At 38.9% G+C, this 42638-nt stretch carries 35 protein-coding genes and 1 pseudogene; 15 read left to right on the forward strand and 21 right to left on the reverse strand.

The genetic code is table 11. The features are described 5' to 3' along the window. On the reverse strand, positions 1-140 hold a 140-nt coding region (locus J7R07_RS08410; protein WP_246464865.1), incomplete at its 3' end, for a DUF1153 domain-containing protein. Between the two features lie 370 nt (positions 141-510). On the opposite strand from J7R07_RS08410, the gene mnmA reads away from it, so the two are divergent. Then, positions 511-1740, forward strand: coding sequence for a tRNA 2-thiouridine(34) synthase MnmA (gene mnmA / locus J7R07_RS06285; RefSeq protein WP_208436023.1), 1230 nt, complete (start codon positions 511-513; stop codon positions 1738-1740). A 48-nt stretch (positions 1741-1788) separates the two neighbouring features. On the opposite strand, the pseudogene J7R07_RS06290 reads toward mnmA, so the two are convergent. Next, positions 1789-2502 (reverse strand): annotated as a pseudogene (locus J7R07_RS06290) (TrmH family RNA methyltransferase); the annotation flags it as partial. A gap of 692 nt (positions 2503-3194) precedes the next feature. Here J7R07_RS06290 and J7R07_RS06295 point away from each other — a divergent pair. Next, positions 3195-4103, forward strand: a complete 909-nt coding sequence (locus J7R07_RS06295; RefSeq protein WP_208436024.1) for a cation diffusion facilitator family transporter — start codon at positions 3195-3197, stop codon at positions 4101-4103. Positions 4104-4470: 367 nt separating this feature from the next. On the opposite strand, the gene J7R07_RS06300 is transcribed toward J7R07_RS06295, so the two are convergent. The 5 genes from J7R07_RS06300 to J7R07_RS06320 all read right to left on the reverse strand — a co-directional run bounded on the left by J7R07_RS06300 (position 4471) and on the right by J7R07_RS06320 (position 12449). Beyond that, positions 4471-5373 carry a metallophosphoesterase family protein gene (locus tag J7R07_RS06300; RefSeq protein WP_208436025.1) on the reverse strand — a complete coding sequence of 301 codons (903 nt, stop codon included), beginning with the start codon at positions 5371-5373 and terminating at the stop codon, positions 4471-4473. A gap of 237 nt (positions 5374-5610) precedes the next feature. Then, complete coding sequence (locus tag J7R07_RS06305) at positions 5611-7707, reverse strand: hypothetical protein (RefSeq protein ID WP_208436026.1); 2097 nt, start codon at positions 7705-7707, stop codon at positions 5611-5613. Then, positions 7704-10508, reverse strand: a complete 2805-nt coding sequence (locus tag J7R07_RS06310) for a DUF4159 domain-containing protein (RefSeq protein WP_208436027.1) — start codon at positions 10506-10508, stop codon at positions 7704-7706. Before J7R07_RS06310 ends, J7R07_RS06305 begins: the two co-directional genes overlap by 4 nt. Beyond that, positions 10505-11416: a DUF58 domain-containing protein gene (locus J7R07_RS06315; protein ID WP_208436028.1), complete on the reverse strand. Its 912-nt coding sequence runs from the start codon at positions 11414-11416 to the stop codon at positions 10505-10507. Before J7R07_RS06315 ends, J7R07_RS06310 begins: the two co-directional genes overlap by 4 nt. Before the next feature lies 1 nt (position 11417). After that, on the reverse strand, positions 11418-12449 hold the full coding sequence (locus tag J7R07_RS06320) for an AAA family ATPase (RefSeq protein ID WP_208436029.1): 1032 nt from the start codon (positions 12447-12449) through the stop codon (positions 11418-11420). Positions 12450-12691: 242 nt separating this feature from the next. Here J7R07_RS06320 and J7R07_RS06325 point away from each other — a divergent pair, with 242 nt between their 5' ends. After that, a complete protein-coding gene (locus tag J7R07_RS06325; protein ID WP_208436030.1) occupies positions 12692-13945 on the forward strand; it encodes a CCA tRNA nucleotidyltransferase in 1254 nt (417 codons plus the stop codon). A 301-nt stretch (positions 13946-14246) separates the two neighbouring features. On the opposite strand, the gene J7R07_RS06330 is transcribed toward J7R07_RS06325, so the two are convergent. Then, positions 14247-14723: a tRNA (cytidine(34)-2'-O)-methyltransferase gene (locus tag J7R07_RS06330; protein WP_208436031.1), complete on the reverse strand. Its 477-nt coding sequence runs from the start codon at positions 14721-14723 to the stop codon at positions 14247-14249. 828 nt (positions 14724-15551) lie between these two features. Here J7R07_RS06330 and petA point away from each other — a divergent pair. From petA to J7R07_RS06350, 4 genes are all read left to right on the forward strand, one after another. Continuing rightward, on the forward strand, positions 15552-16100 hold the full coding sequence (petA, locus tag J7R07_RS06335; RefSeq protein ID WP_208436055.1) for a ubiquinol-cytochrome c reductase iron-sulfur subunit: 549 nt from the start codon (positions 15552-15554) through the stop codon (positions 16098-16100). A 3-nt stretch (positions 16101-16103) separates the two neighbouring features. Further along, a complete protein-coding gene (locus J7R07_RS06340; RefSeq protein ID WP_208436056.1) occupies positions 16104-17360 on the forward strand; it encodes a cytochrome b in 1257 nt (418 codons plus the stop codon). Continuing rightward, a complete protein-coding gene (locus J7R07_RS06345) occupies positions 17354-18232 on the forward strand; it encodes a cytochrome c1 (protein ID WP_208436032.1) in 879 nt (292 codons plus the stop codon). Before J7R07_RS06340 ends, J7R07_RS06345 begins: the two co-directional genes overlap by 7 nt. A gap of 111 nt (positions 18233-18343) precedes the next feature. Continuing rightward, a complete protein-coding gene (locus J7R07_RS06350) occupies positions 18344-18784 on the forward strand; it encodes a PRC-barrel domain-containing protein (protein WP_208436033.1) in 441 nt (146 codons plus the stop codon). A gap of 420 nt (positions 18785-19204) precedes the next feature. On the opposite strand, the gene ychF is transcribed toward J7R07_RS06350, so the two are convergent. Then, entirely contained in the window at positions 19205-20308 is a 1104-nt protein-coding gene (gene ychF, locus J7R07_RS06355) for a redox-regulated ATPase YchF (RefSeq protein WP_208436034.1), read from the reverse strand. Between the two features lie 264 nt (positions 20309-20572). On the opposite strand from ychF, the gene J7R07_RS06360 reads away from it, so the two are divergent. After that, positions 20573-21316, forward strand: coding sequence for a L,D-transpeptidase (locus tag J7R07_RS06360; protein WP_208436035.1), 744 nt, complete (start codon positions 20573-20575; stop codon positions 21314-21316). Positions 21317-21472: 156 nt separating this feature from the next. Here J7R07_RS06360 and pth read toward each other — a convergent pair whose 3' ends face one another. Together pth and J7R07_RS06370 are read right to left on the reverse strand one after the other, a co-directional pair. After that, on the reverse strand, positions 21473-22039 hold the full coding sequence (gene pth, locus J7R07_RS06365) for an aminoacyl-tRNA hydrolase (RefSeq protein WP_208436036.1): 567 nt from the start codon (positions 22037-22039) through the stop codon (positions 21473-21475). Positions 22040-22113: 74 nt separating this feature from the next. Continuing rightward, positions 22114-22740: a 50S ribosomal protein L25/general stress protein Ctc gene (locus J7R07_RS06370; RefSeq protein WP_208436037.1), complete on the reverse strand. Its 627-nt coding sequence runs from the start codon at positions 22738-22740 to the stop codon at positions 22114-22116. Positions 22741-23017: 277 nt separating this feature from the next. Between J7R07_RS06370 and J7R07_RS06375 the strand changes: the two genes are divergently transcribed. Then, complete coding sequence (locus tag J7R07_RS06375; protein ID WP_208436038.1) at positions 23018-24517, forward strand: helicase HerA domain-containing protein; 1500 nt, start codon at positions 23018-23020, stop codon at positions 24515-24517. Here J7R07_RS06375 and J7R07_RS06380 read toward each other — a convergent pair. The 4 genes from J7R07_RS06380 to lgt form a co-directional block, all read right to left on the reverse strand. Next, the gene (locus tag J7R07_RS06380; protein ID WP_208436039.1) at positions 24514-25446 is read right to left on the reverse strand and encodes a ribose-phosphate pyrophosphokinase; all 933 of its coding nucleotides are present in this window, start codon (positions 25444-25446) and stop codon (positions 24514-24516) included. The two genes, J7R07_RS06375 and J7R07_RS06380, sit on opposite strands and share 4 nt — an antisense overlap. A gap of 469 nt (positions 25447-25915) precedes the next feature. Next, a complete protein-coding gene (gene pgeF, locus J7R07_RS06385) occupies positions 25916-26707 on the reverse strand; it encodes a peptidoglycan editing factor PgeF (RefSeq protein WP_208436040.1) in 792 nt (263 codons plus the stop codon). A 100-nt stretch (positions 26708-26807) separates the two neighbouring features. Beyond that, positions 26808-27887 carry a class I SAM-dependent methyltransferase gene (locus J7R07_RS06390; RefSeq protein WP_208436041.1) on the reverse strand — a complete coding sequence of 360 codons (1080 nt, stop codon included), beginning with the start codon at positions 27885-27887 and terminating at the stop codon, positions 26808-26810. Next, on the reverse strand, positions 27862-28740 hold the full coding sequence (gene lgt, locus J7R07_RS06395) for a prolipoprotein diacylglyceryl transferase (protein WP_208436042.1): 879 nt from the start codon (positions 28738-28740) through the stop codon (positions 27862-27864). The genes J7R07_RS06390 and lgt overlap by 26 nt, the downstream gene beginning before the upstream one ends. Before the next feature lie 277 nt (positions 28741-29017). On the opposite strand from lgt, the gene J7R07_RS06400 reads away from it, so the two are divergent. Continuing rightward, a complete protein-coding gene (locus tag J7R07_RS06400) occupies positions 29018-29275 on the forward strand; it encodes an accessory factor UbiK family protein (RefSeq protein ID WP_208436043.1) in 258 nt (85 codons plus the stop codon). A 372-nt stretch (positions 29276-29647) separates the two neighbouring features. Further along, positions 29648-30148: a type III secretion system chaperone family protein gene (locus J7R07_RS06405; protein ID WP_208436044.1), complete on the forward strand. Its 501-nt coding sequence runs from the start codon at positions 29648-29650 to the stop codon at positions 30146-30148. 55 nt (positions 30149-30203) lie between these two features. Here J7R07_RS06405 and J7R07_RS06410 read toward each other — a convergent pair whose 3' ends face one another. Together J7R07_RS06410 and J7R07_RS06415 are read right to left on the reverse strand one after the other, a co-directional pair. After that, positions 30204-31544, reverse strand: a complete 1341-nt coding sequence (locus J7R07_RS06410; protein ID WP_208436045.1) for an ATP-binding protein — start codon at positions 31542-31544, stop codon at positions 30204-30206. Positions 31545-31551: 7 nt separating this feature from the next. Beyond that, positions 31552-32256, reverse strand: coding sequence for a response regulator (locus J7R07_RS06415; RefSeq protein WP_208436046.1), 705 nt, complete (start codon positions 32254-32256; stop codon positions 31552-31554). 149 nt (positions 32257-32405) lie between these two features. Here J7R07_RS06415 and J7R07_RS06420 point away from each other — a divergent pair, with 149 nt between their 5' ends. Then, positions 32406-33056, forward strand: a complete 651-nt coding sequence (locus J7R07_RS06420; protein ID WP_208436047.1) for an MBL fold metallo-hydrolase — start codon at positions 32406-32408, stop codon at positions 33054-33056. A 63-nt stretch (positions 33057-33119) separates the two neighbouring features. Here J7R07_RS06420 and J7R07_RS06425 read toward each other — a convergent pair whose 3' ends face one another. The 3 genes from J7R07_RS06425 to J7R07_RS06435 all read right to left on the reverse strand — a co-directional run bounded on the left by J7R07_RS06425 (position 33120) and on the right by J7R07_RS06435 (position 37301). After that, complete coding sequence (locus J7R07_RS06425; protein WP_208436048.1) at positions 33120-33842, reverse strand: BA14K family protein; 723 nt, start codon at positions 33840-33842, stop codon at positions 33120-33122. Positions 33843-34382: 540 nt separating this feature from the next. Beyond that, complete coding sequence (gene uvrB, locus J7R07_RS06430) at positions 34383-36704, reverse strand: excinuclease ABC subunit UvrB (protein WP_208436057.1); 2322 nt, start codon at positions 36702-36704, stop codon at positions 34383-34385. A gap of 276 nt (positions 36705-36980) precedes the next feature. Then, positions 36981-37301, reverse strand: a complete 321-nt coding sequence (locus tag J7R07_RS06435) for an SH3 domain-containing protein (RefSeq protein ID WP_208436049.1) — start codon at positions 37299-37301, stop codon at positions 36981-36983. A 337-nt stretch (positions 37302-37638) separates the two neighbouring features. Between J7R07_RS06435 and greA the strand changes: the two genes are divergently transcribed. Together greA and J7R07_RS06445 are read left to right on the forward strand one after the other, a co-directional pair. Then, positions 37639-38112 (forward strand): transcription elongation factor GreA, encoded by a 474-nt coding sequence (greA, locus tag J7R07_RS06440; RefSeq protein ID WP_208436050.1) that lies wholly within the window; start codon positions 37639-37641, stop codon positions 38110-38112. 6 nt (positions 38113-38118) lie between these two features. Next, complete coding sequence (locus tag J7R07_RS06445; RefSeq protein WP_208436051.1) at positions 38119-39177, forward strand: glycosyltransferase family 4 protein; 1059 nt, start codon at positions 38119-38121, stop codon at positions 39175-39177. 722 nt (positions 39178-39899) lie between these two features. Here the strand turns inward: J7R07_RS06445 and J7R07_RS06450 are convergent. Further along, positions 39900-41294 carry a TrkH family potassium uptake protein gene (locus tag J7R07_RS06450; RefSeq protein WP_208436052.1) on the reverse strand — a complete coding sequence of 465 codons (1395 nt, stop codon included), beginning with the start codon at positions 41292-41294 and terminating at the stop codon, positions 39900-39902. Between the two features lie 310 nt (positions 41295-41604). On the opposite strand from J7R07_RS06450, the gene trxB reads away from it, so the two are divergent. After that, positions 41605-42558: a thioredoxin-disulfide reductase gene (trxB, locus tag J7R07_RS06455; protein ID WP_208436053.1), complete on the forward strand. Its 954-nt coding sequence runs from the start codon at positions 41605-41607 to the stop codon at positions 42556-42558. The last annotated feature ends 80 nt before the right edge of the window (positions 42559-42638 follow it).

The raw sequence follows: 42638 nt of genomic DNA on the forward strand, positions 1-42638 counted from the left end.
CCTCTCACCGCCGCAACAACTTCAGCTTTGCGACGGATCACCCAACGCCTTGTTGTTCTTGGTGGTAAATCAGCGATTGTCAGCGGACTCCCATCTGGCCCAATAACATATTTCATTTGTGTTTTTATCAAATTGTTCATTATATCCTCTACCTTTAGTCAAGGATTCGATTCGTTTGTAAAACATGAAATTTAAAAAAGAGCTAAACGTGTTGAAAAAAAATTAATAATAATGAGTAAGTGCGAAAAAAATATTATGCAAAATAAAACGTGTAGAATAATATTTTAAAATATTTTTGTCAGATTTTTTGAAAAGAGTGAAAAGGATTTTTATTATGCCTTATTTCTATCATTCTTTTTTTGTTTGCAGCCGCTTTTAAGAAAATGATGCTATTGGTTGTGGAAAGGATAAAAAAACAATATAAAATGAGAATGAATAGCATAAAAAGCAATAAACTAGCACGTATAAGGACATTAACGAACGGGTGTCCATTAAGTAGAGAATGAATACATGTTTTTGAATAGTCTTGATTTACCAGGACATCCTGAGAATTTCCGCATTGTTGTAGCGATGTCGGGGGGAGTTGATTCGTCGGTTGTTGCAGGCCTCTTAAAAAAGGAAGGGTATAATGTCATTGGCATTACGTTGCAGCTTTATGATCATGGTGCTGCAACACATCGAGTAGGGTCGTGTTGTGCTGGACAAGATATTGAAGATGCCCGCCGCGTAGCAGAAACATTGGGGATACCTTATTATGTTCTTGATTATGAAAAGCGATTTCGCGAAGCTGTGATTGATCCTTTCGCAGAAAGTTATGCTCATGGGGAGACTCCTGTGCCATGTGTAGCGTGCAATCAAACTGTTAAGTTTGCTGATTTATTAGCAACTGCGCGTGAATTGGGTGCAGATGCTTTGGCAACGGGACATTATATCCGCTCACGTACTCATGGTACGCATCGGGCACTTTTTCGTCCTCTCGATAGTGATCGTGATCAAAGCTATTTTCTTTTCGCCACAACCCAAGAGCAGATTGATTATTTGCGTTTCCCACTTGGTGATCTTCCAAAAGCACGTGTCCGTGAAATAGCAGCAGAAATGGGCTTCGTTGTTGCCAATAAGCATGACAGTCAGGATATTTGTTTTGTTCCACAAGGAAAATATTCTGATGTGATCACAAAACTGCGTCCAGAAGCAGCCAATCCTGGAGTAATTATGCATATCGATGGACAGGTTTTAGGCAAACATTCGGGAATTGTTAATTATACTGTTGGTCAACGTCGTGGTATTGGTGTTGCAACGGGTGAAGCGCTTTATGTAGTTTATCTTGATGTAGAAAATGCGCGTGTTATTGTTGGACCGCGTGAAATGTTGGAAACACATAAACTCTTTTTGCGTGATGTGAATTGGCTTGGTGATGAGCCATTGGATAGTTTCCCCTCCGATGGTATTGAGGTGGCTGTAAAAGTCCGTTCAACGCGTCCTCCCCATCTTGCTCGCGTGCATTATCAAGAGGGCATTTTTTCTGTTGACTTGTTGGAACGTGAAAGTGCTGTGGCGCCAGGGCAAGCTTGTGTTTTTTATGATGGAAATGGTCATGAAGCACGCGTTCTTGGGGGCGGATTTGTGACACATTCTGAGCGTGCTGCTGATACTGAAGTAATGTTAAAGCGCGTTTTGTGCAATCTGGATACAAACACTACGGTTGCTTCTGAACTTAAGACAACCGCTTCTTATAAATAAAAATAATATGCTCATGGGATTATTTTACAACTTAAAGTTGTTATCATTTTAGAAAAGTTTATCAAAATCGCTAAAATAGGCGAAGGCAATGCCTGTTGCTGTGGCAACGTTGAGGTTGTCAAAGCCGTGAGCCATGGGAATGCGGAAAGTTTCTGACTTTGCAGTACGTGGGTTGGTAGGCTATCACATTCTGTTCCTAAATAAGGGTTACCCTTTTTGTTATTTTTGCTTTCTTTAGAATGGATGAGGCGGAAGGGGAAAGTACATAGGGATGAAAATCCGTATCTTTTAAAGCCACTAGAATATTCCTAATATCAGGACCTTGCGTATAGAATACCTTTAGAGCTGCACCAGCAGAAACTCTGATTGATTTTCGGTAAAGTAGATCGCATGAGGTTTTGTCAACAATAATGACATTACTGGCAAAGGCAGCTACATTGTGAAAAATAGCTCTCATATTATCGTGATTAGAGATTCTATATAAAACTAGGATCAAAGTTTTCTCTGGAAGATTTTGTAAAAAGTTTTGTAATGAGGGTGGTGCGTTTACCAATATCAAGTATACCACGATGAACATGGAAGTCCACAATATCATTTCATGACTTTTTGCGGCGCGCAATAAATGGGACATATTGATTGTGTTTTTTCTAAAAGGGGCATAAGTTTAGGAAGGCGTGCTGTTACTACGAGTAGTGAGAGCATAGAAAATTCTTCCGAATGCAGTAATGCAGACCATATTGCCTTACCTTTAACAATAAATTGATAACGCATATGCGGCTTTTAATGCTCTTTTCCCTAAATTGCTAGGAGTTATCTATTTGTTTTCTTTTATAAGAAAGAGAAAAAAATATTATTTAAAACCTATGGTAGAATTTATGTTGACATAATACAACTATAGGTATAGTATGAAAATACCGATTACGATACAATGTATTTTGTTTTTGTATCGGGTACAGGGTCTTAGGTCCCCGCTATTTCCTAAGCTCTGTGTACCCTTAATTCCTAAGGGAAAAGAATCTGGGTCCCCAATGCCCAGATTCTTTTTTATTTCTGAAGATAGTTTTTAAGTATTTTAGCAGTTATATTTTTTGAGAGAGTTGGAGTTATAGGGTTGTGGCAGAGTTGCTGGACAATCTTTTTTGTTGTGTGCAATTATGCTGATATCTTGATTGGTTTTATTCTCATAAAGGGATAAACGCGTGTCGGTGTGATACATTTGATTTCTCTTAGATCTTCGTTATTCTTCTTGTTTGAATCATATCTGCATTACTCTATCCTTTGTGTTATGTATAGAATGGGGTGGTTATTGCGATAACAATGGTGGGGTGTGAGAGTCTATAATTGTATCGTCAAACTTCCGTAATATTGAGGAAATACTGGCAACATGTCAAAAATATCATAGGGAATCTAGTTGAAAGTATTATTCCTTATTGGGTGAAGAAGAAGGTATGGTTATGGACATAAAAATCAATATACAAAGCTTAACCTTATACTCTATCTTCATTGCGTGTTTCGTTTTTGCTTTGAAATATTGGGCATATTATATCACTGGTTCAATTGCACTTTATTCTGATGCACTGGAATCGATCGTCAATATACTTGCTACATTGGCAGCATGGTGGGCTGTTAAAATTAGCATGAAACCGGCAGACCATGATCATCCTTTTGGACATCATAAGGCAGAGTATTTTTCTGCGATTCTTGAAGGAATTTTGATCATTATTGCTGCAATCGTCATTTTGAGAGAAGCATGGAGGGCTCTTTCAACCGTTAAATTATTGCAGGAGCCTGGAATATGGCTTGTTATTCATCTTGTTGCAAGTTTCATAAATTTCATGTGGGGTTTTGTTTTGATTCAGCAGGGGAAAATCTACCGCTCTCCAGCTCTTAAAGCTGATGGAATGCATTTTATAACAGATGTTTTTACGTCGCTTGCTATTTTAATTGGTTTGGTTGCTGGTTTCTTTAGCGGATGGGGTATCTTGGATCCAATTTTAGCGATAATTGTTGCCGTTAATATTCTTTTGCAGGGCTGGAAAGTCATTAACAGTGCCATTCAAGGGTTAATGGATGTTGGTGTGGAATTGAATGAAACCATGCGGATTCGTGAGCTTATTTCTGCAAATGCACATGGTGCACTTGAAATCCATGATTTGCTTACGCGCGTTGCTGGTAGAGTGACTTTTATAGAATTTCATTTGGTTGTGCCGGCGGCAATGTCAGTAGGAGAAGCGCATAAGATTTGCAATAAAATTGAAGGGGTTCTCCAAAAAGAATTTAATAATGTGCGTATTTCTATTCATGTCGAGCCTGAAGATGAGGCAAAGCTGCCTCCAGGCACGACGATCATTCCTTTCATATAGAAAGACTTTTTCCAATTCTCGGTAGATGTTGTTAATATTGTACTTTAGGATGGTGATATAAGGTACATTCGTACCTATTAAAATATATTGCCTGCTTGTTTCTGATTTTGTTTTTTGCATCAGCTAAACAAAGAATTAAAGTTAAACCGAATATCTAGGTCAGGACTTTTGCGGTGAAGCTTGTACAGTGAAACATATAACTTGTACAGTGAAACACATAAATGGCTAGTAGATGGAAAGCCCTCAAAAAAACACTTTGTTATCAGATTTGGAGTTAAGAATCTATTTTTTGGGGATAAAGAGGATATGAACCCAATTTTCGTTGTTTGATTGTTTTTGCATCTTTGGGGTATTCTTACGCGGATATTTAAAGGTTAATTGTTTCAGTACACGCTATTTCATTTTTTTGATTGATAAGACTATAACGTTGCAGTTGGCAGTGCCATTGAAAGTTTTCACTATTAATGACAAATAAGTTAAAGCTTGCGGGTGGTTTTTTATTTCCAAAAGCCTGTGAGGCAGAGGCAACACCAACAATAGGAATTTTTCCCATTGTTGCTTGAATGGTATTCAATGTGGGGAGGTGCGTATGTCCATGAAGAACAAGTTCGCATCCATGATGTTTAATAACGTCTAGAAAACGCTCAATTCCCCATAATTTTTTATGCCAAGAGGTTGCGTGATGAAAAGGGGGGTGATGTATCATGACAACACGAAAAAGCTTGCGCATTGCAGCTTCATTTAGCAATTGTGATAAAGTTTGCGCTTGCCTTTTGCAAAAATAACCAGAAGCTTGAAAAGGTGGCGTAGCGATAGCTGAGGAAGCGCCTATAATAGCGATATTTTTGCGAATGCGCATATAAGGAAAGGGAGAGGAAGATTTTTGTGGGAAATCACCTGTGATCCAAGGTTGAAAGAGAGTACAGGCTTTTTGGAATGCTCCACGGACATAGGTGTCATGATTGCCAAATGTTAAAGAAATATTTTGAGGCTCTCCCTGGTTGAGCAACCAATGATATGCTTGCTCAAATTCTTTATTAAGAGCAAGATTAACAAGATCACCCGAGATTACAAGGTGGTCAGGATTTATCTTTTTTAAGGTCTCCATTAAAGTTTCTAGGGCATTTGTTGCCATTTGGCCTTTACGTTTTTTTTGCCAATTAATATAGCCGGTAAGGCGCTTTCCACAAAGTTCAAATAAAGAAGGCTGTGGGAGAGGTGCAAGATGCACATCCGATATATGGGCGAGATAAAACATAGACGTTAGCATAGCGTTGAAAATGATTTAGGCAATAGAAAAGATATAGACACGCCAGTGCATTTTTGAGGCGAGAAAGGATTATGAAATAAAAAAACAGTCTATCAAAAAGAGTAAGAAAAGCTCTTGAAAAATTCATGTATTATGAATTTTTGCACGACAAAATGATAATAGGGTAATTCCATATTAGACCTGTCCTGCAGGATTGCACTGTATTTTAAAATTGTGGCAATAAATCCTTAGGATTTCTTAACGGCTTTCACGATACCACATGCTGTTTAACAGTAAAAGACAAGAAAGGAGTGCAAAAAAACCAGAAAAGATCGAAAAATAGAAAGTGTTAATTAAACGAGTCTCGGTTGCTTCTTTCAAAACAATTGAATGCGTAAGGGGAGATGTAAGAGATGTTTGTGATCGAATGAGCTTTATAGGAGGAAGGCGGATGCTTTCCTTTTCTTTTTCGTGTAAACGCACGGTAGTTCCACCAGTGTGTTTACTGATGGGAGCTAGTTTTTCTTTTGTTGAAATGACATTAAACAATTCGAGATTATCAAGTATTCCCACAGACGAAAGTGCTGTTAAGTCGCCATTTTTGATGGTAAAAATTCCTATTTCATCAGTGTTAATAGCCGCTGTAAAGACGCCTTCTTGCTCTTTGGTGAGGATGATATTTGTTTTTTTCCCAGAAGGAAAGGTTATTTCGGCTGGTTTTGGATGATCTTTGAGCGTTTGACGACGAATTGTTACACGATGATGGCTGCTGGTAGCACTTAACTTTTCTTCTTCAAGCTCTGGCTCTTTCATAAGCCAATGGGCAATCCGGCGATAAAGAGCAGCAAAAGGACCGCCACCCTCAAATCCTCTTGCCCACAGCCAACTTTCGTCGGAAAGCAACATACCTACGCGTCCTTTACCAATATGAGAAAGGAGTAAAAGTGGTTGTTCATCCGCACCTTTCATGAGAGCTGTGCCTTTGTTTATATTTTGAATAGCAAGTTGCCGTAACCAGCGTCCCCATTGAGAGGCTGGAAGGTTAGGTGTTGCAAGACCTCTTGTGACGGGATGGCGCTCACCTTCTTTGGTTAATGTGGGGCGAAAAGGCTTTTGAATGATAACACCATTGGGTAATGCGGGTAGAATGCTTATCAAAGGTGTTTTTGCAAGCGAATTTTGTTGGGTAAATTCAGGTCCTGTTACCATTAGCAATGCACCACCCTGTCGTACATATTGAACGATAGAATCATAATAGATTAATGGAAGAACAGCAGAATGTTGATAGCCATCAAGAATGATGAGATCAAAATTATCAATCTCTTCAACAAAGAGCTTTTTAGTAGGAAAAACTACAAGTGATAATTGGCTTAATGGCGTATTATCTGCTTTGTTTGGAGGACGTAAAATAGTAAAATGAACAAGATCAATATTAGAGTCACCTTTCAAAAGATCACGCCATGCTCGTTCTCCATTGTAAGGTGCACCTGAAATAAGAAGAACACGCAAATTTTCTCTAATTCCCTCAATAATAGCTACAGCACGGTTATTTTCAATGCTTAATTCCCCTTTGTGTGCATCGGTTGTAATTTGGATAATATTTTTTTCAGTGTGAGAAATGGTGATTTCAGTTTGAAAAATAATGCCGGGGGTCACAGAATAATGGCCAACTTCTTGTCCATTTACGCTTACAGTAATATTCGCTTGCCTTGGGAGAGATTCTTGGCGTTGCCCTTTATCTTCTACCAATATAGAGAGCAGTTGTGGTTTGTTGATAAGGGCAAAGCGAGGTGGAGAAATAATTTTGATTTGGCGGTCAAATTCATCTGGTCTTCCTGTTATAAGAGCATTGAGTGGCGCTTTATGGTGAAGATCTGAAATGTTAGGAATGTCATGCACTTGTCCATCAGTAATAAAAATTGTGCCTGCATAACGAGATGTTGGGATGTCAGCTATAGCTTGTGTTAAAGCATGAAACAAATTCGTTGAGGGTGTATATTGATTGTTAGCAAGTTTTCCAGTTTCAATGAAACGTGGTTCAAGTTGTGGATAATGTGACAATGCATGGATTAATTGTGTACATGCTTCATCACTGTCATTTAAACGTGCACCAAATGTTTGGCTTTTACTGCGATCAATGACAATGCCTACCGTATTTTTAAGCAGTTCTCGTTGCTCTTTTGTGATCATTGGATTAAGCAAAGCAAGGATGAGCGCGATTAATGCCATAAGGCGTGATAAAGATCCTTGACGTTGTGTAATGAGGCCAATAGTGACAAAAAGGGCGGATATCCCCCCTAATAAAAGGATCCAAGAGAGAGGTAAAAAAGGCTGAAAAGTCAAGAATGGTATCATTGCCTTCTTTCTCTTTTAAAGCGTTCTAAAAGTGCTGGAACATAAATTTGGTCTGCTTTATAGTTTCCTGTAAGCACATAGATAACTATATTTAATCCTGCACGAAATGCCCATAGGCGTTGCATCGGATCATTGGGAACAAGTGGATATTTCCACATACCTTTTTCATCTAATGCCCAAGCACCAGCGAAATTATTTCCAGTGATGAGGAGAGAACTTACATTATCACCGACGCTGAGAGAATTTTTGTTTTTTTTATTGGTTGATGATGATTCAACCCACAACGGTGAACCACGGTAGAGACCAGGGAAATCTGGCATAATATAAAAAGAACGGGCAAGCACATGATCCGGTGATGCTGGTTCAATGGCTGGAATGTTTAGTCCCTTTAAGATGTTTCGTAATCTTTTTGTGGCTGGGGTGGTAGCTCCTTCCGGATTAAGGCTGGTATTTATCTGATCACGCGTGTCAAATAAAATTGTGCCACCATGTTTCATAAAATTATTTATTTTTTCAAGGCTCTTTTGTGTTGGTAGAGGACTGTTAGCATCAATGGGCCAATAAATGAGAGGATAAAAAGCAAGTTCGTCTTTATCGAGATCAAGTGCTATCACGGAGCTTGGTGCGAGCATTGTACGTTCTGCAATAAATTGGCTTAAGGCTTCTAGACCACTCTTACTCGTAGAATCAATTTCATCATTATGTGTTACAACATAGGCAAGATGTGTAGCACCAGCTGCTTGTACTATACTTTCATTAGGGGTTTCTGTGTTTTGTGCGTGGGCTGTTGGATCATATGGAAAAAAGGTAATAAGACTTATTGTAAAGGGGAGAAGAAGGAGCATGTTACGTCCTCGATTGAGGAAAAAAACACCTCCCATCCATAAAACTAAAAAGCTATCAAAGGCGAATAATAATACGGCTACTCCTAAAAGTGGTCCCATAAGATGTTTTTCTTTTATGTCATAAGATAAGGGACTCTTTCTTAAGGAAGAGGACGATGATTGTTTAATAAAGTGTGATGAATGATTTAAAAGATTGAGTGCATAAAAATTATTTTTTACGCCATAGAGTCCAGGGGGAGTACGATAAGAGGGATAGGGTGGATTTTGAGTATCAAGAACCAGTGGAATAACAGAAGAAGGAGGTGTTTGTAATTGCCCGTCGGTGGTTATTGTTCGCCAAGGATTTTGTACCGTTGTTTCTTTTTTTATGTGTGTTGGAGTTGTATTTTTATAAGCACTCAATGTGATCAGTTTTTGCAACATTTGTGCAAAAAAGCCAGAAAGAGGAAGATTGGACCATGTGGGGTCAGGAGCAATGTGAATGAGAATAAGTGTTCCTTTGCCACGACTAGACGCCGTAATAAGGGGCGTTCCATCAGAAAGGCTAAGCCATGTTTTTTCAAAAAGATCTGGGTTTGGTTCTGCTAGGATTTGGCGTGAGACCGTGACATCTTCTGGAAAAGGAATATCAAAGAATAAGCTGTTTTTTGTAAATGGCGCAAGTTTTTGCGGTTTCGTCCAAGACATAATACTTCCGAGCGAACGTTTGCCAGGACGCAGAGGCACTGGAAGTAGGCTATCATACTGTTCTGCAGTACTCAGATTTTCTCCTGCAAAGCGGATCAGGGTTCCGCCTTTATTGACGAAGTCAGACAGCTTTTTTTCTGCTTCTTCTGATATATTCACAATATCACCCATAATAAAAACAGAAGGATTTTGTTTGAGTAAGCGCTCAATATCTGTTGAAAGCTCTCTTCCATCAGCTGTTACAAGCTGTGTATGGTTTTGTAATGCTTTGATAATGTAGTAAAATGGAGAGAGCAAAGGTTGAACCATTTCATTGGTATTTTGGGAAAGAAGGGCAACACGGTTTACTCTCTTATAGCTGTCCACTAAGAAGGTAGCTGCAGCATGGGCTTGGTTGTTTATTTTTATCCAGGCGATGTCATTGCGCAGTTCAAGTGGTACATTAAAAGGAACAAGCGTTGTTGTTTTTCCCTCAGGGAAGTTTGTCGTAAATTGGCCGAGCAGTTGATTGTTTGAATCATAAAGGCTCAACGTAGCTGGAGTCTTCCCATGGGTTGTTGAACGGATAACACGTGCTACCATGTTTCCATTGTCATTTTCTATGGCCGTTATACCAATTAAATCGGAAATATCAGCTAAGTACCATAAGAATGTTTGGGGTTTTAACTGTTCAATAAGCGTGAAAGTTTGATCCTCTTCACTTGTTTGTAATCCATCACTTAAGTAAGCAATATCGAGAGGTTTCCCTTTGCTTATTTCAATTAGTTTTTTGAGTGCATGCACACGATTAACAGGCCAAGGGCGAGGTTGTAAATGTATTAAATGTTGCTTTATGGTATTCGCAGGGAGTGGTCCTATATTGGAGGCATCATTTTCGGCTGTCGCAAGAAAATAAACTTCTTTTTGGTGCTTTTCTGCTTGTACCAGGAGGCTTTCGGCAATAGAGATGCGCTTTTTCCATTCTCTCACAGATGCCCATCCATTGTCGATAATGAGTGCAAGGGGTTGTGATCCCGACAGTGTGATGGATTTTTGATTCCAGATGGGACGCGCCAAAGCGATAATAATGAGCGCCGCCATGGTTAATCGTAATAACAGCAACCACCAAGGCGTATGGTTTGCTGTTTCCTGCTGATTGGTTGGTTTTGGGAGAAAGCGTAAAGGGGGAAAGAGTTCTTTACGCGGAGACGGAGGCGTTATCCGCAACAACCACCAAATGATTGGCAAGCACAAAAGCCCTAATAATAGCAGGGGAGAAGCAAAACTCAAAGCGACCTCCTGACATGAGATAAAGAGCCTCCCATTTTATTTGCAAGATGCAAAATGGTTTCTGTGAAGGGTTGGTTTGTCGTGCTCACGTGATAAGTCCATCCTTGGCATGAGCAAAAATCTGTTAATTCTTGTCGTCGTGCTTGATACAGCTTGCAATAGTGTTCGCGAAGATTTTCTGCTTTTCCGAAGATGTGCTTTTCTTTTGTTTCGGGATCAAAGAATTCCGTATGACCTCTGTAGGGAAAGTTTTCTTCTGCGGGGTCAGAAATTTCGATTAAATGAGTAGTGACTTGTTTTGTAGATAAAATAGTTAAATCTTGAATGATTTTTTCAGGATAATCGAGAAAGTCACTTATTATGATGGCTTGTGAAAAACGTGTAATCGTTGCAAAATTTGGAAAGGGATTTTCACTTTGATAATTTTCTAAAGCAAGAGCAATGCGTTCTATTGCATTGGATGCTACGGTGGGAGACATTAAGGTGGGGATAGCAATATGTTCTCCATTGCGCGCAAGAAGTGATGCCAATGCAAGGGTAAGAATAATGGAATAATCACCTTTCGAGATTTTGGAAAAGCGCGAACAGTAATGCATAGATGCACTTTGATCAGGCCAAAGCCAAACTGTTTGTGTCATTTGCCATTCATGTTCGCGCAGATAAGTATGTTCATCACGTGCTGAACGACGCCAGTCAATGCGTGTAACGGATTCCCCCTCAATATAAGGGCGAAATTGCCAAAAATTTTCTCCCTGACCCCGTTTGTGTTGCCTATGCTCTCCCGTTATCAATGTATTTGCAATTTGGCGCGCCTGTAGAAGAAAATACGGTATCTTTGTAGTCTCTTCATGCAGTTTGTTAGCAAGTGACATTGGATTTTTTTTGGAAACTTTTTTACCAATGGCCATTTCAGAGAGCATCTTTCATAAGATTGTTGATAATATCTTTTACGGTTATATTTTCAGCACGTGCGGAGAAATTGAGCGCCATACGGTGTTGTAATACGGGGTACGCTAATGCTTCAACATCATCAAGTGAGGGCGCTAAACGACCATAATAAAGTGCACGGGCACGGACACAAAGTGAAAGTGCTTGCGAAGCCCGTGGGCCGGGACCCCAAGTAACATAAGTGTTCGCAAGGATATTGTCTTTATGAGGGCGAGCCAAACGGACGATTTTTAAAATGGCTTCTATAACATTTTCCGAGATTGGCATTTTACGAACAATCTTTTGAATTTTTTGCAACTTGTTGGTCGACAAAACTGGTTTTGCATTTTGTTTTTTCTCCTTTGTTGTCTCTAAAATGATACGCCGTTCTGTAGTGAGATCAGGATAGTCGATATCAATTTGCATCAAAAAGCGATCTAGTTGTGCTTCAGGGAGTGGATAGGTTCCTTCTTGCTCGAGAGGATTTTGGGTTGCAAGTACATGAAAAGGTTGTGGTAAATCATAGCGGTTGCCAGCAACGGTGACATGATATTCTTGCATGGCTTGTAAAAGAGCTGATTGCGTGCGAGGAGAAGCACGATTAATTTCATCGGCCATGAGAAGTTGCGTGAAAATGGGGCCTTGAACGTAACGGAAAGAACGTTTACCATTTTCGTCGGAGTCCATAATTTCAGAACCGATAATATCTGATGGCATTAAGTCAGGGGTAAATTGGATGCGTTTTTCATCAAGCCCTAGTACTGTTCCTAAGGTTTCAACAAGACGCGTTTTGGCAAGTCCTGGAGCACCGACAAGAAGAGCGTGCCCACCAGAAAAAATAGTTATTAAAACATATTCAATCACATGATTTTGTCCAAAAATAACTTTGTCAATTTCTTGTTGTAGAATATCCAATTCTTTGTGCGCTGTATCAATATCATCAATGATTATTTGGGCTTCATGATGGGTATTGGTCTTTTGAATAGAATTGGATGATGTATCACGTTGACTCATATGTCTTCCTTAAGACGTTTGTAGTAAAATCGATAATTTCTCTGCATGATAATGAATATTTTATGATTTGTAGCAGAAAATGAGAAGAAAAGAAGTGTAATAGTTATTTTTTTAATATTCACATACAAGCAGAATAATCTATTTGGTACAAAAAGATGTGTTGTGTGAGGGGCGTGTGAGAAATATTGTTCTCGTGAGGATATCTTTTAAAAGTAAAAAAGGGATTTTTGAAAGGGTAAAGGGTGAACATAAGACAAAATTTTAAACAGGTTGAGTGGTTGCAACATAGGGATATCCAAACACTTCTTCACGTTTTGTCTTTGGATGGTGAAGAGGCTCGTATTGTAGGGGGCGCCGTGCGAAATCAGCTGTTAGGGCAGCCTATTCGTGACATTGATATTGCTACAACATGTTTGCCGCAACAGACTATAGCGCGTGCAGAAAAAGCAGGATTTAAAACTATTCCTACAGGTGTTGCGTTTGGTACAGTCACGGTGGTTTCTCAGTCATGTGCGTATGAGGTGACAACTCTTCGCTCTGATGTTGAAACAGATGGTCGTCATGCAAAAGTGGTATTCGGTCGTGATTGGCAAAAAGATGCTGAACGACGGGATTTCACCATTAATGCGCTTTATTGTGATGCTACCGGATGCCTTTATGATGATGTGGGAGGCTTGAGTGATATTGCCAGCCGTACAGTGCGTTTTATCGGTATTGCAGAAAATCGTATTCGCGAAGATTATTTACGTATTTTACGGTTTTTTCGCTTTTTTGCTTGGTATGGTATGGGGCGGCCTGATGTGGAAGGATTGAAAGCATGTGTTTGTTTAAAAGATGGTCTGCACAAGCTTTCATTTGAACGCATTTGGGGAGAAATGAAAAAACTTCTCGCTGCTTTAGATCCAACGCGTGCTCTTTTATGGATGCGCCAAAGTGGCGTTTTGACATGCATTTTCCCGGAAACGGAAAAATGGGGCATTGATGCAATCCACGCATTGATAAAAACAGAAAAGGCTCTTTCTTGGGAAGCCGATCCGTTGTTGCGGTTAGAAAGTCTTCTTCCTCCTGATCCTATACGTCTTCATGAAATGGCGCAGCGCTTGCGTTTATCTCATAAGGAAAAAACGCGATTAAAAGAATGGGCAAAATTGGAGATAGTGAATCAAAACTGTTCAGATCGTTTTGTGCAAAAACTAATTTATTTTCATGGACGACAGCCAGTTTTAGATCAATTATCTTTGTCTGTGGCTGCATCACATGTCAATGCCTTTGAGGGAAGTGAGGCTTTGAAAAAGGCAGAAAATTATACCAGACTTTATCAGTTGGCCCAAACGTGGCAGATTCCAACTTTTCCCATCAATGGCAAAGATTTAATCAAGAAAGGTTTTTCTAAAGGGGTGCATGTAGGAAAAAAACTCAAAGAGCTAGAGATGCTATGGATTGAAAGTGGATTTCTCATGGATCGTAATGCACTATTAGAAAAAATTCATTCATAATGTAGATTTTTACAAAGAGGTTTTTGTTATTTTTTAAGTAGGTTTTTAGAGTTTTTTGGTTATTGATAGCGGAAATGGAGCTATGAAGTTTTCTTCGCTTCCCACTCTTATTTGGAGGCTATGTTGTTTTCCCTGATGATCGATAAAGGCGCTGTGTAGCTTATTTCAGAAGTCTTATTGAGATGTTTAAGTTTCCAGAAAGACGTGATGGTTTGACTCTTTTGAAAATCGTTAACCCTGTGTAGAGTAACAGCATTTTTACCAATATATTTAATTCATTAATGAAATTTCTGTATTTTCTTTATAAAGTTTCTTTTTTTTCATGATAACCAATTTGGCGAAGTGCTTCTCCTGTTGTTATGGCTACACTCGTGGCAAGATTTAAAGAGCGTGCATATGGTTTTATGGGAATTTTCAATATGGTATCAACGGCTTCGTGAACATAATCGGGAACTCCTGCTGATTCACGACCAAAAAGTAGCACATCGTTTTTTTGATAGCATATCTGCGTATAGCATGTTTTGGCTTTCGTACTCAAAAGTAAAAGACGACGATTCAAGTGTCTCATAGTGCTTATAAAGTGTTGCCAGTCGATGTGTCGCTCCAGCGAGGCATACTCGAGATAATCCAACCCTGCTCGCTTAAGATTGCGATCAGATAGGTTAAAGCCGGCTGGTTCGATAATGTGCACATGCAAGCCAAAACAGGCGCTAAGACGTAAAATTGTTCCCGTATTACCAGCGATATCAGGTTGAAAAAGCGCAATATGAAGTGTCATATCTTATATAGTATGATTTTTCTTTGGTGTTTGTAAAGAAACTCTATAGCTTATTTGAAAAATCTTATTAAGAAATATGTGAGTTTTTGTGTTTGACTGTTATGCACTCTAGATTGAAGAAAACAAGTGAAGTCTGTAAACTATAAACTTGTCTAAAATAAGTAAAGTGTAATCGATGAAAGATGATGATGATCAATTCGTCTTCATATGGATGTCGGTGCTTGCAAAAATATATTTTCTATAGAGGACGTTGTGTATTGCTTTGCTCACGAAATTCTCTGGCATATATTAGATGCTTAGTAGCGTAAAAATTGATTGTCGATAAAAGTGATGAGCGAGATTATACCGATTATGAAATGGCCCTTTTATTTCTTTTTTACCATTGTCAACCACTGCACAAATAGCCATAGTTTCAAGGAAGAGTTAAAGCAAATTGAATATGGAATTTTGACATTAGTAGCATAATGTCTGTGCAAGTTGTTTCCTATGTACAAAATATTCGGCAATTAAGTAGACTGGTAAACATTGAAATATTGTTTGCATCAAAAAAATTTTTGTTTCTACAATAAGTGACACAATAATAGTAGAGAATATATCTGACAATATTATCTTATAAGGCTTAAGAATATTGAAGAGAGAAAACATAAGAAATAGGAGAGAGCAGGCATTATTTTCTAGAAAGAGGATCATAAGATTTTCTTGGGGAGAAGATAAATCATATAAGTATTTAGGTGTTTTTGTGGTTTGGAGAACTTAATGATCAGGAATTGTGCTATGGGGGAGGATATAGTAAAAATTTTTTAGGAAATAGGCTCTTTAGGGAAGATGATGAGTGAGCAAACGAGGCGGGATTTTCTGTTTTTGGTAACGGGTGTTACAGGGGCGGTTGGGATTGGTGCAGTCATGTGGCCTTTTATCCGTCAGCTGCGCCCGGATGAGTCTGTTTTGGCATCTTCTGTTGTTGAGGTGGATCTTTCTGGGATTGAAGAAGGCATGTCGGTGACAGTTAAGTGGCGTGGACAGCCTGTTGTTATTCGTAATCGCACTGCAAAAGAAATTGCTGAAGCGCGCGCTACTAAGTTGGATATTTTGAGAGATCGGCAAGCACGCAACCCTAATTTTGAAGGTGAAGAAGATGCCACAGATTTTGCTCGTTCAGCAGGTAAGGGGCGTGAGAATTGGCTTATTCTCATTAATCTTTGTACGCATCTAGGCTGTGTGACACTTGGACAGTCTGGTAAATTTGGAGGGTGGTTGTGTCCATGCCATGGGTCTGTTTATGATACTGCAGGAAGAGTTCGTTCAGGACCCGCTAACTATAATTTAGCCATTCCCCCTTATCGATTTCTGTCTGATACTTTACTGAGGATAGGATAAATGATGATGAAACTTCCTCCCTATCTTCCCAAAAGTGCTCTTGCTCGTTGGTTTGATAAGCGTTTGCCTTTTCCCCGTCTTTTTTACAATGCATTTGTTATTTTTCCTGTTCCGCGTAATCTGAATTATTTTTATACATTTGGCGGTATTTTGACCGTTATGCTTTTATCACAGCTTTTGACCGGTATTGTATTGTCACTGCATTATGTACCAGATGTTCATTTGGCTTTTGAAACTGGTGAGCGCTTTAGGCGTGAGGGACAGTTTGGTTGGCTTTTTCGTCCATGGCATTGTGTGGGGTCTTCGTTCTTTTTTATTGCTGTTTATATCCATTTAGCGCGCGGACTTTATTATGGTTCTTATAAGAATATGCGTGAAATGGTTTGGATTACAGGCATTTTCATTTATATACTCATGATGGTGATAGCATTTTTTGGTTATGTGCTTGTGTGGGGGATGATGTCTTTTTCTGCGGCTTCAGTAGTTGCTGGACTTTTTAAAGCTATTCCTTTGATAGGAATGTGGTTGCATGAGACACTTCTTGGTAATTATAGTGTAGGACAGGCGGCGTTAAACCGTTTTTATGTTTTCCATTATCTTTTGTCATTTGTTTTACTTTTTTTGGTGGTGCTTCATATTTTTGCACTCCACCAAGTGGGACAAGGTAATCCAACGGGTCTTGCAATACAATCAGATCAGGAAACTGTTCCTTTTGCTCCCTATGCACTCATCAAAGATATTTTTGCCATTACTGTTTTTTTAGTCTTTTTTGCTTGGTTTTTGTTTTATATGCCTGATTATATGGGACAGATTGAAAATTATAGCGTTGCTGATCCTTTTAAGGCACCCCTTCGTGTGGTACCAGAGTGGTATTTTTTACCTTTTTATGCAATGCTGCGTGCTATAACTTTTAATATTGGTGCCCTTTCGTCAACTTTTTTAGGGGTTATTGTATTAGCTGGTTCGATTTTCGTTTTGATTTTTGTTCCATGGTTAGACCGCTCTAAAATATGCTCTGCAAGATATCGACCTGTTTATAAAATTTTCTTTTGGGCGTTAATCGTCGATGTTGTTTTTCTTGGCTATCTGGGGTCTAGAGAAATCAGTGGCAATACTCTTTTATGGACGCAATTGGCTACGGCTTACTATTTTATATTCTTTCTGATTGTTTTACCGATCCTCCCTATTTTTGAAAAGAGCCGTTCTCTTCCTTCTTCAATTACTGAAGATATGAAACAGAAAAAAAATAAATTATGGTGAATGTTTTTATTCGATTGGCTGTTATAGCAGTGATAAGTTTTTCTCCTCAGAGTATCGCCAGGAATGCTTCTGATAAAGAAGGGGATTTTGTTTCTTATCCTTTACGTGCTCCTAAAAAACAGGAATGGAGCTTTTCAGGGCCGTTTGGGATCTATGATAAAGCGCAATTGCGGCGCGGGTTAAAGGTTTATAAACAGGTTTGTTCCAGTTGCCATGGGTTAAAATATGTGGCTTTTCGGGATTTAAAGGCTCTTGGTTATAATCAGGAACAAATTAAGGCTTTTGCGGGGCAGTATGAGGTGGGCGATGGTCCTAATCGAGAAGGGAAATTTTTTAAACGCGCTGGTGTTGCAACAGATTATTTTCCTCCTCCCTTTGCGAATGAAGAAGAAGCAAGGTTTATTCATAACGGCGCCTATCCTCCCGATTTATCGCTGATGGCACGTGCACGTGCCATATCTTTGCCATTTCCTGCCATTATTTCTGACATATTGACGCATTACAATACTGCTGGTTCAGATTATATTACCGCTCTTTTAACAGGATATCAGAAAGTCCCAGAGAGCAAAAAAATTGCCGATGGATACTGGTATAATCCTTATTTTGTAGCCAGTGATTCTTTGACAATGGCGCCTCCTTTGCGTGATGGTGTTGTTGCTTATGAGGATGGGACATTAGAAACAGTTGAACAATATGCGCGTGATGTCTCTGCTTTTTTGATGTGGGCTGCTGATCCTCACATGGAAATTCGTAAAAAAACTGGTTTTCGTGTTATTTTATTTTTAATCATTTTGGGAGGGCTTGTTTATATTTTGAAAGCCCGTATTTGGTGTGATTTAGAAGAAAAATTGGAGGAGAAGACGAAAGAATGAAAAAGAGAGAAGCCTGGGAATTATGGTCTTGAAAGAGTATAGGGAACAAATCTGAGCATGATGCATTGAGACTTTGTAAAGTAAAAGCAAAGTAAAAATGGAGATGTTAAAATGAAAAAAATTGCCTATACTACTCTTATATCAGTTGGGATGGCTTCTGGTGCTTATGCTCATTCTTTTGCAGTACCTGCTACACACGAAACGATTTCTTCAACCGGTACCGTCCGGGTTGGGTCGGATATGTCTGCGCGTTATGTTACACCTTTAGCAACGGATTTTGTTGCTTCAAGCCTTATTGGAGCAAATGTATACAATATAGAAAATGAAAATATTGGTGAAGTAAAAGATATAATTCTGCGTGAAAATAACATTGCAGGTTTTGTTATTGCTGTTGGTGGTTTCCTTGGTATGGGGGAGAGTTATGTGGTTGTTTCTCCAGAAACAATCCAGATGACAAACGATTATGGTAAGTGGAAACTTATTACCAATGCAACAAAGGATTCTTTAAAGAAAGCTCCAACATTTAAATACGAAGGATATTGGGCACATTAATTTCGTATTTCCATTCTCTATGGTTAGAACAGTTGCTATCATATCGAGGGTGGCACTGTTTTTTTGTGTAGGGTGTTTTTTGAAAGATTTGCAAAAGTTTTATATAAGAAACTATTTTTTTAAGATATAAAAGAAAAGCTTAGGTTAAATCTTCATGATTGTGATGATATCAAAAATTCTCAGCGGTTTTGGTTTTTAGGAAATAAAAAGCTTTCGGCGTTCCATACAGTTTAAAGGTGTTTCAAACAGACTACTGAATTCTTCATATATTATAGAGGGGGAATAAAAATTCTAACTCTTTTATTCTATTTGTTTATGCATTCCCGTATTGAAAAAATTAGTAAAACAGCATATTTTTTTATAATAAAAGGCACTTTTTATTTCCTTAATAGATATATAAAATATTAAGATGAAATATCATTAAGTATTATGTTTAAACAACAGGACATCACCGTCTTGTACAATGTATTCTTTCCCTTCATCACGCACTTTACCTGCTTCTTTTGCGCCATTTTCTCCACCTAAAGCAATATAATCATCGTAGCTGATGGTTTGGGCACGGATAAAACCACGTTCAAAATCTGAGTGAATAACACCAGCTGCTTGGGGGGCTTTTGTGCCACGCGTAATTGTCCACGCTCGCGTTTCTTTAGGACCACAGGTGAAATAAGTAATGAGGTCAAGCAAGGAGTAGCCAGCGCGAATGAGACGGTTTAGACTCGGTTCAAAAAATTCTAGAGCGTGAAGATATTCTGAAGCTTCTGCATCATTGAGTTGGGTGATTTCAGCTTCAATGAAAGCAGAAATAATAATGCTTTGAGCATTTTGCTCTGTTGCCATTTTTTCGATCATTTGGGTAAAGCTGTTTCCATGAGCGGTATCATTTTCGCTCACATTGCACACATAAAGTACCGGTTTGGAAGTTAAAAGATTCAAACTATCAAGGATACGACGTTCATCAGAAGAAATATCTTTGCGTAATAATCGAACAGGACTTCCTTTCTGCAATGAACTTAATGCTGCTTCCACAACAGGAAGAATCGTTAGGGCTTCTTTCTCTTTTACGGTTGCTCTTTTACGGATTTGTACGATTCGTCTCTCAAGACTTTCAAGATCCGCGAGCATGAGTTCTGTTTCAACAGTCGTGGCATCAGAGATAGGATCAATGCGTCCTTCTACATGGGTGATATCTTCAGCTTGAAAACAGCGTAGAACATGGACAATAGCATCAACTTCACGAATATTGGCTAAAAATTTATTGCCTAAACCTTCACCTTTTGAAGCGCCACGCACGAGTCCGGCAATATCAACAAAACTAATGCGTGTGGGAATAATTTCCTTTGAACCAGCGATAGAAGCAATTTTTTCCATTCGCAAATCTGGAACAGCGACTTCACCGGTATTGGGTTCGATGGTACAAAAAGGATAGTTAGCAGCTTGCGCTGTGGCTGTTTTTGTGAGTGCATTAAAAAGAGTTGATTTCCCAACATTAGGTAATCCTACAATACCGCATTTAAAACCCATGAGTAGTCTTCTTTTCTATTGATTTATGGCCAAGATAACGCTCTTTTGGTGTTTTTATAGCACATTTTGAGAAGAGTCATAGCCTCCTATTGCTGTAGGTAAGAAAAAAGTCTATGTTGAGAAAGATAATTTGCCTTCTTTTCATCATATTAAAAAAACACATCATTTTTATGATAAAAAAAATTTCAAATTAACGTTAACAGTACGCTAAGTTTTTCATAGTATGCAAGTCTGCATAAAGAATTATTTGGAGAAAATATAAGAGTGTTATCTCGTCGTGTTTTTTTAATTGCAGCACCTTTGGCTTTGGTTGGATGTGCTACGCGTCATTCAGATGTGTCGTTTGTTTCTTCTCAAGAAGTGCGGCACATTCCAGCAGAAATACAAGCCTTGTACGGTCCTGTAACAAATGAGCCTTACTCATTACCTGCTGTTGATCTTTTGACCATTGATCCCAAATTTTGGCGCCAAAAAGTGATTTATTATACATCTTATCCGCCTGGAACATTGGTGATAGATACGCAAGAATGTTTTCTTTACCTGATTGGTGAAAATGGGAGAGCTTTGCGTTACGGTATCGGGGTTGGTAAGGAAGGGCTCGCATTTGCAGGTGAAGGGGTTGTGCAACGCAAACGCCGATGGCCAAATTGGGCTCCTACGGCAGCAATGATGACTCGAGAACCAGAGCGTTATGGTCATTTGGGACAAGGAATGCCACCAGGGCCCGATAATCCGTTGGGAGCACGAGCACTTTATCTTTTTAAAAATGGGCAGGATACACTTTTTCGTATTCACGGCTCCCATGAGTCATGGTCCATTGGCCGTGCTATTTCAAGTGGATGTATTCGTTTGCTCAATCAAGATATTATTGATCTTTATGATCGTGTTCCCATTGGTTCACGTGTAGTGGTATTGCAAAACAGTGAGAGTGCATCAAAAGTCTACAGTCAGCAATCAAATATATACGATCAATTGCAATCAACGATCAATCCGAGTGAAATTTTTTAATTTCAAAAAATATAAACTTGGCTAGACTCATTTGATTGTTTTGGGTTTGCAGTTTAGAAATCTTACTCTCAAAGAGGAGTGTTATGTAAAAGAATGGCACAAAGGGGTTATTGATTTATTTTGTCTCTTAGAGGGACTGGACATTATCGCAGATCTTTATTTCATTGCTAGTGAGATTGCATTCATAAAGAGACATTGATCATCTTTTATAAGGAGAGCAATGTTCTTTGCAACTGCCTCTAAGAGAGGAGGGAGCCATTCTTGGTCGGATTTGGTAAAGTTTCCTAGAACATACTGGTGAACAGGCTCCTTAGAAGTGGGGCGTCCAATTCCCAAACGTACACGGCAGTAATCAGTGCCGCAATGGGCGTCAATAGACTTTATACCATTGTGTCCATTATTTCCTCCACCAATTTTTACACGTACTTTTCCCGGTTCTAGGTCTAGCTCATCATAAATGATAATCAAATTCTTCAGGCCCAGTTTATAAAACCGCAAGGCTTCACCAATAGCTTGGCCGGAAAGATTCATGAAAGTTTGAGGTTTTATAAGAAAAGTTTTTTCACCATTTATAAGACCAGTGGAGATCTCAGATTGAAATTTTTTCGACCATGGGGAAAAAGAAAAGGATTGGTAAATGGTATCAATCGCCATATAACCGATATTATGGCGATTATTTTGGTATTGTAAACCAGGATTGCCAAGACCAGCAATAAGCCACATGTGCACCTTCAGTAAAGTGTGAGGGTAAATGTTTCATAAATTAAGGCGGGCTTATTCCCGCCTGCTGAAATTTATCAATTTTTTTCGTTATTTTCGTCATTTCTTTGTTCGGAAGTTTCATCACCGACATCCATACCAGCAGGAGCTGCGATGGTTGCAATAGTAAAGTCTCGATCTTGAATGACTGGCGTTACATCTTTTGGCAGTTGCACCGCTGAAATATGAATAGAATCACCAATAGAGTAGCTGGAGAGATCAATCTCAATCGCTTCAGGAATAGCATTTGCTGGAGCAGTACATTCAATTTCGTGGCGAACAATATTGAGGACACCTCCCTTTTTAAGACCGGGGGCCGTATCTTCATTGAGAAAGTGTACAGGGATATTTACTTCCACAACGGATTTCGCTGAAATACGAAGGAAATCTACATGGAGGGGAAAGTCACGCACGGGATCCAATTGGTAATCTTTTGGGAGAACCATAATCTTTTCTTTGCCAATTGTGATAGTTGCAACGGTGGTACGAAAACCACCAGCGTGAATTTTGTAAAAAATTTCTTTGTAGGGAACTGTGATTGCCAAGGGTGGTTGCTTTTCACCATAAATGACAGCAGGAATGAGACCGTTGCGGCGAAGTTCACGGGAGGACCCCTTACCAACCCGCTCGCGTATTTCGGCCTTAAGAGTGTAGCTTTTGCTCATAATTTAAGTCCTTTTACATGATTGGAGATCCATCAAAAACCAAACAGTTTCTGAATGAATATGAAGATATGCGCTGCTTAGTAGCGATTACTCCATTCTGCGTTGCCTCCAAGGGTGTCTACGCAGAAGACTGTTCTATAATTCAAACTATCCACAGATGCAAGAGTTGTGGGAAAAATCAATGATTTCTACCGTTACGAGATAGGAAATGTTACAAGCTTGGTTCGTTTTGGAAAATAAAGACGAAGCCTATATATTCAAAAGCAACGGAGATGTTATGAAGGTTGAGATCGCCTTGGGTGAGATGGCAGAACGTGACGCTTTGCATAAAGCTGTGCCAGCATTTGTTGATTTGGAAGAATTATTGGCAACACGTCTTCTTGTGCAAGGCAATTCTGGTTCAGGAAAATCACATCTTCTTCGCCGTCTTCTTGAACAAAGTGCTTCATGGGTGCAACATTGTGTGATTGATCCAGAGGGTGATTTTGTAACTTTGGCAGATAAATTCGGCCATGTCATTGTTGAAGCTCAACGTAGTGAACTAGAATTGACGCGTATTGCTCATCGAATTCGCCAACATCGGGTTTCGGTAGTTTTCAACCTTGAAGGTTTGGATACTGAACAACAGATGCGTGCTGTGGGAGCTTTTCTTGGTGCACTGTTTGATGTGGAGCGTGATTATTGGTATCCCATCCTTGTTGTTGTCGATGAAGCACAATTGTTCGCTCCAACTGCGGCAGGAGAGGTTTCTGATGAAGCACGTAAAATTTCACTTAGTGCTATGACCAATCTTATGTGCCGAGGACGCAAACGTGGTCTTGCTGGTGTGATTGCTACACAGCGTTTGGCTAAACTTGCCAAAAATGTTGCTGCTGAAGCATCAAATTTTTTAATAGGGCGAACTTTTTTAGATATTGATATGATGCGTGCTGCTGATCTTTTGGGAATGGAGCGTCGCCAAGCGGAAATGTTTAGAGATCTTGAGCGAGGGCGTTTTATCGCTTTAGGGCCTGCTTTATCACGACGTCCCTTACCAATCATCATTGGTTCTGTTGAAACATTGGCACGTTCTTCTAGCCCTAAATTAATGCCACTTCCAACAGAGCGGGCTGATGCAAAAGAACTTGTTTTTACTGCTTCACCTGAGGAAATTTTAATCCCATTTAAGCAACCAAGAGAACCGGTAAGAGAACAATTCGTTCATGAGATGTTAGAAAAGGCTGTACATAAAAAACAAGAATTATTGGAAGAAGAACCAAGTCTTTTTCCTGAATTTTCTGTTGTTGAGCGTGATATTCAGGCAGAACGTGTTATTCGGGAAATTCTTAATGATCCTGAGGTTTTTTATCGTTCTACAGCGGTACTTTATCAAGATTTCTTGGTTCGTTGCCGTATTCATGGTCACTCAGGAGATTTTTTAAACCTTTCACAATTTCGACGTAAGTTAGCTATTGCTCAAGCTTGTGTTGATGAAGAAATTGCTGTCAGTGAAAAATGGAAACGCATTTTGCATCTCTCGGAAAGTTTGGAAGATAATGTTCAAGGTGTTTTCTTGAATGTGGCACAAGCTGCTTTAAGTGGAAAACCGTGCCCTTCAGATGCGTTTTTAGCACGCCTTTATGGAACCCATTCTTTAAGTCGTGTACGCAGACTCTTAACCTATTTTGAAGAGCGCGGACTCGTTGAGATCCATACACACTTTAGTGGTCAACGTATGATAGCTTTTCCTGATCTTGGTATAGAAACAGCACTAGGGGATCCCAAAGAACCGGTTTAACCGAATAAGCTTGAAACAGATTGTTCTGCTGCTGTTCTTGCAATTGCTTCTCCAATGAGGTCGGCAATAGGCAGAACACGAATATTATGGGCCTTCTCAATTGCTTGTGTTGGCATAATTGAATCGGTAATAACCAATTCTTTCATTTCTGAATTGGTAATACGTTCTATAGCATTTCCAGAAAGAACACCGTGTGTGATGTAAGCTGTAACACTGTTAGCACTATGTTTTAATAGAGCGCTTGCTGCATTACATAGCGTTCCACCTGAATCGACGATATCATCTAGCAAAAGACAATCCTTCCCAGATACATCTCCAATGATATTCATAACTTCTGATTCACCAGGACGTTCGCGACGTTTATCAACAATAGCCAGCAAACTGTTCAAGCGTTTAGCGAGGGAGCGTGCACGCACCACACCACCGACATCAGGTGAAACAACAATAACATTTTCAAGAGAGTAATGCATCTTGACATCTCGAGAAATAACCGGAACAGCATAAAGATTATCAGTGGGGATATCAAAAAAACCTTGAATTTGTCCTGCATGAAGATCCAGTGTTAAAACACGATGGGCTCCTGCTTCAGTAATTAGATTGGCAACAAGTTTTGCGGAAATGGGGGTTCGTGGCCCAGGCTTACGGTCTTGGCGGGCATAACCAAAATAGGGTATAACAGCTGTGATACGGCGCGCCGAAGAGCGGCGAAGAGCATCAGTCATAATGAGTAATTCCATCAAATGATCATTTGCAGGATAGGATGTGGATTGCAAAACAAACACATCTTGTCCACGTACATTTTCATGTAATTCTACAAAAATTTCTTGATCAGCAAAGCGTTTCACGGTTGCTTTGCCTAAAGGAATATTTAAATAATTTGCAACATCTTCAGCAAGGCGTGGATTAGAATTGCCGCAGAAAAGTTTCATAGTATAACCTCTGAGTCGCCACAATAGAGTGTAATACGGTTTTTAACTTCTTATCATTAGATTGCAAGAAAACAATTACAAAAATATTACAAATTTATCTATTATTGTTAAGGAGCTACACGTCTTGTTTTCTCTTGTTCCAAAATTTTATTTTGTTTAGAGTAAAGTTTTTGGGCCGTGAGGAAAAGAAATATATCTTCATTAAGCTCTTTTGCTTCCTTTTTATAAATGAACGATTTCAATAAGGGGAATGTTTTGCCTATAAGAAGAGAGGCTATGTCAAAATAATTTAATTTGCTAGCTATCACAACAAAATATTGAGAACAATAATAGTCAAAGTATTTATACTCTTTGTATTTAGAGAGTATTTTTTAATAACAGACACAGTATAAAAGAGCCTATTTTATTATTTCCATTCAAGTAAAAATTTTATTTTGTAGTTTTGGTATCCTTTTTAGAAAAAAAATACTCACTTTTTGTTTTTTAGGACAATGGCAGAAATTTGCCGTCCGTAATCCGGTTCATTGCGGTGTATTGCACGGCGGTAGGAGAAAAAGCGCTGTTCGTTTTGGTAGGTGCAAAGCTCCAAACAAGAAGCATGAACGCCTTCTTCTTTTAGTTGGTTCATGATGAATGCCCATAAGTTGAAGCGAAAATGGTTAGCTTTATCTGTTTTTAAGAAATATTTGCGAAATTTGCTATGACAATCGATAAATTGATGATAAAATTCATCTGTTACTTCGTAGTGACAAGGACCAATGCAAGGACCAAGAACTGCTGTTATTGATTGTCTTTTGGCTCCTTGTTCTTCCATAACAGAAATTGTTTTTTCTACAATTCCCTTTAAGCTTCCTCGCCAGCCAGCATGTGCTGCAGCGATGATACCTGTTTGTGGATCAGCAAACAAAACTGGTCCGCAATCTGCTGTAAGAATGCCAATTACGAGTCCTGGTGTGGAGGTAACGAGAGCATCAGCTTTAGGAGGTTCATCAATAAAAGCTTGATGAACCACGACAACTTCACAAGAGTGTATTTGATTGACGGTGACTAAATTTTGTACCTCAACGCCAAAATAATCGGCGATTAAAATGTGATTTTGTGTGATATGTTCAGGTTGATCCTTTAAGCTTTGGCCAACATTAAGGCTTTGATAAAGGCTTTTTGCAATACCGCTTTGACGGGTAAAAAAGCCATGTTTTATTCCATGGATGTGTAAAGCAGAAAGATCTTGTGCAAGGATGGGGTGAGGAATAGAGTTCATGGAAACCCCTTATATTGTATAGTTATGTTCAAAGTAAGAATGATGTGAGAGATGCGTGTATTTGTCAATGCGTATGTTGCTAAGAGCCTATTGTCTGTCATTAAAATCTGGGAGATAAAGGTGTATTTTTATCACTCACATGTAAAACTTTAAATAATTTACCCATTTGGTCCGGATCAGCTAATCGTTCGATATCTTGGCGGATTCTGTTTTGTATTGTAGCACTTTTGCCTATTCCAAGCTGTCTTGCACGTTCCAGAAGACCCATTTTAAGAAGAAATTCTCCTTGTTTGAGAATTTCAGCAAAACAGCCTTGTTCAAGGGCTATTTTTTTTAAAAAGAAAAAATCAACATGGGACGTTAAATCATGTTCACCGGGAGCTTCAAAAATATCACGGAATCTGTGTTTTGATAGTGCTTGCAGTGTATCGCCGAATGCAAGTTCAGAGGCACCATAATCAATGAGCAAAGCAGAACCTTTTACTTGTACTAAGCGGTTACTGATATGTTGCATGAATTGATGCCGTGAGGGCGCATATTCAAAAATTGCTCCATCAGGGATTTTAGAATCATGGAGTTGTAAGCAAGAAGAAGAAATTCTACGTGAGTCAGCAATAAATGTAAACTCCCCATTTTGATCGGTAGTAATGCGGCGTTCTCTCCATTCTCCTTTAATTTTGATGTATTGGTTGATGGGGAGTGTATCGAAAAATTCATTGGCTATTAGGAAGAGTGGTTTTATGGGGGTTTGATCAAAACTTTCAATGTTATGGATTTGTTTTTTATAAGAGGAAAGACGTTTTTTTTGTTCTTCTCTAAGTTTTTCACTTATTTCAATGAGAAAAATTTCAGCGGCATTAAATGCTGTCGTGGATAACTTTTGAATGGTACGCAAAATATCATCCATCAAAGTTCCACGGCCAGGACCTATTTCAACAAGAATAAAAGGATGAGGGCATCCATGAGCTTTCCAGCTTGTGAGAACCCAAATGCCAATCATCTCTCCAAATAATTGGCTTATTTCAGGCGCTGTTATGAAATCACCAGCACGCCCAAAGGGTATTTGTGTTTTATAATAGCCAAACTGGGGATCTGTGAGTGCCAATGTCATATATTGGCTGACAGTAATTGGTCCATTAAGCGCGATAATTTCTTTAATTTTTTCCTTGAGGCGAGCCATTTTCTGTAGATTTATGTTTGAAAGCTTGGAGAAGGAGATAAAATCCTAAAAGGAACATAGGAAAGGATAAAGCCATACCGTAGGTAAATCCAGTAGAATGAAAAAGGGTAGAAAACCATTCTGGATCTTCTTGAGGGGCACGGTAAACTTCTGAAATACTGCGTGCTATTGCATAGCCTATAATGAATGTTCCTGACACGGCACCAGGGCGTTTTAATGCTTTGAAAGCAAAAATAACAACGAATAGGACGATGAAAAGAAGGAATCCTTCCATGAACGCTTCATAAAGTTGGCTTGGATGGCGGGGTAAATAGTAGGGATCTAAGGGAAAGCAAACAGCCCAAGGATGTGTGGTAATATTACCCCATAGTTCTTGGTTAATGAAATTGCATATCCTTACAATGCCAATACCAATAGGAGCTCCGGCAGCAATTATATCAAACATTGCACGTATGTTGATATTGTTTTTACGAGAAAACCAGATCATTACTATGATGATGGCAAAAAGCCCGCCATGAAAGGACATCCCCCCATCCCATACCGCGATGATAGCGCTTGGATGACTAAAATAATAAATGGGATTCCATATAAGCACTTGCCCTAAGCGGCCACCAACAACAACACTGATGGCAGCCCAGACAACAAAATCCCCTATCTTTTCTTTATCCATAGGTGGGTGATTTGCATACCATAGAGTTTGCTTTTTTAATAATTTTTGCGCATACCACCAGGCGAAAAGAATGCCCACTACGTAACCAAGCCCATACCAATGGAGAGATATGGGGCCTAAACGGACAATTACGGGATCGAGAAAAGATGGAAAGGCAATGGTTGGGCAAAAAAAATTATTCATGAGTTAAGTGTTTACATTAGATAAAGTTACCTGATTATCAGGAATGACAGATGAATACACAATGGTCAAGCCAGAAGAGTAGTACGTTTCACTGGATTCTCGTGCTGAAAATTTATAATGGTAAAAAGAGTATGAAAAGGCTTAAAATAAAATCTGCATGGTAAAACCTATACGGTAAGATAAAATCTATAGGATCAAAGGAACAAATACAGTATCTAAATGTTATGAAAATACGCTATAGTGCGTGCATCAATAATTAAACTCAAGGAAAAACATTATGCGTAATGGATCAAACCGTATTCTTGATGAATTGGCAAAACTAGCTACAGATGCTGCTGATGTTGTACAAGGTATACGACGAGAAGCTGGGACTGCTTTTCGTTTGCAGGCTGAAAAAATAGTTAATAAACTTGATCTTGTTTCACGTGAAGAATTTGAAACATTTAAGGAGATGGTGTTGAAAACCCATGCTGATTATGATGATTTAAAAAGGCGCCTTGATGATTTGGAAAAAACGCAATCACCAAAAAAATAAAATAGTTTCTATAAAATTGAGAGATTTAGAAAAATATCCCCAATTTTTCAATGTGATGTTTGAAATTAAAAAATGCTTAATTTTGAGTCTGTTAGAGCATATTCTCCATTTATTTTTTGTAAAAAAACATGTTTTTTGAATCAGGGGGGCTAGTACTGTGAAATTGTATCAATACACTGAAAAAGCTTGATGATTCGTTTTATTATTATCGAGCTACCGCGGACGGCATTATTGGGCTCCGGGGATGTGTGTGCTGTCGATGTTTTAACGTGTATTTGTTTGGTGTAAAGGCTTTGATTGTAGCAAAATGTTGTTACAGTTTAGGTGTTTTACGTTCTGGTGACAATGTGTTTAATATGATTGAGGGTTACGATGAGGTTTGCATTTTGCGCCATGGAAAGAGAAGAGCATCCTGTTGACTTTATCGAACAGATTGCTTGTCAATATGATTGGTCGTTTGAACGGGATGCACAAGATGAAATTCGTGTTTGTGTGGAGGGAAAACGAGCAAATTATCGCCTTGCCTTTTCATGGATGGAAGAACATGAAGCGCTTCATTTAGCTTGTGCGTTTGATCTTTCTATTGAAAATGTTCGAATGGCGGAAATGCATCGCTTATTGTTGGCAATTAATGAAAAATTATTACTGGGACATTTTGATTATTGGCAAGGAAATCACTCGGTTATTTATCGGCAAGGGCTTCTTCTGGCTGGTGGGGTACATCCATCTCATGTACAGGTTGAAACATTGTTGATACATGCACTTAAAGTCTGTGAAAGTTATTACGTTGCATTTCAAATGGTTGCTTGGTATGGAGAAAATGCTTGCAAGGCACTGCAATATACCTTGTTTGAAACTGTAGGGAACGCTTAAATCATCACGTTTATTTTATGATTTTTTTTCTTATAGACGATTGGTCAAATATTTTTCACAGGGGGATATCAATAATAGCACGCAAGCCTCCTAGAGGGCTGTCATCTAATCGAATGTTACCTCCATGACTACGCGCTATATCTTGAGCAATAGAAAGTCCAAGTCCTGTTCCACTTGCATCTTGATTTCGTGCTTTATCGAGCCTAAAGAACGGCTTAAAGACTTCTGTACGCATATTTTTATGAATTCCTGGCCCATCATCGTCAATCGTTATGATGAAGGATTCTTGTTGGGATATGGCTGTTAGTTTGACAGTATTGGCATAACAAAATGCATTTGACACAAGATTACTGACAAGACGGGTGAAAGCCTGCGGGCGTGCTTGTATCTTTGTAGGACCTTCAATGATGTAGGAAAATTGACGTTTGTGAAGATGCGCTTCGGCGGAGAATTTTTGCATAAGAACATTTAGATCAAAGACTTGAACAGTTTCACTTCCTTCACCACGCGCAAAAGCAAGATAGTCTTCTAACATATTTTGCATATCACTCACATCTTGTTCAAGCGGTTTAATATCAAAGTCAGTATTTGCTAAAGCTAGCTGAAGTTTAAAACGTGTAAGAATGGTTCTTAAATCATGGCTTACACCTGAGAGAATCATGGTACGTTGCTCGATTTGGCGTTCAATACGTTCACGCATGCGTAAAAAAGCAATGCCAGCACGACGGACTTCATCAGCTCCTTGTGGTTGGAATCCTTCTGGTAAAGGACGACCGCGCCCAAAGCTTTCTGCTGCTTCGGCCAATTGTTGTATGGGTTTGATTTGATTGCGCAAAAAGTAAATTGCTATCAGCAATAAAACAAGAGCTGTTCCTACCATCCAGCTTAGAAAAATAGCTGTATTAGAAGCATAGGCTTGGCTACGCAGTGCGAAGACGCGCAAGATATTATGACCAAGGTGGATGCGGATCTCAACAAGATCAGAATCGCCCACTGTATCAATCCAGAAGGGGCGATTAATTTGACGGGTAATTTCTTCACTAAGAAAGTAATCAAGAATTGCAAAAAATGGTTTAGGTCCTGGAGGAGGAAGAGGGGCTGGGGGCAGAATGGCAATGTTTAATCCCATACGTTGTTGTGCAATACGCTTGATATCTTCATAGTTATCTTGTTGTGGATATGTTTCAATGGTATCGATAATAGCTGAAATATCATGGACAACAGCGGTTGAAAGACGCTCAGTCACCATTTGCCAGTGGCGTTCCATAAAGGTGTAAGCTATCACTGTTTGCAGGAGCACCATAGGAGCAATAATGATGATCAAAGAGCGAGCATAAAGCCGTTTAGGCATCTTCTTTGTCAACCATAGAACAAATTTTCTTGAGGACTTGATCATGGTATGTTTATTCAATGGAAAGTTTATAACCTATTCCTCGCACAGTTTGAAGCCATGTAGGGAGGGCTGGATTTTGTTCGATCTTGCGACGAAGGCGATTGATCTGTACATCAATGGTACGTTCACCGATACTTTGATCATCCATTGCAAATTTATGACGTGGAATTATGTCGCCTGCATTTTCAGCAAACATAACCATCATCTTTTGTTCTTTATCGGTCAATTTAACAATTTCTCTCCCTTTTTTGAGTTCGCGCCGTGCGATAGAAAATATATATGGTCCAAAAACGATTTGTTCTATTTTAGGTTGGTTTAGTGGGAAACCACGTCGTAAAATAGCGTTGATACGAAGGAGAAGTTCACGAGGGTCAAACGGCTTAGCAAGATAGTCATCAGCGCCTGCTTCTAGACCATGGATGCGATTATCTGTTTCTGACAAAGCCGTGAGCATAAGAATGGGGACGTTCTTTGTTTGACGAAGCGAGGTGGTGAGATCAAGACCGTTTTCTCCAGGCATCATGATATCAACTATAAGAAGATCAAAATCTAAGCTTGCCAGCTGTCGTCTTGCTTCATCAGCATTTGCTGAAACTGAAACACGAAATCCATTTTTAACGAGAAATTGAAAGAGAAGATTACGTATACGGGTATCATCATCAATTACAAGAAGGTGAGGGGCATCGTCACACAAAACTTGAATGTGATCAGTCATTCTTCAAAACCTTGATAAAAATTTAGTTTCTATAAAATTTAGTTTACATAAGTTATATAAAGCTGTCGAGCAGGCTATTTGATTCTATACAGAAGAAGGAAATGCCTTCTAAATAAATTTTGGAAAATTCTACCTTTGAAAAAGATATCATGAGCAATTTTAGTGCACATATTATTCCAGTTACACCTTTTCAACAAAATTGCACTTTGCTTTTTGATAATGAACAAAAAGTGGGAGTTTTAGTTGATCCTGGTGGTGATTGGTTTCGTATTCAAGAAGTGATCCAAAAGATGGGTGTCATCATTGAAGCTATTTGGATAACACATGGTCATTTTGATCATGTGGGGGCGGCAATGCAAGCTAAAGAAGCCCTTAATATTAAAATTATTGGTTCACATTATGGTGATAAACCTGTGATGGATGCTGCTTTTGAGAGCGCAAAAAGCTACGGTATTACTGATGCACGTGTTTGTGTGCCTGATCAATGGTTAGAAGATGGCGATAGCGTTCATTTTGCTGGACATGTATTCGATATTTTTCATACACCAGGACATTCCCCTGGTCACGTTATTTATTTCAATGAAAAACAACGTTTTGCCTTATTAGGTGACGTACTTTTTCGTGGTTCTATTGGACGTACCGATTTTCCTTTCTGTTCTCACGAGCAATTGATGCAATCACTTCGAGAAAAAGTTTTACCTTTAGGCGACGATGTTCGTTTCATTTGTGGGCATGGTCCAGGAAGTCAATTAGGTTATGAGCGCCAATGGAATCCCTTTCTTCAAGAACTTAATATATAACCGAAAAAACACTCAAGAGTGTTTTTTCGGTCAGCTAAAGCCTCTTTATAGAGTCTACAAAAGTTAATTTAATGGAGCATAACAAAAGTGCTCTAAACCGTCATAGCCACGGAAAGTACCTGTTTTGGGATTGAACGAACGGTATTTTTTCTTGCAGTATTGAAGCCAGCTATGAGTCCATGGTTGCTGGAGTGGTTGATATGTTGCTGCTGGCTGAACTTCGTATATAACTTGTTCTTGTGGAACTGGTTGATATAGGATTTGCGGAACTTGTTGATACACTACTTGGCTTTGTGGCACGCTTTGATAAACGATTTGTGGCTGTTCTGGTTTCTTTAAAACATTGCCAAGAATTGCACCTGCGGCAAGACCTATGATGCCTGCTGTTACAGCGTCTCCTGAGTTATCGCGCGTCACAGGATGATTATGTATATGATGATGTGTCGTCTTTTTACGTTCGACATAATGGTATGTGTTGCGTTCAACATGATGACGATTATATTCTCGCCTTTTATGGTCAACACGATGATGAGGCTGAGTATGAGAAGATTGATGTCTTTCAAAAGTAGAATGGCTTTTGGAACTATAAGAAGGGAAATGGGAATCCATTCCTTTCCTCATATCCTCTATTTGCTTATTCATATTTTTTCTCATATCATTTATTTGCTTCTCAATATGATGTTCACTATGCATCCATTTCGTATCCGCAAGTGCTGTACTTAGCGGGATAAGAACGGTTGTCATTGATACCACCGATAATACCGCTAATTTAGTAGATTTTCTCATAGCGACACTCCTTAACTTCAATTTATATTTTTTCACATTGTACACATGATAAACTGAATACAATCTGAACGATTTTTGACTTTATTTTGACAAAACGAATAAAAAGCTATTTGGTTGAGTATAAATTACAAATTATAGAATCATAACAAATGGTTCTTTTCAAAAATGCACTTTTTAGATTAATTTATAAATGTAGTTTCTATCGTCAATAATCTTTACCATGATGAACAAATTCAATAGAAAATAATGTTCTTAGCGTTTGCTTATTCAATTTTTACTGATTTAGAGTTCAAAAATATTTTTGGTTATTTTGATGATCTCTAGTATTTTATAAATATTCAAATGGAGCGAATGGCTTAAAAAGATGATATGAAGCGCATTTCCTTATATCACTTCTTTTTTTATGTTGCCTTTTAGCTTAGTGAGGGCACTGTGGGCGTTTAGGCAGTTCATTGTATGGCATGATATTGTTTTACGGGTTATCTTCTCAAGATTTTAGGGGAGGGTACAATTAATTTTGAACGGTTTAAGGTTTTTAAATCATTGATTTGACGAAATTTTTCTTGATTTTCGTGTTATCTTATTAGGAGTGTTTTTGTGGGTTCTGCTTTTATTTCTTCGATCCATCAAAGTGTTGGTATCTATGGCTGGATCTATTTGATTAAAATATGGCGTGGCGAAAAAATTTGATTGTATCATGGGTTCAAAGGTAGACTGTTCACTATGCTGTTTTAAAGGATCGTCTGTGATTGCAAGCTCTATTGTTTTTAACTTTTTGATTTCATCACGAAGTCGTGCTGCTTCTTCAAAGTTAAGATCAGCCGCTGCTTCGCGCATTGATTTTTCGAGATGTTGAATATGAATTGCTAAATTATTGCCAACCATCTTGCTTTGCGTGATGAAATCAGAAATTTTGGCAGGGGTACGTTGATTTGCTTCCCCTGAATTGAGAATATCGCTGATATTTTTTTTGATACTGGTCGGTATGATATGATGTTTTTCATTGTAGGCTATCTGTTTTTGTCGACGTCTTTGTGTTTCTTGTAAGGCCCGTTCTATAGAGCCAGTTATTGTATCGGCATAAAGAATAACGCGGCCATCTACATTGCGTGCAGCGCGTCCGATTGTTTGGATCAACGAGGTTTCGGAGCGTAAAAAACCCTCTTTGTCGGCATCTAGAATGGCAACAAAACCGCACTCTGGAATATCCAAGCCTTCTCGCAGCAGATTAATGCCGATGAGGACGTCAAAGGTTCCAAGCCTGAGATCGCGAAGAATTTCAATACGCTCTAATGTGTCAATGTCAGAATGCATGTAGCGTACTCGAATACCTTGTTCATGGAGATATTCTGTTAAATCTTCGGCCATACGTTTGGTTAGGACAGTTACTAATGTACGGTAGCCTTTTTGAATTGTTTTACGAATTTCATTCATAACATCATCAACTTGGCTGAAAGCTGGGCGCACTTCTGTTTGTGGATCAACAAGCCCTGTTGGGCGAATAATTTGTTCAGCAAAAATACCGTGAGCTTGTTCTATTTCCCAGCGTCCAGGTGTTGCAGAGACAGCAATCGTTTGTGGACGCATAGCATCCCACTCTTCAAAGCGCAAGGGACGATTGTCCATACAGGAGGGGAGACGAAATCCATATTCTGCTAAAGTTGCTTTTCTTCTAAAGTCACCTCGGTACATGCCACCAATTTGGGGAATGGTGACATGGCTTTCGTCAATAAAAACAAGAGCATTGTTTGGAATATATTCAAATAAAGTTGGAGGTGGTTCACCGGGTTTGCGTCCTGTCAAATAGCGTGAATAATTTTCGATTCCAGCGCATGAGCCGGTTGTTTCCAACATTTCCAAATCAAAAATTGTACGCTGTTCTAAACGTTGTGCCTCTAAAAGTCGTCCGGCTTGATTCAATTCATCGAGGCGTTGAATCAATTCTATTTTAATGGCTTTCATTGCTTGATTTAAAGTTGGACGTGGTATTACATAGTGTGAATTGGCATAAATTTTAATAGATTGAAGATCTCCTGTTTTTTGTCCTGTGAGAGGATCAAATTCAGTAATTGTTTCCACTTCATCACCGAAGAGTGAAATACGCCAAGCACGGTCTTCAAGATGGGCAGGAAAAATTTCAATTGTATCTCCTCGGACCCGAAAAGAACCACGAATGAAATGAATGTCTTGTCGGTAATACTGTTGAGAAACTAAATCAGCTAGGAATTTTCGTTGATTGAGCTTGTCCCCTTTCTGTATTTGTAAAGTCATGGCAGTATAGGTTTCTACCGAGCCAATCCCGTAGATACAGGATACAGATGCAACAATAATGACGTCATCACGTTCAAGTACAGCGCGTGTTGCAGCGTGGCGCATACGGTCGATTTGTTCATTAGTAGAGGATTCTTTTTCAATGTAAGTGTCAGAGCGTGCAACATAGGCCTCTGGCTGATAATAGTCATAATAAGAAACAAAATATTCGACGGCATTATGGGGGAAAAAACTTTTAAATTCTCCGTAAAGTTGGGCAGCTAGAGTTTTATTAGGGGCTAAAATGAGAGCAGGACGCTGTGTTTTTTCGATGATTTTTGCCATTGTATAGGTTTTGCCTGATCCGGTAACACCCAAAAGCACTTGCGTACGCTCACCTTTTTCAATTCCCTCAACCAAAGTTTTAATTGCTTGAGGTTGATCTCCCGCAGCTTCAAAAGATGTTTCAAGATGAAAGGGAATACCACCTTCAGATTTTTCAGGATATGCAGGGCGATGAGGTGTCCATAGTGCGCCATTCTTAAAAAGAGGATTACCCGAGGCAATCAGGGTAGAAAGAGCTTCCACTGTTGCTGTAACACCATTTTTCATTGTTGCATTCTTTGATAGAAAAGTGCTCATAATTTTAAAGGACATACCACGTTTATAAATTAACTGCGACAACAGCCAAGTTGTTCCTTAGCAGTTGTGTTCCGATTATCTGAATATTTCATAGAATCTTGATTCAGTTTTGAATATGAAATGTGCTCTTGCAGGAGTTTCTTTGGATATTTTATATGCAGCGACATTTGCAGTGATCCGTGTACTCTCGTTTATACTATGATGATGGTTCAATAGGGAATTGATTAATAATGGTTATCATAGCTGTTACGGAGAATAATCGTGCGTACGGCGATTTATGCCTGGAAATACTGTATATGTTTGATAAAGATCATTTCCATTTCTAAATGAGAGGTAATGAGAGGAGACCCAACCTGTTTGAGCGTTATATTGGATATAGCACCAGTTCCCTTTACAGGTTTGGACAGATACTAACTCTCCCGCGGAAATTAAACCACGAGGTTCATACTGTGTGCTTGGCCCTGTTCTCAAATTAAGATTCCTCGTGACAAAGGCATCTGCAGCTCCAGATACCGTCGTGTCTAGAATGAAAGAGCCAAACACAAAAAAAATTCCTAATTTTTTCATTTCTCTGTAAAAGATTCCTTTAGAGATTTCCCTTCCTTCTCTCTTCATACAAGATCTTTTTCCTTACGTTATGATAAAACAGAAAGAAATACAATTCTTTCTTCTGTAAAATTCTCGATGGGAGAAGCAAAGTTTGACATTTGAAATGCCAAAATATGTAAAGGGTTTAAACACCTTTGGTGTATGCTTTATTCTCTTCATTTATTTTTATATGGAAAACAGGGATGCTGTACTATATAATAAACGAATATTATGGCTTTCGGATTCCAGAAGTAATTTTGGAAGCCGTTTTTTATATTTTTATTTAAACCTTCCGTGTAATAGAAAGGGACGGATTATGGAAAAAGTTCCGATGACTACAGCTGGTTTTGAAAGTCTTAAAGAAGAGTTACGTTGGCGTCAACAACAGGAACGTCCAAGGATTATTGAAGCAATTTCTGAGGCGCGTGCGCATGGTGATTTGTCAGAAAATGCCGAATATCATGCTGCGAAAGAGGCACAGAGCCATAATGAAGGGCGTATAAATGAGCTTGAAGATTATATTGCACGGGCAGAGGTTATTAATATTTCCCGTCTTTCAGGAAACAAAATTAAATTTGGAGCCACTATCAAGCTTTTGGATGAAGATACTGGAGAGAAAAAAATTTATCAGATCGTTGGTGATCAAGAAGCTGATGTAAAAATTGGTAAAATTTCTATTTCCTCACCTATTGCGCGTGCACTCATTGGCAAGCAAGAAGGTGATGTGATTGAAGTGAATGCACCAGGTGGTGCGCGTAATTACGAAATTATTAAAGTGCAGTACATTTGAATTATTATGCGTATATCTTTGGAAGAAACGGAAATTATTGCTCCCCACTTTAAAAAGCGCTTATCGGGAGTAACGTCTACGGTTATTCAGCTCATTCCACTGCAGAGAGAACAGGGAATACGTATATCTACTTTGGGAGTTGGATTACCACCCAATTTGCCAGCGCTTGCTTTTAATTCTTTTTTAGGACTTTGGAAAAGCCCGAAGGGTAGGCCTTTTCGTATTTGGCATGCACGGCGCAATATTGAAATGCTTTGTGGGATCTTTTTGCGTGATGTCTTGCGAATGAAGCTTAAACTCGTCTTTACATCGGCATCTCAACGTCATCATAAGCCTTTTACCAAATGGTTAATTCGTCGTATGGATAGGGTTATTGCTACCAGTGTACGTACGGGAGCTTATTTAGAAGTGCCTCATCGGGTTATTATGCATGGGGTAGATGTTAAGCGTTTTTCACCACCAAAAATTCTTGATGATCACTTTTCTTCATCAGGAATTCCTGGAAAATATGCGGTGGGATGTTTTGGGCGTATGCGCTATTCAAAAGGCACTGATTTGTTTGTAGATGCAATGATAACATTATTGCCCCGCTTTCCTGAATGGACAGCGCTTATCGCTGGTCGGACTACAGAGCAGCATTATTATTTTGAAAGAAAATTGCATCAAAAAATTGCTGAAGCGGGGCTGGATGATCGTATTATTTTTCTTGGTGAGGTGCTTAATACGCCTTTGTGGTATCGTCGGTTATCGCTTTATGTAGCACCTTCTCGTACAGAAGGTTTTGGGTTAACACCATTGGAAGCAATGGCATCACAGACGGCTGTAGTTGCGAGTGATGCAGGAGCTTATGACGAATTGGTAGTGGAAGGAACAGGAACGATTGTGAAAGCAGGAGATGGTCCGGCTTTAACAGCAGCGATTGAACTTTATCTTGCTGATTTAGAAAAAACGATAGTGGCAGGAGAAAAGGCTCTCGCTCATGTTCGTACCAACTTTCCTTTGGAAAAGGAGGCAGCCGCAATTGGGAGTGTTTACGAGGAGATATTTGCGGAAAAAACGCTTTAAACATATCAGAAATTTTCTGAGAAATTTAGAGAATATGCTACCCTTAAAGGTCTCTGTTCATAAATATTTCAAGTCAGTAATTTCAGTGATGCACGTGTTGTTTCAAAAAATTAAATGTGTTTTTAAAGTGATACACTAGGCTATTAAAAACTGTAATAAAAGAACTAGGATTTTTTCTTTTAAAATGATGTAGAGTGCAGGTGAGGCGTGATTATTTTTTTACTTTCGTAATGCCTTTAAGAATGTATGTGATGTTTTTATAAGACTGGACTTTTGAAGTGATGTGTATTTATCTAAGGGTGGGTGGTTGTGCATTTTAAAATCATAAAAATTCCTATCAAGTACATTGTAATAAAAAACATTTTTATGAAAAATAATCGTTGTCTTTTCTCAATCGTTAGTAAGATATACTAGAATATTATATGATTCACCTTTTTAATAAGGGAGATAGACGGGGCGTAGACTTTGCCTGATGTGAAAGCTTTTTAGTCATAAGTAATATTTGAGTATTCTTGCTTTACACTTTACATCTCTCGCAAAGGGTACGTACGCTGAAAAAAGACGATTTACGATTCGTATTTTGTGCCAGTTTTATACCGCTCATATGATTATCTGTTTGAAGCTCTTTGAGGTTTCTTTATTAAACCACATAAAAGTTGGACTTTATAACCTACATTATTTATTTTCTGAATTTATGATCATTATCAATGAGTGCAATACATTTAAAATTGTTCACGCCAAAAAGCGGGGATAAACAGTACAAATATGGTTATAATTTCAAGACGTCCAGCTAACATCAAAAAACTCAAAATCCATAAAGCGTTATCATTAATTGTAGAAAAATTGCCAGCAGGACCAATAATGTTTCCAAAGCCTGGACCGATATTGGAAAGAGCAGTTAAGACGCCGGTAAAGGAAGAAGTAAAGTCAAGACCGGTTATGAGTAAAAGTGCTGTGCCGATGAGAAGACAGAACATATAAAGACATACAAAAAATAAAACTGCTTTGGCAACATCATTGGAGATGTTTGAATGATCGTAACGCGCTTTTACAATGACATTAGGAAAAAGAAGTTTTTCTATATTTGTTTGTGTAATACGCCAAAGAATAATGAGGCGATTAATTTTCATTCCACCAGAAGTAGAACCAGCACATCCTCCTGTAAAAGAAACAATGAAAAAAATACCAAGGGCAAAAGGCCCCCAAAGTTGATAATCTTCAGCACTATAACCAGTGGTACTGATGATAGAAGTAAGATGAAAAATGACATCAAGAAAAACTAAGTGGAAAGCACGATGATCATGAAATCGTAACCACACTGCTAAAGCAAAACTGAAGAGGAAAACAATATGAAGAAAAACGATTACTTGTGGATCAATAAAGCGTTTAGAGCGGCCAGGAAGCACTAGTTTAACATAAAGAATGAAGGGGAGCGCAGAGAGCAACATGAAGATTGTTGAAATGATTAAGATGGCTGGTTTTTCAGAAAAATAACCAAAAGAAGCATCGTGCGTTGAGAAACCAGCTGTTGCTATCGTGCTCATTGCATGATTGATGGCATCAAATAAGTTCATGCCCGAAGCAAAATAGGAAAGTATACAAGCCAATGTTAACCCAACATAAGCTATAATAATTCCATTAGCAATTTGGTTGATACGGGGTAATATTTTTTCAGATTTATCTGATGATTCCATATGAAAAAGTTGTACTCCGCCAACACGCAGTGAAGGCAAAAGCAATAAGGCCAGACCGATAAAGCCAATGCCTCCAATCCAGCATATGATAGAACGCCATAACAAAATACTTCGAGATAAATTGTCAAGACCAGTGAGTACTGTAGAGCCTGTAGTTGTAATTCCAGAGACGGATTCAAAGATTGCTCCTGCTATAGAAATTGGAAGAGGTGAAAGATAAAGAGGTAGGGCACCCACAACACTTCCTGTTAGCCAAAGACAAACAGTGAGCATAAAGCCAAGTCGCGCTGAAAAACGACACGTAGCACCCCTGGTCGCTAAAAGAATCAGTGTTGCTAACATGGTTGTTATGACGCAAGAGTAGAGAAAGATTATCCAATTATGATTGTTGTCGTGTAAATCGACAAAAATCGGTAGAAGCATTGCTGCTCCCATGATTAATGCAAAACGCGCACAAACATTGATAATAAACTGAAAAATAACCGTTCCCTATCTTTGTATCACTTTTTATTATGGTTTTGTGCTCATAAAAATTTATGTTTTTCTCTTTATAAGATAAAGACTCACTTCTATATTAAGCGCATCTTGATAAATTGGCAATCGAACCTTTTCATCAAACTTGAAAAGAAACACGTATACAACATAATTTAGATTGTTGAAAAATGTTTTTTTAAAGACTGTATTCCGTTATAATTTATAGGGCAGTTAAATAACAAAAGGTGAAGGGGATTTCATGGCACGATCGCATATTCGTCTGCTCATTATTGGCTCTGGTCCAGCTGGTTATACAGCGGCGATCTATGCGGCAAGAGCAATGCTCAAGCCAGTGTTAGTTACTGGCTTACAGCAGGGCGGACAGTTGACGATTACAACTGATGTTGAAAATTATCCAGGTTTTGCTGATCCAATTCAGGGTTCATGGTTGATGGAACAAATGGCAAAACAAGCTGAAAATATGGGGGCAGAAATTATCTATGATAATATCACAAGGGCTGATTTATTGAAGTACCCTTTTATTTTATATGGAGATTCAGAAACACAATATTGTTGTGATGCGCTAATTATCGCAACGGGGGCGCAGGCCCGGTGGCTTGGTTTGGAAAGTGAACAGACCTTTATGGGGGGCGGCGTTTCGGCTTGCGCTACATGTGATGGTTTTTTTTATCGTGGTAAGGATGTCATTGTGGTGGGTGGGGGAAATACTGCCATTGAAGAAGCCCTTTATTTGTCGCATATGGCAAAGAGTGTAAGCGTGGTTCATCGGCGTGATTATTTTCGGGCGGAAAAAATTTTGCAAGATAGATTATTTGCTTGCGATAATGTCCGTGTTCTTTGGGATCACGTGGTGGAAGAAATTATTGGTTTGACAGCCCAGGATTCAAGGGGAGCTGTTGTAACAGGTGCACGTCTTAAAAATGTCAAAACTGGTCAAGAAATTAAGGTCAATGCAGAGGGAATATTTATTGCCATTGGGCATGACCCAGCTGTTTCTTTGTTTGAAGGACAATTGAAACAAAAAAAAGGTGGTTACTTGTGGACAGCCCCAGATTCAACCGCAACAAGTATTGCTGGTGTTTTTGCTGCGGGTGATGTAACAGATGAAACATTCCGCCAAGCTATAACAGCGGCGGGAAGGGGGTGTATGGCGGCGTTAGAAGCTGAGCGTTTTCTGGATTTGCAAGCATAAAACTCATTGAAAAAGTAAAAAAGTTAGAGGTAAAATTGTGACGTCACCGTTGGATTGGGATAAACTAAGGGTTTTTCATG

Origin of the sequence: Bartonella phoceensis (genome assembly GCF_902825145.1) — a bacterium.
GTDB lineage: Bacteria > Pseudomonadota > Alphaproteobacteria > Rhizobiales > Rhizobiaceae > Bartonella > Bartonella phoceensis.

Coding starts and splice junctions, on each gene's coding strand:
- mnmA (WP_208436023.1), top strand. CDS start 511: ATGTTTTTGAATAGTCTTGATTTACCAGGACATCCTGAGAATTTCCGC.
- J7R07_RS06295 (WP_208436024.1), top strand. CDS start 3,195: ATGGACATAAAAATCAATATACAAAGCTTAACCTTATACTCTATCTTC.
- J7R07_RS06300 (WP_208436025.1), bottom strand. CDS start 5,373: ATGCTAACGTCTATGTTTTATCTCGCCCATATATCGGATGTGCATCTT.
- J7R07_RS06305 (WP_208436026.1), bottom strand. CDS start 7,707: ATGATACCATTCTTGACTTTTCAGCCTTTTTTACCTCTCTCTTGGATC.
- J7R07_RS06315 (WP_208436028.1), bottom strand. CDS start 11,416: ATGGCCATTGGTAAAAAAGTTTCCAAAAAAAATCCAATGTCACTTGCT.
- J7R07_RS06320 (WP_208436029.1), bottom strand. CDS start 12,449: ATGAGTCAACGTGATACATCATCCAATTCTATTCAAAAGACCAATACC.
- J7R07_RS06330 (WP_208436031.1), bottom strand. CDS start 14,723: ATGACACTTCATATTGCGCTTTTTCAACCTGATATCGCTGGTAATACG.
- petA (WP_208436055.1), top strand. CDS start 15,552: ATGAGTGAGCAAACGAGGCGGGATTTTCTGTTTTTGGTAACGGGTGTT.
- J7R07_RS06340 (WP_208436056.1), top strand. CDS start 16,104: ATGATGAAACTTCCTCCCTATCTTCCCAAAAGTGCTCTTGCTCGTTGG.
- J7R07_RS06345 (WP_208436032.1), top strand. CDS start 17,354: ATGGTGAATGTTTTTATTCGATTGGCTGTTATAGCAGTGATAAGTTTT.
- J7R07_RS06350 (WP_208436033.1), top strand. CDS start 18,344: ATGAAAAAAATTGCCTATACTACTCTTATATCAGTTGGGATGGCTTCT.
- ychF (WP_208436034.1), bottom strand. CDS start 20,308: ATGGGTTTTAAATGCGGTATTGTAGGATTACCTAATGTTGGGAAATCA.
- pth (WP_208436036.1), bottom strand. CDS start 22,039: ATGTGGCTTATTGCTGGTCTTGGCAATCCTGGTTTACAATACCAAAAT.
- J7R07_RS06370 (WP_208436037.1), bottom strand. CDS start 22,740: ATGAGCAAAAGCTACACTCTTAAGGCCGAAATACGCGAGCGGGTTGGT.
- J7R07_RS06375 (WP_208436038.1), top strand. CDS start 23,018: ATGAAGGTTGAGATCGCCTTGGGTGAGATGGCAGAACGTGACGCTTTG.
- J7R07_RS06380 (WP_208436039.1), bottom strand. CDS start 25,446: ATGAAACTTTTCTGCGGCAATTCTAATCCACGCCTTGCTGAAGATGTT.
- pgeF (WP_208436040.1), bottom strand. CDS start 26,707: ATGAACTCTATTCCTCACCCCATCCTTGCACAAGATCTTTCTGCTTTA.
- J7R07_RS06390 (WP_208436041.1), bottom strand. CDS start 27,887: ATGGCTCGCCTCAAGGAAAAAATTAAAGAAATTATCGCGCTTAATGGA.
- lgt (WP_208436042.1), bottom strand. CDS start 28,740: ATGAATAATTTTTTTTGCCCAACCATTGCCTTTCCATCTTTTCTCGAT.
- J7R07_RS06400 (WP_208436043.1), top strand. CDS start 29,018: ATGCGTAATGGATCAAACCGTATTCTTGATGAATTGGCAAAACTAGCT.
- J7R07_RS06405 (WP_208436044.1), top strand. CDS start 29,648: ATGAGGTTTGCATTTTGCGCCATGGAAAGAGAAGAGCATCCTGTTGAC.
- J7R07_RS06410 (WP_208436045.1), bottom strand. CDS start 31,544: ATGATCAAGTCCTCAAGAAAATTTGTTCTATGGTTGACAAAGAAGATG.
- J7R07_RS06415 (WP_208436046.1), bottom strand. CDS start 32,256: ATGACTGATCACATTCAAGTTTTGTGTGACGATGCCCCTCACCTTCTT.
- J7R07_RS06420 (WP_208436047.1), top strand. CDS start 32,406: ATGAGCAATTTTAGTGCACATATTATTCCAGTTACACCTTTTCAACAA.
- J7R07_RS06425 (WP_208436048.1), bottom strand. CDS start 33,842: ATGAGAAAATCTACTAAATTAGCGGTATTATCGGTGGTATCAATGACA.
- uvrB (WP_208436057.1), bottom strand. CDS start 36,704: ATGAAAAATGGTGTTACAGCAACAGTGGAAGCTCTTTCTACCCTGATT.
- J7R07_RS06435 (WP_208436049.1), bottom strand. CDS start 37,301: ATGAAAAAATTAGGAATTTTTTTTGTGTTTGGCTCTTTCATTCTAGAC.
- greA (WP_208436050.1), top strand. CDS start 37,639: ATGGAAAAAGTTCCGATGACTACAGCTGGTTTTGAAAGTCTTAAAGAA.
- J7R07_RS06445 (WP_208436051.1), top strand. CDS start 38,119: ATGCGTATATCTTTGGAAGAAACGGAAATTATTGCTCCCCACTTTAAA.
- J7R07_RS06450 (WP_208436052.1), bottom strand. CDS start 41,294: ATGCTTCTACCGATTTTTGTCGATTTACACGACAACAATCATAATTGG.
- trxB (WP_208436053.1), top strand. CDS start 41,605: ATGGCACGATCGCATATTCGTCTGCTCATTATTGGCTCTGGTCCAGCT.